Origin of the sequence: Klebsiella sp. GG_Kp175, from assembly GCF_040062325.1 — a bacterium.
Classification (GTDB): Bacteria; Pseudomonadota; Gammaproteobacteria; order Enterobacterales; family Enterobacteriaceae; genus Klebsiella; species Klebsiella quasipneumoniae.
The window spans coordinates 115,344-170,953 of record NZ_JBEAFX010000006.1 but is presented as its reverse complement, the minus strand read 5'-3'; the positions used below and the strand labels follow the sequence as shown (position 1 = coordinate 170,953).

Here is a 55,610-nt window from a genome sequence, read left to right as displayed (position 1 = left end):
GTCATTGAGCACGATACGCGGCGCCGAGTCTGCCAGCGCATGATGGGCTGGTGGAACATCCGGCTCCGGCAGGGTGATGCCGTCCAGTTTTTCACTGTGCGCCAGCTGGGCGACCAGCGCCTGCTGCAGCAGGGAAGACTTCTCGCCGGTCTCGCTGAGGGTGCAGTCAGCCAGCACGCCGGCGAATTGTACAAACTCCGGGATCTCATCGAAGCGGTTGAGCACCAGCACCAGGGTGAGGCCGGCGCGATGCAGGTCGGCCAGCAGCGCGGCCAACTGCTGGCGGGAGTTGACGTCGAGGCCGTCGAAAGGCTCGTCGAGGATCAGCAGTTGCGGATCGCTCATCAGGGCCTGGCACAGCAGGGTCTTACGCGTTTCGCCAGTGGATAGATACTTAAAGCGGCGGTCCAACAGGGCGCTGATGGCAAACTGTTCGGCAAGCTGCGCGCAGCGGGCAGGATCTTTCACCTCGTCCTGAATAATCTCCGCAGTGGTGCGGCCGGTATCTTCTTCTCCGGGGCTGAGCAGGTCGGTGTTATTGCGCTGCCACTCGTCGCTGACCAGCTTCTGCAGCTGTTCGAAGGAGAGACGTGTTACGCGGGAGAAGTGGCTTTCGCGCTGACCGCTGAGCAGGGTCAGGTCACCGGCCAGGGCTCGCGCGAGGGCGGATTTGCCGCTGCCGTTGCTGCCGACGAACGCCCAGCTTTCACCCGCCGCCACGCTCAGGTGGTCTATTTTTAAGGTTTTTGTATCGCTCAGGCGAAACGTGCCTTGCGAAATTTGCAATGATGACATGATGTATCCCATTTTTTGCAGCGATGTGCATCAGGGATACGACTTCAGGCGCGCAATGTCAATGGGGTCAGCATAACGTCGCGAGAATGATGCGATCGGCGTTGAAGTAAGCGATCGCCTCCGTCCCTTCCGCCAGGCCAGACGTCTGCGCCTGAGGCAGAGTGGCGCACAGGGTCTGACCGTCGGCCAGCGTCATCAGCACTTCGCACTGCCCGGAGCCGCATTCGATATGGCTGATACGACCCGACAGCTGGTTCTCGGCCTGGCGGGCCACCGCCGGGTCGAGGGTGATGCCGACCCAGGGCGCTTTCAACAGAACCAGCACCTCCTGGCCCTCATCGAGCCCCAGCTTTTCAGCGCTCTGGGCGGTAATGGCGACGTTCAGGCGGGTCTGACCGTCGGCCAGCAACACCTCGACGTGCTGCTGCACCTGCTGGCGATCGCGGCCGGTAATGGTGCCGAACCACTGGTTGCGGGCGCTGGTCTGCAGGGAAAAGCGCGAGATGGCCGCCAGCAGGCTGTCCAGCGGCAGGGCGTCGTCATCGCTGAGGACATCAAACGCTTTCTGCTGGATCTGCGCCAGCAGATCGTACAGTTGGATCAGACGCTGCCCGTAGCGGGTCAGCACCGCGCCGCCGCCGCCTTTGCCGCCGGTGGCGCGATCCACCAGCGGCTGTTCGCTGAGCTGGTTCATCTCGTTGATGGCATCCCACGCGCTTTTATAGCTGATGCCCGCGTGCTTCGCCCCCTGGCTTATCGAGCCGGTCTGGTCAATCTGTTTGAGCAGGGCGATCCGCCGGGGGTCGGCAAACAGGCGCTGCTGTAGCTTAAGGGTGAGAAGAATTTCAGCCTGCATAATCGTTTCCTGACAAAAAAGCGTATTGTGACCGATAGTCACCCAGTTGCAAAACCTCTGTGCGAGGTTTTGTCATTACCCACCGCACAAATGGGGCGTGTTTTTTCGGCTGAAACCGTTACAATCAGCAAATCATACTATCTGGAGTGAACCATGTTAGAGCTTTTGAAAAGTCTGGTTTTTGCGGTCATCATGGTACCGGTGGTGATGGCGGTCATCCTGGGATTGATTTACGGTCTTGGCGAAGTGTTCAACCTCTTCTCCGGCGTAGGCCACAAAGATCGCAGCCAGCAAAATCATTGATTTCCCGGCGCCCGGTTTAACCGGGCGCTGTGCTATTTCCCTCCTGCATCATTTCCCTTCGTTTTATTGTCCTGTGTCACTATAAAAATGCTCTGCATATCGTTATATTGTCGAATACATAACGCATTGACAGGAGATTCAGATGGCAGGTTCTTGGTTACGCGGGGTTATCGGGGTATCACTCACGCTGTGCGTCGCGGGTCAGGCGCTGGCGGCCGAGGGGAAAGTGACCGTTTTCGCCGCCGCGTCGTTAACCAACGCGATGCAGGATATCGCCCAGGCGTATAAGAAAGAGAAAAACGTCGAGGTCGTCTCGTCGTTTGCCTCGTCGTCGACGCTGGCGCGGCAGATTGAAGCAGGCGCCCCGGCGGATCTGTTTATCTCCGCCGATCAAAAGTGGATGGACTACGCGGCTGACAAAAAGGCCATCGATCCGGCGACCCGCGCCACCCTGCTTGGCAATAGCCTGGTGGTGGTGGCGCCGAAAGCCAGCGCGCAGGGTGCGATTACCATTGATGAGAAAACCGACTGGACCAGCCTGCTGAAAGGGGGCCGTCTGGCGGTGGGCGATCCGCAGCACGTTCCGGCAGGGATCTACGCCAAAGAAGCGCTGCAGAAACTGGGCGCCTGGGAGACCCTGTCGCCGAAGCTTGCGCCGGCGGAAGACGTGCGCGGCGCGCTGGCGCTGGTGGAGCGTAGCGAAGCGCCGTTGGGCATCGTCTACGGATCGGATGCTGTGGCCAGCAAAGGGGTGAAAGTGGTGGGCACCTTCCCGGAGGCGTCGCATCAGAAAGTCGAATACCCGCTGGCGATTGTCGATGGCCATCGCAATGCGGCCGTGAGCGCTTTCTATGACTACCTGAAAGGGCCGGAAGCGTCCGCGATTTTCCAACGTTACGGATTTACCACCCGCTGATGTTTCTGAGCGAACCCGAATGGCAGGCGGTGCTGCTGAGCCTGAAAGTCTCCTCCCTGGCGGTGGCCTTGAGCCTGCCCTTTGGCATCTTTTTTTCCTGGCTGCTGGTCAGGCGCACCTTCCCCGGCAAGGCGCTGCTCGACAGCCTTCTCCATCTGCCGCTGGTGCTGCCGCCGGTGGTGGTGGGATATCTGCTGCTGGTGGCCATGGGGCGGCGCGGGTTTATTGGCAGCTGGCTGTATGACTGGTTCGGCATCAGCTTTGCCTTCAGCTGGCGCGGGGCGGTGCTGGCGGCGGCGGTGATGTCTTTCCCGCTGATGGTGCGCGCCATCCGCCTGGCGCTGGAGGGGGTGGACATCAAACTGGAGCAGGCGGCGAGAACCCTCGGGGCCAGCCGCTGGCGGGTATTTTTCACCATTACGTTGCCGCTGACTCTGCCGGGAATTATTGTTGGCACGGTGCTGGCCTTCGCCCGCTCGTTAGGGGAATTTGGCGCGACCATCACCTTCGTCTCCAATATTCCCGGCGAAACGCGTACCCTGCCTTCGGCGATGTACACCCTGATCCAGACTCCGGGCGGGGAGGGGGCGGCGGCTCGTCTGTGCCTCATCGCTATCGGCCTGGCGCTGGTCTCGCTCTTGATATCAGAATGGCTGGCCCGCGTGAGCCGCCAGCGCATAGGAGGATAATGATGCTGGAGCTGGACTTTACCCAGACCCTCGGCAGCCACTGTCTGCAGATCCGTGAAACGCTGCCCAGCAGCGGGATCACCGCCATCTTTGGCGTCTCCGGCGCCGGGAAAACGTCGTTGATCAACGCTATCAGCGGCCTGACCCGGCCGCAGGCGGGGCGGATCGTGCTCAACGGCAGGGTGCTGAACGACACCGCGCAGCGTATCTGCCTGGCGCCGGAGCAGCGGCGGATCGGCTATGTCTTTCAGGATGCGCGCCTGTTTCCCCACTATAAAGTGCGCGGCAATCTGCAGTACGGCATGGCGAAATCCATGGTCAGCCAGTTCGATAAGCTGGTGGAGCTGCTGGGGATCGCTCCCTTGCTGGATCGCCTGCCTGGCCGGTTATCCGGCGGCGAAAAGCAGCGTGTAGCCATCGGCCGCGCTTTGCTGACCGCGCCGGAGCTGCTGCTGCTGGACGAGCCGCTGGCCTCGCTGGATATTCCGCGCAAACGCGAACTGTTGCCCTATTTGCAGCGACTGGCGCAGGAGATCCATATTCCGATGCTTTACGTCAGCCACTCGCTGGACGAGATCCAGCATCTGGCCGATCGCGTGCTGGTGCTGGAGGCCGGTAAGGTGAAGGCTTTCGGTCCGCTGGAGGAGGTCTGGAGCAGCAGCGTGATGCACCCCTGGTTGCCGGCGGAACAGCAGAGTACGATCCTCAGCGCCACCATCGCCGCGCAGCATCCGCAGTACGCGATGACCGCGCTGACGCTGGGGGATCAAATGCTGTGGGTCAACCGGCTCGAACGTCCCGCAGGTGATACCGCGCGGATCCGCATTCAGGCGTCGGATGTTTCGCTGGTGCTGGCCCAACCGTCCGCCACCAGCATCCGCAACATCTTGCGCGCCGAGGTGGTTCAGTGTCTGGAGGTCAACGGACAGATCGAGGTTCAGCTCAGGGTGAGCGGCCATCCTCTGTGGGCTCGAATCAGCCCGTGGGCGCGGGATGACCTGGCGATAGCGCCAGGCCAGCAGGTGTTTGCCCAGATCAAAAGCGTGTCGATCGCCGCCTGATCACAGCAGCTGACGGTAGATAAACTCGGCGATGCTGGCGGACTCATTGTCCCCGATGACCACGTTGGCGCGGGCTTTGACCTCGTCCACCGCATTGCCCATCGCCACCCCGGTGCCTGCTGCTTCCAGCATACTCAGATCGTTGTAGTTATCGCCGAAGGCCACCACATTCTGCATCGACAGCCCCTGGTCAGCGACCCACTGCGCCAGGCGTTTGCCTTTGCTGTTGCCGGCGCGGGCAATATCCACCTGGTCGTGCCACGACCATTCGCACGCCAGGCCCAGCGTCTCGCCGACCTCCTGCGCAAAGCGCTGCAGACGGGGAATGTCATCGTCGGTGAGGGCGAATTTCCATACCGCCTTGACCTCGCGGACCGCCTGCGCCAGCGAGTCGACCTGGCTGAAGACCGGGCGCTGATCCTCCGGTAGCGCCTGCGCCCAGTTGCGGGTGCGGATCACATGCCCGGTGGGCTGTTCGTAAAGCATCGCGTCATCCACATAGGCCAGACCGTGGATCTGCTGTTCGGCGAGCATGGCGGTGAGGCTTACCGCGTGTTCCACCGACATAGGATCGGCCGCCAAAACCTTTTTTGCGTGATAATCATACAAATAAGTGCCATTACAACAAATTGCAGGTGTATCGAGGGCCAGTGCCTGATAAAAAGGATGAATAGCGACGTGATGACGTCCGGTAACGACGATCACCTGGTAGCCCGCCTCTCTGGCGCGGGCCAGCGCTTCCAGCGAAGCGGGCAGGATGGTTTTTTTGCTGGTAAGCAGGGTGCCGTCTAAATCCAGGGCAATCACGCGTGTTGTCATGTGTTATTTCCGGTTGATGTTGAAAAGTACCTGGCCATGATGGTACACCGCCGTGGCGTCAGGACCAATTTTTCCACATCTGCCGTGAATGTCTGTATGCCCTTTGTGCCGCCTTCCGTCGGTAATTCGGTCGGCGATGCGAGTATCATGGGCGGATGTCTTATAATTTTCAGGGTGCTGTTATCCTGAAAATGAAAAATCCACGTGCAGTGAGGGAAGGAGTAGTCATGAAACAAACCGTTTATACCGCCAGCCCGGAAAGCCAACAAATCCACGTCTGGAGTCTTGAAGCGGACGGCAAACTGACGCTGGTGCAGGTGGTTGATGCCCCGGGTCAGGTCCAGCCGATGGTGGTCAGTCCCAATAAGGAGTATCTGTACGTTGGCGTTCGTCCGGAGTTTCGCGTGTTAGCTTATCGCATCACGCCGGATAACGGGGCGTTGACCTTTGCGGGAGAAGCGGCGCTGCCGGGCAGCCCGACCCACATTTCTACCGATCATCATGGCCGCTTTGTCTTCAGCGCCTCCTACAATCAGGGCTGCGTCAGCGTGACCCCGCTGCAGGATGGCCTGCCGGGTGAAACTATCACCGTGGTGGAAGGGCTGGAAGGCTGCCACTCGGCCAATATCTCCCCGGACAACCGTACCCTGTGGGTGCCGGCGCTGAAGCAGGATCGCATCTGCCTGTTTACCCTCAGCGAAGATGGTTTCCTCTCCGCCCAGGAGCCAGCGGAAGTCACCACCGTCGAGGGGGCGGGTCCGCGCCACATGGTGTTCCATCCGAACCAGCAGTATGGTTACTGCGTCAATGAGTTGAACAGCTCAATTGACGTTTGGGAGCTGAAAGACCCGAATGGCAACATCGAATGTGTACAAACTCTGGATATGATGCCGCCTGATTTCACCGGCGTGCGCTGGGCGGCGGATATTCATATCACTCCGGACGGGCGTCATTTGTACGCCTGCGATCGTACCGCCAGCATCATCACGGTGTTCAGCGTGTCGGAAGATGGTAGCGTGCTGGCGGTGGAAGGCTATCAGCCGACCGAGACCCAGCCGCGCGGCTTCAATCTCGATCACAGCGGTAAGTATCTGATTGCCGCCGGGCAGAAGTCGCACCATATCGCGGTGTACGAAATTACCGGCGAGCAGGGGCTGCTGCAGGAGAAAGGCCGCTATGCGGTCGGGCAGGGACCGATGTGGGTGGTGGTCAACGCTCACTGATCCGTCAGGCGGTAAAAGAAAAAACCTCGCGTGAGCGAGGTTTTTTTGATCAGAGCGGACAGGCTCTGTAGGGAAGGTGTTGCCCTGGTAGACCTGAAGCGTGAAAACCTTAGATATCGTCCATGGTGTAGCCGACGACAATCTCCAGCGTTTTACGGATCACGTCAGCGGTCACCACGTCATCGGTGCTTTCCAGCGCCTGAATCAGCCATAAAATAATGGCCTTATTGTTCAGGTGACCCTCGGACTGGAGAATACTGTTGATGGCCAGCGACATCACGGCGGACTCATCAACCAGCTTATCACCGGCGTTACGGAAATAGTCGGAGAGCGCGGTGTCCTGCAGTCCTGCGTAAATATCGGGTTGCTGATGCATAGTCTGTCTCATCACATTCTCACTCTGTGTTATTCACCATGGTTGGGAGACTCAGTGGATCTTTTTACCTTCCAGCGCCATGGCGCTTTGTGTCGGCGAACCTCGGGTTTCCCAACGGCCATTGATTTTCTTTACCTGCAAAGGCGCTTGCTTGCGCTGACGGGCAAGCTTCGCGCAAATTTCTTCGATCACGGCAGCGATGAGCTTTCTTCGCTGTCGGTCTGACTCTGTCGCCTGCATCAACCGAAGTCGAACCAGCAGGGTCGGAGTGGTAATCGGGCGATTCGTTTTCAGAAGCGCGAGCACCGCCTCGCCGATGATCTCATCGGTGATTTCCTCAGTTTCACTGCTATTCATAACCGTCTCTCTGCATGCCACTCTCTCCCTGAATCTGCGAACGGGCATTCAGGTCAGCAGCAGGTTTGTGGAAGCGATCGCCCCTCATCTGCTACTGCGGCGCAACAGGCGACGATCGATGACGTTATTCCTGACCGGCAAACAGCAGACCAATTAAGGTCTGATAGTGACTCTCTTCCTCGGGGGCACGGGCGCGGTCGAGGCGGCTCAACAGTTTGGTGCACAGCGCTTTGCGGTTGAGATGACGCCCTTCGTTGAGAATATCCATCACAATCTGACCCAGCGTTTCCTGCTGGGAAGGTAACGATGCTTTGTTGAAATACTGGGCAATTGCGTTCGCTGTATCTGGAATGTAACCATTCTGCTGCATATGTGCTCCTTTCATTTCATTCATCTGTTAACTGCCATTAAACTTATACAATATTTACTAACCTGTACACACAAAGTTGCACAGAAATGATTCAAAACGTGTTAACATTTTGATTTATAATCGGTTAATTTTTTATGTTTAGTGTGTTTCTGGCTTGTGAAGGTAGGGGTTAGCGTTGCATGTTGTACAAGAAAAGAAAAATGCAAAAGCCTTGCACAAAACATGGATTTTTAGTGTATCTTTTTTGTTAAGACAAAACCTAGTTTTACAAGACGATTAGCCTGATAACTGCTACTGTGAATGCTTATCCCTCCCATCTGGAATCACTATGCTAACCACCATCATTTATCGCAGCCATATTTGCGACAATGTCTCATTCAAATCGATCGAGGCCATGGTTGCCAGGGCAAACGAGAGAAATGGGCAGGCGGATGTCACCGGTATTTTACTTTTTAACGGGACGCATTTTTTTCAACTCATTGAGGGGCCTGAAGAAAAGGTTCGGGATATTTATCAGCATATTTGCCGCGATCCCCGCCACTATAACCTGGTGGAGCTTCTGTGCGACTATGCGCCGTCCCGCCGTTTCGGTAATGTCGGCATGGAACTGTTTGATTTACGCGAACATGATCGCGAGGAAGTGCTGCAGACGGTGATGGACCGCGGGACCTCAAAATATCAGCTCACCTATGACGACCGGGCACTGCAATTTTTCCGTACCTTCGTCGAATCAACGGAAAAAGCGAACTATTTTGAGATTCCTTCCGCTGACAGCTGGGTATTTATCCCCGATCAGAATACTTTCTATCCTGATACCCCGATAAGTGATAATAATGAAAGCTGGTCCTTTGCCTTCCAGCCGATCGTCGACCCTTTCGCCTGCGAAATTATTTCGTGGGAAGCGCTGTTACGCGCACCGGACGGCCAGTCGCCTGGCGCCTATTTTGCCGGGCTTTCCGGTGACGACATTTATCTCGCCGATCTGCACAGTAAACGGGTGGCGCTGTCGCTGGCGGGGAAATTAGGGTTACGTAATAAGGCGTTAAGTATTAATCTACTGCCGATGACGCTGGTTAAAGCGCCGAACGCGGTGGGTTTCCTGCTCGATCAAATTCAGCGTAATGATCTTATTCCTGAGCAGATTATTGTCGAGTTTACCGAGCGGGAAGTGATTTCGCGGATGGATGATTTTACCGATGCGGTGCGAAAGCTAAAGGGGGCGGGCATCAATCTCGCCATCGACCACTTCGGCGCCGGGTTTGCCGGGCTGTCACTGCTGGCGCAATACCAGCCCGACAGAATTAAAATCGACCATGAGCTGATCCGCAATATCCACCAGGATGGGCCGCGCCAGTCGATTGTACAGGCGATTATCAAATGCTGTTTTTCACTGGAGATTGCGGTCTCAGCCGTCGGCGTTGAGCGCGCTGAAGAGTGGATGTGGCTGGAATCAGCCGGTATTTCACAGTTTCAGGGGAATTTGTTCGCCAGCGCGCGCCTGGGGGGCTTGCCTGCCGTCGCCTGGCCAGAGAAAAAATGATCCATCTCGAAATCAGCTAATTATTTTTTCATCTTTTTCCCAAGCGCTGTGAGCCACAACCTGATATCTTTATCTGTACAAGAAAATAGAGTTGTACAGGATGCCTGAATTCGTTAGTTTAGGTATTAAAGTATCAGGTTGATGTGAGGCTGCTATGGCGTTTTACAGTATCGGTGAAGTCGCCGAACGTTGCGGAATCAATCCGGTCACCCTGCGCGCCTGGCAGCGTCGTTACGGGCTACTGAAGCCGCAGCGTAGCGAAGGCGGGCATCGACAATTTGATGAAGAAGATATCCTGCGCATTGAAGAGATCAAGCGCTGGATAGAGCGTGGTGTATCAGTAGGGAAAGTTAAAGCGCTGCTGGAGGATAACCTGCCGGCGGCGCGCGACGAATCCGCGCATCTTCAGGAAGAGATGATGTCCATTCTGCGTTATATGCAGCCTGCCAGAATCCGTGCCAAATTAATGGCGCTAAGCCATCAACACCCCGTCGACACGCTCATCGATAGCCTGTTAGTGCCGGTACGTCAGCGTCTGAAGCTCGATCAGAATACCTCGCTGGTGATTAGCAGTATGCTGGATGGTCTGTTGATTGACTGCGTGGCGCTGTTTCTTGCCGAAGCGCGTAAGAAGAACGGCAGGGAGACGCTGCTGGTGGGCTGGAGCAATGAGGACAGGACCCGTCTGTGGCTGGAAGCATGGCGTCTTTCCCAGCGTGGCTGGCACGTCAACGTCCTCGCCGAACCGCTGGAGTCGCCGCGGCCCGAGCTGTTTCCCGGCCAGCATATCTTCGTCTGGACCGGACGCGCTGCCACCCCTCTGCAGGAAGAGCTGCTCAGCCACTGGCAAGAGCAGGGCTTCAGCATCCATTTTCACGGTAATAATTAATCGCCCCGATCCGCAAAGCAGACCGGGGCTAACGCGCCGGGTTACAGGTGGATCTGGCTCCAGGATTTAAAGGTTTCGCTGCGGCTGATATTAAAAAAATCGGTCCTACCGCTACAGCCGAGCTTTTTAATCAGATTCAGCCGGATCTGATAAATGGTTTTAATATGCAGATTCAGCGACCGGCCAATGCTGGCGACCGCTTCGCCATTGCTGATAAGTTGAATCACTTTCTTTTCCCGCTCGGTAAACTGCACCGAGGCGCCCGGCGCCGGGTGGGTTTTATAGTAGCGGGTGGGCTGGTGCAGAAATATCTTTAACTCTTCCGGCGTTGAATTGGCCGGTAAGCGCAGCATAGGCAGTTCACTCAGAAAATTAAGATCGTTGCCTTCGGTTAACAGAATAAATAACGTATCCCGACGGTTATAGTTGTGCTGCAGTACTGCGAAATAATTGTCGCTGGTAAAGAAAACATGTTTTTTGCGAAAGTAAGATGCCGGCAGACTATTCAGGATCAGCGACATCCCGTAGAGAAGAAAACGATTATCAAACCACAGATCGTAATGTTCAGTACGATAGCAGGTATTATGGTGTGACATTTTATTTGCCTCAGTTAGCCGATAGAGACCCAGGCGTGCCGGCACCGCGGGGGTGAGCCTGCTGCCAGCTCCGCGGGGTTAATTAATGATGAGGTTTGCTGGACAGCATATCCAGCGCCTGCAAATAGAGGTCGGAAAGTATTTCATTACTTTCCGTTTGCAGGCGATGCTGGATTTCCGTAATCATCCGCTCATTATTTATCGTTCTGTGCTGCTTAATGAGCGTATTTTCAATATTCTTCATCAGGGCCGAATTGAAGACAAACTCTGCTGGAATGGTATTTTTAATATGCATAGCTCGAACTCTCCCACGTATAACGCAAACTGACAATAAAAGTCGCTACGTACCATTGGTACGCGCTAAGTCACGAACAGGAAATGCAAAACCAGGAACCACCGCCTGACTTGCCGCGCCACCGTTAAACATCCCCGCTTCGTTGCGCAACAAGCAGTTAACACTCCAAAACTATAGACGGTGATTCTGCTATGTACAACTTTTTTCAGGACTATATGTACAACGGAACGACTTATTTTTGTATTTTGTATTAATTGATTGATTTTAAAGAATTTTGTTGTTTGCATTACTTGTACATAAAATCCGGTTTGTGCAAGATACCTTTGTAAAACTGGCGGGAAGAGGCTGACGATAATGAGAAGGTGATGTTTTGACCGGCGTGCTGGATGAAATAGCGCCGACGCAGGAAGGGGTACACAGCAACTCTGTCGTCGACAGGTGGCTTTCTTCCGCGTCGGACGCTAATCATAACGAAAAGCAGGTGAGGTTTTGTCTTTTTTTTGCACAATTAGGTAAAGGGAAACACATCGGTCATTTCGTTGTCGGTTTGCTCAGTTTGTTGGCGGATAAGGGGTGTGCTACGCTTTTTAATAACGATGTGGCGGTTGGGCATCGTTATCTTTCCCCCATTTCCCTCTCGGGCTTTTCCCCTTGTCCCGACGGATAAATATGGCAGAAGCTATCTGTCCATGGACAGGCCTTGAAGACTGAGGAGGGAAAATGCGCGGTAGAACCGTAATGCTCCTGGCCGGGTTAGCGACTCTCGCGCAGGCGAAAGAGATTAACCTCTATTCGATGAATACCGGTTCCTATGTTTACCATTTGACCAATAACCATGGGCAATATACTGAGAATTTCGAAAACCACTTTTTCTCAGTGGAACGTAAATTCTCAGAAGACTCGAAATACAGTCTGCTGATTGGCACTATGAATAATAGCTTCGACGATCGCTGCCTGGCGCTGGGCGTGAGAAGAGACTGGTACCACAACGGCAGCGGATGGACCTTCAAAGGCGTTTACGGCTATACCGGCGAATTCTTCTTCGACGCCTTCGAGCATTGCGGCGATCATGGCTCCTATAAAGATTTTAAGGATGCCACCGGGATCGGCTTTTCACCCTATATTTACCATGCTATCCAGTACAACTTTACCGACTATTTCGCTCTTGAGAGTGGCATCATTATTCCCAGCGTGTTTGTGATCAGCATTCAGTGGAGCTTCCGCTAAATCGCCGCGTTGTCGGTTACAGGGTTATCACCTTCTTGAGCAGCGTACTGGAGAGCGCGGCAAGGGAAATGAGCACCGACAGGACAAACGTTAGCGCAATCACTCCCAGCTTGGTGGCTAACGAGTGTATAGGGATCAGCATCACCAGCAGGTGAAAAACGGAGTAGTGCAGAATATAGACCCCGGTCATCGCTTTGCTAACCGTCGCCAGTACCGCCTCCTTCAGTTCGCGGTTCTTTTTAAACTGCACGGCGTTAGCGGCGATCACCAGCAGGACGATCAGAATATAAATCTGCGACCCCGTCAGAATGAACGCATTGCGATCGGCTTTAAACAGCGCGAAGAAAAAGTGGCGCTCATAAAACCAGGTAAATAAATAGACAAAGGGCAGGGCGATAATCGACCCTTTAATGACCCGCGGGTCGCGTATCCACTCCGTGACTCGCGGATCGTTAAACAACTGCCCGGTTAAATAAAAAAGTAGCCATGTCCACAGACGATACTGCGGCGCCAGGCTGAAAAGATGTCTTTCCGGATAGAGCACTGAGAGCAGGTCGTAACCATAAGAGCAGCACAGCAGCGTCAGGACCACGGTGAAAAACAGGCCGCGCCGCTGACTGAGCCAGGCAATCAGGGGATGGAAGGTATAGATGACGATCAGGGCGAAAATAAACCAGGGCTGGATAAGGTAGCCGCGCTGATAAGGCTCCCAGACATAATAGACCGTCATCCAAAACAGAAAGACGATCACCACGCTTTTAATTTTGCCAATTTGCCAGTTGGCGTCGTGGCGCGTCTGCGCGTCAAGATAGCCGGCTACCACAAAAAACAGCGGCGTGGCGATGGTCGAGACGAAGGTCAGCAGCCCGAGGATCCAGTGATAGTCATAATCAAAGCGATCCCAGGTGTTATAGATGGTGAAAAAAGTCACCGCTGTCATACAGCCGAGTGTCTTAATAATGCTCAGACCGGTACTGTTCATCGTTGAGGCGTCATATCCTTATGGTGAAAGCAGGCGTAAATCACCGGCAGAACCAGCAGCGTCAGCACGGTGGCGAAGGCCAGACCGAACATAATCACCACCGCCATACTCTGGAAAAAAACATCGCGCAGCAGCGGGGCAAGGCCAAGCACGGTGGTGAAGGCGGTCAGCAGGATTGGCCGCAGACGGGATGTTGCCGCATCAATGATCGCTTGTCGTTGATCTTTCTCTTGTTTTTGTTGCTCTATCTCTTCCACCAGCACAATGCCGTTGCGGATCAGCATGCCGCTGAGGCTGAGAAGGCCGATTAAGGCCATAAAGCCGAAGGGAATGCCGGTCAGCAAAAAGCCGGGCGTGACGCCGATCAGCGCCAGCGGCACGGTCAGCCAGATGGCGACAGCGTTTTTTAGCGAACTGAACATCAGCACCGTAATGATAAACATCACCAGATAGCCAAGCGGTAGGGTCGTGAACAGCCCTTGCTGCGCCTCACTGGAATTCTCCGCATCGCCGCCCCATTCGATACGGTAGCCATGCGGCAGCGTCAATGCGTCAATGCGTGGTTTCACCCGGGCGAGAATATCACCCGAGGTTTGGCCGCTTGGCGGACTGGGGTCGGTCTGGACCGTCAGCACCCGGGTGCGATCCCGGCGGAGAATCAATGGATCTTCCCACTCCAGTGAGAAGCCATGGATGACGTTACTCAACGGGATATACTGCTGGCGGCTCTGGCTCCAGACCAGCACGTTATTCAGGTGGTTGGCATCCTGTCGCTCCGTTGCCGGCGGCCGGACGATCACCGGCAGCAGATCGGCGCCCTCGCGATATAACCCGGCGCGACTGCCGGAGAAATTCATCTCCAGCGCATGATCAATGTCCTGTTTATCCACCCCCAGCTCGCGCCCCAGCGCCGGGGAGTACTGTGGGCGGATCACCTTGCTGCGGTTCTGCCAGTCGTTACGCACGCTGTCGGTGGCCGGATCTTCGGCGAGAATATCGCTCACCTGACTGGCCAGCGCGCGCAGCGTATCCGGGTCAGGGCCCTTAATGCGCACCTCAATTGCGCTATCCCCGGAGGGGCCGAACATAATGCGTTTAGTGCTGGCGTTCACCTGCGGGTAGTTTCTGGCGATCCAGGCTTCCACGTGGCGGGTGACGGGCGCGATGCCGCGCTGGTCGTCCATCCGCACCATAATTTGCGCGTAGTTGCTGTACTGCCGCTGGCCGCTGTAGGTAAGAATAAAACGCATACTGCCCTGGCCAATGGTGGCGACGGTGGTGACTACCCCCGGCTGGCCGGCGATCGACCGCTCAATATCGCGGGTCATCTGCTCGGTGGCGTTAATATCGGTACCGTAGGGGAGCCACAGGTCGACAAAGAAAATGGGCGTATTCGATGACGGAAAGAAATTCTGCCGAACGAAGGTGAAGCCCCAGATAGCCGCGGCCAGCAGGGCGCCCATCAGCACCAGGGTCACGGTCTTTTGCTGCAGCAGTATTCGCAGCGTCTGCTGATAGCCGCGATAAAAGCGGCCGCGGTATGGATCGGCTTTTTCCGCCGACGCGGCGGCCGACGGGGCGTGCTTAAACAACCACCACTTAATGAGTACCGGCGTGATGGTCAGGGCGGAGAACCAGCTTAGCATCAGCGAGATCAGCAGTACCTGGAACAGGGATTTGCAATACTCCCCGGTGGAGTCCTGCGAGAGGCCAATCGGCGCGAAGGCGAGGATGGCGATGATCGTGGCGCCGAGCAGCGGCAGGGCGGAGCGGCGGATCACATAGTTAATGGCGCCCAGCAGCGGCGAACCTTGCTGGCGGGCGATCAGCACCCCTTCGACAATAACGATGGCATTGTCCACCAGCATACTCAGGGCGATGATCAGCGCCCCGAGGGAGATCCGCTGTAACTCTATCCCCCAGATATACATGATAAGCAGGGTGCCGAGAACGTTGAGCGCCAGCGACAGGGCGATAATGATCCCGCTGCGCACCCCCATGAACACCAACAGCACGCCGACCACGATCGCAAGGGCCATCAGGAAGTTGGTAATAAAGCCATTGACCGAGTGGGCGACCTCTGCCGCTTGATCGTAAAAAATGGCGATGTCGATCCCCGCCGGTTTGTCGGCGGCCATCTGCTGGAGGCGGGCTTCAAGGGCGTGCCCGACGTCAATGACGTTGACGCCAGGAATAAAAGAGACCCCCATGGTCACCGCCTGGCGGCCGTTGGCATGATAGATACTGGACGGCGAATCGGTCAGCCCGCGCGACAGTGTGGCAATATCCCGCAGTCGGGTGGTGGCGCTGGCGCCGTGAGGGCTGACCAGCAGATCCCCCAGCTCATCGATGCTCTGAAACTCTCCGGTGGGGTGAAGGCGGATCGATTCGCTGCCAACGCGGATCTCTCCGGCGCTGGACACCACGTTGAGCCGGGTCAGGATAGCGGCGAGCTGGTTGAGCGTGATCCCGCGCGCCGCCATCTTCGCCAGCGAGATATCAACATTGATCTGTTGCGGAATGACGCCGCCGATAGCGACTTTACCGACCCCAGGAACCAGCACCAGCTCCCGACGCAGCTGTTCGGCATAGCGCACCAGTTCGGGGTTGGTAAAACTGTCGCCCGAGATGGCGAAGAAAAAGCCAAACACATCGCCAAAGTCGTCATTGACGAAGGGGGTCACGACGCCAGCCGGGAAAAGTCGGCTGGCGTCACCGACGCGGCGACGTAGCTCATCCCAGATTTGCGGCAGCTCGCTGGAATGGTACTGCGAAGCGATATTCACCGTAATTTGCGATAAGCCATTTGAGGAGATGGAGCTGACGTTATCCAGTGAGGGAAGCTGCTGAATCGCATTTTCCAGCGGCAGGGTCACCTCCTCCTCCACCTGCTGAGCGGACGCGCCAGGGTAGTGGGTGACGATCACCGCCGTTTTAATGGTGAAGGCAGGATCTTCCAGACGGCCGATATTGAGCAGGGCGAACAGACCCCCCACCCCCAGCAGCAGAATGGCTAACCAGACGCGGGTCGGGTTATTAATAAACTGACGGGAAATGTCCATTTATAATCCTCGTTCACGCGTCCAGATCCGCACCGGCTGCCCGGCATGCAGCTCGCTCACGCCCGCCGCGACCACCTGCTCACCCGCGTGGAGACCGTCGGTGATAGTCACTCCCTGCGCGGTCACCTCGCCGACGGTGACTTTGCGCTCTTCAAGAAACCGATGCGCATTGTCGCCTTTCACCACCCAGACGATGGGTTCATTCTTCGGCCGGTTATCCGGGTTAAACACCGCCTCCACTGGCACCACGAGGGTTTCCCTTCCGGCGCTGGCCGGTAAATTGCCGAGGTTGACCGTCACGGTGCCGCTAACCCCGCCGACGGTGGGAAAATCATCCGGCCGCGGCATGGTTAAAATGATCTGCCAGGTGAGGGTGCTGTTATCGCTGCTGCCGGTATGCTCTTTGTATTCCGCCGTAAATTCGCGGCCCGGCAGGGTATTGATCCTGACGACGGGACGGTAGGCGGTATTACGGATATCCAGGGAAGTGAACAGATTTTCGGGAATGCTGAAGACTACATCCAGCAGGTCGGTCCGCGTCAGGGTGATCACCGGCTGGCCGGCGGCGACCACCTGATGGTTGCGGATATGCACGCCGGCGGCAATCCCGCCGAAGGGCGCGGTGAGGCTCATTTGCGCCAGCTCTTCACGGGCGATTTTTAAGGCCGCGTTGGCGGCATCGCGATTGGCGCGCTGCACGTCCATTTCCGCCTGGGAGATGGCCTGACGTCCCGCCAGGGTCTGGAAGCGGTCGAACTGACGCTGGGCGAGGGTGGCCGCCGTTTGTCGCTCATTGACCCGCTGTTGGGCCTCGCGGGCATTCAGGCGCGCCAGCGTTTGTCCCTGGGCGATGGTCGCCCCCTGGCGAATATCCAGCGATTCCACCTGGCCCCCCCGCTTAAACGACAGCTCGGTGGAGTCGCCAGACTCGATACGTGCCGGAAACGTTCGCTGCTGGGTATTGCCCACGGCGGTCACCTGCGCCACCTTGACCATGCGCGGGGCGGACTCGACGGACGGCGATTTCTGATCGCAAGCGGTTGCCAATAAAATAACAACCGGGATGAGAGAAAAATAACGGTTCACAGTATTCCCCTCAGATTCAGGATTTATTTTACATTTTTATTACGCGGCGCACGCTTATTCGGCGAGGGCGGCGACAACCAGATAGGTGAATAGTCCCACCAGCGTGCAGGCGACAATGGCCAACGCGACAAAGAATCCCAGACGTAACAGGCTATAACCAAACATGATTTTCTCCCTTAACACCCACCCGAACCGCAAATGTCATTTAATTCGGCCCTCGCTGTAACCACTGGACATTCGGAGCGGCACTCCTGCTTGTAATCAGCATAGTCGGAGAAAAGGTGAAGTGTTAAAAAAGTGAATACCCCGAGCGTTGGCGGCATCGTTGGGGAAAGGGCAGGAGATTCGCAGGTGATAAGAGCTTTTTATAATATTTTTCAGTCTATTAATCCGTCATTTTCTAATGTTAATTTTCCTGTGCTACGTTTAATAACATCTATTCTGCTCGCCGCTTCTGTTGTTGAGATTTCGTTCCTCCCCAAGTATGGGGTTATTCATCACTACGCATTGTATTGGTAATAAAAGGATTATCTCATGTATAAAAATATCGTTGTTCCCGTTGACGTTTTTGATGCAGGCCTGGCCGACAAAGCGCTCTCTCATGCAAAATTCCTTGCCCAACATTCTGCCGGGCAAATTCATCTTGTCCATGTCATTCCGGCATTCTCTCCGGTGTTAACGCGTGGATTTATCTCTGATGCCCGAAAGATGGAAGACCATTTGATTACTACCGCTAAGGAAAAACTGACCGAGCTGGTTAAAAAAAATGGCCTGGCGGAAGACGCCAGCCATCTTTATGTGCGCAGTGGCAATGTTCGCGATCAAGTGATCGCCCTGGCCGATGAGCTAAAAGCGGACGTAGTGATTGTCGGTTCACGCAATCCGGGGATCCAGACTCACCTGCTGGGCTCGGAAGCGGCCAATATCGTGCGCTATGCCCATGTACCGGTTTTCGTTGTGCGCTGATGACGGCGGGATGTCGTCCTGACTTCCGCTTCATAAATCGAGGGAGAGAGTATGAATACAGATAAACCGGGGGCGCCCTACTATCAGCGCTCCGTCGAGGAGACGCTCGCCAGCGTGCAGAGTTCGCCGGACGGGATTAGCGGAACAGAGGCGGCCACGCGCCTGCAGCAGTATGGCGAAAACGCCCTGCCGCAGAAGCCGGGTAAACCCGCCTGGCTGCGTTTTATTGTGCATTTTAACGATGTGCTGATCTACGTCCTGCTGGCGGCGGCGCTGCTCAAGGCGGTAATGGGCCACTGGATCGACATGTCAGTGATCCTCGCGGTGGCGGTGGTCAATGCGCTGATCGGCTTCATTCAGGAGAGTAATGCGGAAAAATCGCTGCAGAGTATCCGTAATATGCTCTCCAGCGAGGCGGTGGTGATCCGCCAGGGCAACCATGAAACCATCCCCACCACCTCGCTGGTGCCCGGCGATATCGTGGTGATCCGCGCCGGCGACCGAATCCCCGCCGATTTACGGGTGATTGAGGCGCACAACCTGCGGGTGGAAGAGGCAATCCTCACCGGCGAGTCGACGGTGGTGGAAAAAACCACCGAGCCGCTAAGCGGTGATTTGCCGCTCGGCGATCGCAGCAACCTGGTGTTTTCCGGGACCACCGTCAGCTCAGGGGCGGGGAAAGGGATCGTGGTGGCCACCGGCGGCGATACCGAGCTGGGCCACATCAACCAGATGATGGCGGGCATTGAGAAACATCGCACGCCGCTGCTGGTGCAGATGGATAAGCTGGGCAAAGCCATTTTTATCCTCATTCTGGTGATGATGGCGGCGCTGTTCGTCTTTAGCCTGCTGTTCCGCGATATGCCGGTCTCCGAACTGATGCTGTCGTTAATTAGCCTCGCGGTGGCGTCGGTCCCGGAAGGGTTGCCGGCGATTATCTCGATTATTCTGTCGCTTGGCGTGCAGGCGATGGCCCGTCAGAAAGCGATTATCCGCAAGCTGCCGACGGTGGAAACCCTCGGTGCGATGACCGTTATCTGCTCGGATAAAACCGGGACCCTGACCATGAACGAAATGACGGTGAAGGCGGTGATCACCGCGGACAGCGTCTATCGGGTGGAAGGGGACAGCTATGAGCCGGTCGGTAAAATCCATGCCATCGACGACCCGACGCCGATCGCCGTGGCGCCAGGATCGCTTCTTGAGCGCTATCTGCGCACTATCGATCTGTGTAACGACAGCCAGCTTATCAAAGAGGAAGGCGGGCTGTGGAAAATTACCGGCGGCCCCACCGAGGGGGCATTGAAGGTGCTGGCGGCGAAGATAACCCTGGCGCCGCAGCCCAGCGAGCTGCGTAGTAAAATTCCTTTTGATTCGCAATATAAATACATGTCGACGCTTTACCGGCTGGGCGAAGAGGAGGTGGTGCTGGTCACCGGCGCGCCTGACGTTCTGTTCCGCCTGTGCCAGTATCAGCAGAGCGACAACGGACTGCAGCCGCTGGATCTCCCGTACTGGGAAAGCAAAATTGAAGAGTACGCCCGGGAGGGGCTGCGCATGGTGGCCGCGGCCTGGAAGCCGGCTGCCGCAGGCCAGACCGAGCTGACCCATCAGGATCTGCAGCAGGGGGTCATTTTATTAGGGGTTGCCGGGATGATGGATCCGCCACGTCCGGAAGCGATCACGGCGATTGCCGACTGCCTGCAGGCCGGGATCCGCGTGAAGATGATCACCGGCGACCATCCGCAAACGGCGATGAGCATCGGCAAAATGTTGGGGATTGGCAATGCGGGTAACGCCATCACCGGGCGCGAGCTGGAGGTGATGGACGACGCGCAGCTGAGCGTCGCCGCGCAGCAGTTCGATATCTTCGCCCGCACCAGCCCGGAAGATAAGTTCCGTCTGGTGCAGGCTCTGCAGAGCAAGAAAGAGATTGTCGGCATGACCGGAGACGGGGTGAACGATGCCCCGGCGCTGAAGCAGGCTGACGTCGGCGTGGCGATGGGGATCAAGGGAACCGAAGTCACCAAGGAAGCCGCCGATATGGTGTTGACCGACGACAACTTCGCCACCATCGCCAGCGCGGTCCGCGAGGGGCGCCGGGTGTATGACAACCTGAAGAAAACCATTCTTTTTGTCATGCCGACCAACCTTGCGCAGGGTTTACTGATCGTGATCGCGCTGCTGGCAGGCAACGTGCTGCCGCTGACGCCGGTGCTGATCCTGTGGATGAACATGGCCACCTCCGCCACGCTGTCGTTTGGTCTGGCGTTTGAAGCCGGTGAGAAAAATATTATGCGGCGGCCGCCGCGCGACCCGAAAATTCACGTCATGGACGGGTTTGCCATCTGGCGCGTGGCGTTTGTGGGGTCGATGATTGCGGTCAGCGCCTTTATTCTCGAAGCCTGGCTGCAGCCGCGCGGCTATTCGCCGGAGTTTATCCGTACCGTGCTGTTGCAGACCCTGGTCACCGCCCAGTGGTTCTATATGCTGAACTGCCGCGTGTCGGATGGTTTCTCGTTAACCAAAGGTTTGCTGGCTAACAAGGGGATCTGGATCGTCAGCGGCGTGCTGCTGGTGCTGCAGCTGCTGATTATCTATGCGCCGTTTATGCAGATGCTGTTTGGCACCACCGGGCTGCCGTTCCGCTACTGGGTGATCACCTTTATCATCGGCTTCGCCATGTTCCTGATCGTGGAGCTGGAAAAACCGCTGACCCGCAAATGGCGAACCGCCTGACGGCGTGAAGCGCTGAACGAAAAAGGAAAGAGGGGGCATCGCCCCCTCTTTTATTATGCTTCACGCTTGTTGCGCTTTACTGTTTCGGCTCGGCGACCACGCTGCTTCCCACGCCGCGGTTGTTATATTCCCACATGCGGTTGAAGCTGTTGTCGTTGAGGTTGCGCTGCAGATTGCCTTTGTCATCCGCGCTGCCGGTGTTGCCGCTGAACGGACGGCCGGAGCCTACCGCTGCCGCCCACGGCTGGGCGATATTAAAGCCTTCGTTGATGGCGCTGTCGCGGATCACGACCTGACCGTTGCTGTTACCGTCAACATCCAGCGCGCGGCCGAGCTGCGCGACGTTATCCCCGGAGGCGGTGAAGCGGCTGTTAGTCGCCAGGAAGCCGTAGGTCACGCTCTTCAGGGTGGCCGGCGCGAAGACATAGGCTTCTTTCTGAGTACGGGAGTTCACCACGCGGAAGTCGGTGTTATCAAACACCACGGCGCCACGGCCAGAAACGATATCCACGTCGCCTTCAATATAGCTGTTGGTTACCAGGGTGCGAGTCTGACGGTTGTCCTGCAGACGGTTCTGCACGCCGCTGTTGGTCACGAAGAAGGTGTTCTGGCGGCCAAGAATGTTCACCTTATCGATCTGCACCTGGTCGCCATCGCTGCGCAGGGCAACGGCCTGGTGGGTACCGGCATCGACGCTGTCGCCAAGGTTGTTGGCGATGGTCAGGTTCTGCAGCTGCAGGCCGTTATTCTGCGACCAGAAGACCGCGGAGCACATCACGCCGACGGTGGCGGTGGATTTGCTCTGGCAGCTGTCGAACATATACCACGCCGGTTTGCCCGGCATGTATTTACCACCCGGATTGACCAGACGACGCCAGGTGTTGCGATCCATTTCAGAATCAATGGCTTCGCTGATTTTTACGTCAATCGGTTTATCGCCGGTACCATACAGAGTCAGGGCGCCCGGCGCCGCCGGAACGTAGACGGTGCCCGGGTATTCGCCCGGCATGATGGCGATAAACAGGCGACGGTTAGAGTGGCGGGCAATTGCCGCATCCACCGCTGCCTGGACGGTGGTATGGGTCACGCCCTGGGTTCCCGCCGGGCCGACGATAAAGTCAGGCTGCGCCGGCAGGCTGATGGCGGACGGCGTCCAGGCCGCGGCATTGGGGTTCAGCGACTGGAAATAGGCCGCCGGGGTAAAGTTTTTCGCTTCATCGGCGTTCAGAATGGGACGCGCGGTGGTGCCCGGTGCAGTCTGCGTTGAGGGCTGTTGATCGGCAGGCGTCGAGCTACAGGCGGACAGCGTCACGCCGAAGGCCAGCGCCAGCGCCAGACGGGAAACGGAATATGTGTTCATGTTGCTCCGGGCAAAATTAAGCGTAGTGAAATACCCCGGCTGAGACGCCAGGGTATAAGTCCTTTAAAACCTGCTGTTTTATACTAACTTGAACGAAACGGGAAGATGCGGGCTGAAAAACTTACCTTCTTTACGCAATGAACGCTGTTCCGGGACGGTCCCTAGTCACAAATAAATAACATTTAGTCGCGCTTTTGTTGACATTCCCGGCGTTATGAAAATAAATGTCTATACAACCCATGACAAGTTAAGCGCTATGACTGAAGCCACTTCCGAACTCGTTATCTGGCGAAACGCCCGTCTCGCCACCTTGAACCCCGACCACGCTCAACCGTACGGTCTGCTGGAGCGCCACGCGCTGCTGGTCCACGACGGTCGCATTGCGGCGATCGTCGCCGAAGATGACCTTCCCAGCGGGCGCAGGATCGATCTCGAAGGCCGGCTGGTCACGCCGGGATTAATCGACTGCCACACCCATCTCGTCTTCGGCGGCAGCCGGGCCCAGGAGTGGGAGCAGCGTCTGAACGGCGTCTCCTATCAGACCATCAGCGCCAGCGGCGGGGGGATTAATGCCACCGTGCGCGCCACCCGCGACAGCAGCGAAGCCGAGCTGCTGGCGCTGGCCCAGCCGCGGCTGGCCCGCCTGCTGCGTGAAGGGGTGACCACTCTGGAGATCAAATCCGGCTACGGTCTCGATCTGCAAAACGAGCGCAAAATGCTGCGGGTCGCCCGCCAGCTGGCCGACGACAATGGCGTCGAGCTTTCGGCGACGCTGCTCTCTGCCCACGCCACGCCGCCGGAATATCAAGGCGACGCCGACGGCTATATTACGCTGGTCTGCGAGACGATCCTGCCGACGCTCTGGCGGGAGGGACTGTTTGAAAGCGTCGACGTCTTCTGCGAAAACGTCGGTTTCAGCCCGCAGCAAACCGAGCGGGTGTTTCAGGCGGCGCAGGCGCTAGGCATCCCGGTTAAAGGTCACGTTGAGCAGCTCTCCTCGCTGGGCGGCGCGCAGCTGGTGAGCCGTTATCACGGACTGTCCGCCGACCATATCGAATATCTGACGGAAGAGGGGGTGGCGGCGATGCGCGAGAGCGGCACCGTGGCGGCCCTGCTGCCCGGCGCGTTCTACTTCCTCAATGAAACCCGCAAACCACCGGTGGAACTGTTGCGCAAGTACCAGGTGCCGATGGCGGTGGCGACGGATTTCAACCCCGGCACCAGCCCCTTCGCCAGCCTGCATCTGGCGATGAACATGGCCTGCGTCAAATTTGGCCTGACGCCGGAAGAGGCGTGGGCCGGCGTGACGCGCCATGCCGCGCGGGCGCTGGGGCGGCAGAACAGCCACGGCCAGCTGGCGGCGGGCTTTGTGGCGAACTTTGCCATCTGGGATGCTGAGCATCCGGTCGAGATGGTGTATGAGCCGGGGCGCAGTCCGCTCTGGCAGCGTGTGGTACGAGGAGAACTACAATGATGCTGTGGCAAGCTACCCCCGCTAACCTTTGGCAAGGTCGCGACGACAGCGCGGAAGCGCCGAATGCGCTGCGTCTGTTCCAGACCATTCCCCGCGCCGAACGCTTCGCGCCGCAGGAGATGCCCGGCGATATCGCGCTGCTCGGCTTCGCCTGTGACGAAGGCGTCCGGCGCAACAAAGGGCGTACCGGAGCGGCTGACGGCCCGGCGACCCTACGCCGGGCGCTGGCCAATATGGCCAGCCATCAGGGCCACGACCGCTGCGTGGATATGGGCACGATTAGCGTCGAAGGCGACCAGCTGGAAGCCGCGCATCAGGCGCTGCGCGAGGCGGTGACCGCCTGCCAGCGCGCCGGCAAACGCACGCTGGTACTGGGCGGTGGCCACGAGACCGCCTTCGGTCACGGCGCCGGGATACTGGATGCCTTCCCCGGCGAAAAAGTGGGCATTATTAACCTCGATGCGCATCTGGATCTGCGCTTTGCCGAGTGCGCCAGCTCCGGGACGCCGTTCCGCCAGCTGGCGCTGGAGTGTGACGCGCAGCAGCGCGGTTTTTACTATACCTGCATTGGGGTCAGTCGGGCGGCCAACACCCAGGCGCTCTGGGAGGAAGCGGCGCGGCGCGAGGTGGCTATTGTGGAGGATCTACAGGTATTAGAGGCCTTTGAAACCCGGGTGCTGGCGGAGCTTGAGCGCAATATCGCGCAATTCGACCGTCTGTATCTGACCATCGATCTCGACGTGCTGCCGGCGCGCGAAATGCCGGCGGTATCCGCGCCGGCGGCGCTGGGCGTGCCGCTGGCGACCCTGCTGCGCATCGTAGAGCCGTTGTGCCGCAGCGGTAAGCTGCAGGCGGTGGATCTGGTGGAGTTCAACCCGCAGTTTGACATTGACGGTCAGGGCGCCCGCGCGGCGGCCCGTCTGGCATGGCAAATCGCCCATTGGTGGCAGTAGCCATTCCGGTATATTCTGGGTGTTTCGCCGCCCATTTTGCAAAAGGAAAGCCAGGCTATGTTTTCACAGCAACCCCGTTCCGCGCCCGCGCCTTTTTATGAGAAGGTGAAGCAGGCTATCGGTGAAAAAATTCACAGCGGCGTCTGGCGACCGCATGACCGTATCCCTTCGGAAGCGGAGCTGGTGGCCCAGTTCGGCTTCAGCCGGATGACCATCAACCGCGCGCTGCGCGAGCTAACGGATGAAGGCCTGCTGGTCAGGTTGCAAGGGGTGGGGACCTTTGTCGCCGAGCCGAAAGGGCAGTCGGCGCTGTTTGAGGTGCGCAGCATTGCCGAAGAAATTCTTGCCCGTCACCATCAGCACCGCTGCGAGGTGCTGCTGCTGGAGGAGACCCGGGCGGATCATATTCAGGCGACGGCGCTCAGCGTAGCGGAAGGCACCCGCATCTTTCATTCGCTGATGGTGCATTACGAAAACGAGGTGCCGGTACAAATCGAAGATCGCTGCGTCAATGCCGCGGTGGTGCCGGACTATCTCCAGCAGGATTATACCGCCACCACGCCCCATGATTATCTGTCGCTGATCGCCCCGTTAACCGAAGGTGAACATATTGTTGAAGCGGTGCAGGCCACAGCGGAAGAGTGCGCGCTGCTGCATATTCACGCCCACGATCCCTGCCTGCTGATCCGTCGCCGCACCTGGTCGACAACCCATATCGTTTCCCACGCGCGCCTGCTGTTCCCCGGCAGCCGTTATCGTCTGCAGGGCCGCTTTGGCTCCTGATCCACACTGGCGTCAGCAAAACGTGATTGCTGACGCAATATAACAAAATTGTATCATTTCTGTTAAATCCTGGCTTGCGCATGCTTGTATAGACAAGTATATGTATCTACGTAAACAACGTTCATTGTCAGGAGAAACCCCGATGTCGCAAAGCAAATATCGCCAGCTGGACGTCCGTGCGCCAAGAGGCACGACGCTGACCGCGAAGAGCTGGTTGACCGAAGCCCCGCTGCGTATGTTAATGAATAACCTCGATCCCGATGTCGCCGAAAACCCGCACGAGCTGGTGGTCTATGGCGGTATTGGTCGCGCAGCGCGCAACTGGGAATGCTATGACGCTATCGTGAAGGCGCTGAAGAACCTGGAAAGCGACGAAACCCTGCTGGTCCAGTCCGGCAAGCCGGTGGGCGTTTTCAAAACCCATGAAAACTCGCCGCGCGTGCTGATCGCTAACTCCAACCTGGTCCCGCACTGGGCGACCTGGGAACACTTCAACGAGCTGGATGCCAAAGGGCTGGCGATGTACGGCCAGATGACCGCTGGCAGCTGGATCTACATTGGCAGCCAGGGCATCGTGCAGGGCACCTACGAAACCTTCGTCGAAGCCGGTCGTCAGCACTATCAGGGCAGCCTGAAAGGCCGCTGGGTGCTAACCGCCGGGCTGGGCGGCATGGGCGGCGCGCAGCCGCTGGCCGCGACGCTGGCCGGGGCCTGCTCGCTGAACATTGAATGCCAGCAGAGCCGCATCGATTTCCGTCTGCGCACCCGCTATGTGGACGAACAAGCTACTTCTCTGGATGACGCCCTGGCGCGCATCAAGAAATACACTGCCGAAGGTCGCGCTATCTCCATCGCCCTGTGCGGCAACGCCGCGGAGATCGTGCCGGAGCTGGTGAAACGCGGCGTGCGCCCGGATATGGTCACCGACCAGACCAGCGCCCACGACCCGCTGCACGGCTATCTGCCGAAAGGCTGGAGCTGGGAAGAGTATCAGCAGAAAGCCGAATCCGATCCGCAGGGCACCATTCTGGCGGCGAAACGCTCGATGGCCGACCACGTGCAGGCGATGCTGGCCTTCCATGAGATGGGGGTCCCGACCTTCGACTACGGTAACAACATTCGCCAGATGGCTCAGGAAGTGGGCGTCAGCAACGCCTTTGATTTCCCGGGCTTCGTGCCGGCCTATATCCGCCCCCTGTTCTGTCGGGGTATCGGACCGTTCCGCTGGGTAGCGCTCTCCGGCGATCCGCAGGATATCTACAAAACCGACGCCAAAGTGAAAGAGATCATTAAGGATGATAAGCATCTGCACCACTGGCTGGATATGGCGCGCGAGCGCATCAGCTTCCAGGGGCTGCCGGCGCGTATCTGCTGGGTCGGTCTGGAATGGCGGCAGAAGCTGGGCCTGGCGTTTAACGAAATGGTGCGCAGCGGCGAAGTCTCCGCGCCGATCGTCATTGGCCGCGATCACCTTGACTCCGGCTCCGTCGCCAGCCCAAACCGCGAAACCGAAGCGATGCGCGACGGCTCTGACGCGGTCTCCGACTGGCCGCTGCTCAACGCCCTGCTCAACACCGCCAGCGGCGCGACCTGGGTGTCGCTGCACCACGGCGGCGGGGTAGGCATGGGCTTCTCGCAACACTCCGGGATGGTTATCGTCTGCGATGGCACCGATGAAGCGGCGGCGCGTATCGCCCGCGTCCTGCACAACGACCCGGCCACCGGTGTGATGCGTCATGCCGACGCGGGGTACGAGATTGCCATTGAATGCGCAGCAGAACAGGGTCTCAATCTTCCGATGGTCGCGGCAACGCAGGGGAACGCGAAATGAAATCTTTAACTCTGATCCCGGGTCAACTCAGCCTGTCGCAGCTCCGCGACATCTACAGCCACCCGGTGAATATTACCCTCGACAGCGGCGCGTTTGCCGCCATCGACGAGAGCGTGGCCTGCGTCAACGCCATCCTTGCCGAAGGGCGGACTGCCTACGGCATTAACACTGGTTTTGGCCTGCTGGCGCAGACCCGGATCTCGACGGAAGATCTGGAGAACCTGCAGCGTTCGCTGGTGCTGTCCCATGCGGCGGGCGTTGGCGAGCCGCTGGACGATGACCTTGCGCGCCTGATTATGGTGCTGAAGATTAACAGCCTGTCCCGCGGTTTCTCCGGGATCCGCCTGAGCGTGATCCAGGCGCTGATTGGCCTGGTGAATGCCGGCGTGACGCCGTGGATCCCGGCGAAAGGTTCCGTCGGCGCCTCCGGCGACCTCGCGCCGCTGGCGCATATGTCGCTGACCCTGCTTGGCGAAGGCAAAGCGCGGGTACGCGGCGGCGAATGGCTGCCGGCTACCGAAGCGCTGCGTCAGGTTGGGCTGGAGCCGATTACCCTGGCGGCGAAAGAGGGGCTGGCGCTACTCAACGGCACCCAGGCCTCGACCGCTTTTGCCCTGCGCGGTTTGTTCGAAGCCGAAGATCTGTTCGCCTCCGCGGTCGTTTGCGGGGCGTTAACCACCGAAGCGGCGCTGGGTTCGCGTCGTCCGTTCGATGCGCGTATTCATGAGGTACGCGGCCAGCGCGGGCAGATTGATGCGGCGGCGCTGTATCGCCATCTGCTGACCGACGATAGCGCGATCTCGCAGTCGCACCATAACTGCAGCAAGGTGCAGGACCCGTACTCCCTGCGCTGTCAGCCGCAGGTGATGGGCGCCTGCCTGACCCAGATCCGCCAGGCGGCGGAAGTGCTGCTGGCCGAAGCCAACGCGGTCTCTGATAACCCGCTGGTCTTCGCCGCCGAAAATGACGTCATCTCCGGCGGCAACTTCCACGCCGAACCGGTGGCGATGGCCGCGGATAATATCGCGCTGGCGATCGCCGAAATCGGCTCGCTCTCCGAGCGCCGCATCGCGCTGATGATGGACAGCCATATGTCGCAGCTGCCGCCGTTCCTCGTGAAAAATGGCGGGGTGAACTCCGGGTTTATGATTGCCCAGGTCACGGCGGCGGCGCTGGCCAGTGAAAACAAAGCGCTGTCGCACCCGCACAGCGTCGACAGCTTGCCGACCTCCGCCAACCAGGAAGACCACGTCTCGATGGCGCCGGCGGCCGGTCGCCGCCTGTGGGCGATGGCCGAGAACACCCGCGGCGTATTGGCCGTTGAGTGGCTGGCGGCGGCGCAGGGGCTGGATATGCGCGAAGGGCTGACCACCAGCCCACTGCTGGAAGAAGCGCGTCATCTGCTGCGCGAACGTGTCCCTCATTATACGCAGGATCGCTACTTCGCCCCGGATATCGATAATGCCATTGCGCTTCTGGCGGCCCGTCACCTGACGCGTCTGCTGCCTGCCGTACTGCCAGGCCTGCACTAATCACCGTTGTTCTCTGTACCCGCGTCGGGGGAAGTCATTCCCCCGACCGCCCTACATCGCATATTTGTCGTCATATAAAAAAACCAGGACACCTGTATATGCAACAACAACACAAGCCACATCTGCTGCGCGGGCTCAATGCCCGACACATTCGATTTATTGCGCTCGGCTCCGCTATCGGCACCGGGCTGTTCTACGGCTCGGCCTCCGCCATCAAGGCGGCGGGCCCGGCGGTGCTGCTGGCCTATCTGATTGGCGGCGCGGCGGTGTTTATCGTCATGCGCGCGCTGGGCGAGATGGCGGTGCGCAACCCGGTTTCCGGCTCCTTCGGCAGCTATGCCCGCCAGTATCTCGGGCCGCTGGCCGGGTTTATTACCGGCTGGACCTATACTTTTGAAATGGTGATCGTCGCCCTGGCCGACGTCACCGCCTTCGGCATCTATATGGGATTGTGGTATCCCGATGTCCCGCGCTGGATCTGGATCCTCAGCATCATCTTCTTTATCGGCGCCATGAACCTGTGCAACGTGCGGGTGTTCGGCGAGATGGAGTTCTGGCTGTCGCTGGTGAAGGTGGTGGCGATTATCGCCATGATGCTGGCGGGCGCCGGGATCATCTTCTTTGGCTTCGGCCATAGCTTCCCGGCTACCGGGCTGGAAAATCTGTGGAGCCACGGCGGCTTTGCTCCTAACGGCTGGCAGGGCGTTATCGCTTCGCTTGGCATCGTGATGTTCGCTTTCGGCGGGGTGGAGATTATCGGCGTCACCGCCGCGGAAGCGAAAGATCCGAAAAAGGTCATCCCGCAGGCCATCAATACCATTCCGCTGCGTATTATCCTGTTCTACGTCTGCACCCTGGCGGTGCTGATGGCGATTTTCCCGTGGAACAGCTTTGGCGAGCAGGGGAGTCCGTTTGTGCTGATTTTCGACGGTCTGGGGATCCCGGCGGCGGCGACAATCCTTAACATCATCGTGATCAGCGCCAGCATTTCGGCAATTAACAGCGATATCTTCGGCGCCGGGCGCATGATGTACGGCATGTCGAAAGAGGGGCTGGCGCCGAAAAGCTTCCAGCGCATCGCCAGCAACGGCGTACCCTGGATGACGGTGGTGGTCATGGGCGGCGCGCTGCTGGCGGCGGTGGTGCTGAACTATCTGATCCCCGAGCAGGTCTTTGTGCTAATTGCTTCGCTGGCGGCATTCGCCACGGTGTGGGTGTGGTTGATGATCCTGCTGTCCCATTTCGCCATGCGCCGTAGTTTGTCTGCCGAAGAGCGCAGCCAGATTGCCTTCCCCGTCCCGTTCTGGCCGGTTGCGCCGCTGTTGACGCTGCTGTTTATGGGGCTGGTTATCGCGGTGCTGGGGATGTTTGCTGAGACGCGGATGGCGCTGATTGCCGGCCTGGTCTGGCTCGGGCTGCTGACGGTGGTGTGGTACGCGCGGGTGCGTAAAACGGCGCTGCAGGTAGCCACTGAACAGTAAGGCCAATTTCCCCGGTGGCGCTGCGCTTACCGGGGCTACGAGGTGTGAGGCTGGGAGAGGCCCCCGTAGGCCGGGCAAGGCGTCAGCCGCCGCCCGGCATAAAAGCGGCTCCGTGCCCGCGGCAATCGCCCGGCGGCGCTGCGCTTGCGTGGGCCTGGGGGTATTGTAGGTCGGGTAAGCGCAGCGCCACCCGAAAAACAAATGGCGCCGCAAGTAGCCCGGATAAGGCGACAGCCGCTATCCGGGGGGGAGATTAACTGAACAGGGCGGTGATGGAGGCGCTGGCGAGGGAATGGAAATGGACGTTAAAGCCGACCATTGCGCCGCTGGCCTCGGCATCCACTTCAATTTTCTCGACGTCCAGGGCGTGGACGGTAAAGATATAGCGGTGGGTTTCGCCCTTCGGCGGCGCTGCGCCGCCGTATCCCGCCTTGCCAAAATCGGTGCGGGTCTGAACGGCCTCTTCCGGCAGCTCCGCCTGACCGGAACCGGCCCCTTGCGGCAGGACGCGGGTATCCGCAGGCAGGTTAGCCACCACCCAGTGCCACCAGCCGGAGCCGGTCGGCGCATCCGGATCGTAGCAGGTCACCACAAAGCTTTTGGTTCCCGCGGGCACATCATCCCACATCAGATGCGGCGAAATATTGTCGCCATCGTAGCCCATGCCGTTGAAGACGTGACGATTAGGCAGCTTACCGCCGTCCTGGAGATCGTGACTGATCAGTTTCATGCTTCATCCTCATTGATAATGCGCTGATTAACCTGGAAGTGTAGCCTGCACCACGACGCAATTCCGCTATTTATTCGCTAAAAAATGTTTCGTCCTGCACCGCCAGGTTAACGGCGCGGGTCAGGCGGGACAGCTGGTCAGGCGCGATGATGTACGGCGGCATCAAATAGATCAGGCGGCCAAACGGGCGGATCCATACCCCCTGCTCGACGAAAAAGCGCTGCAGGGCAGCCATATTGACCGGGCGACGGGTTTCAACCACGCCAATAGCGCCCAGCACGCGGATATCGGCGACCAGGGCGGATCCCCGCGCCGGCGCCAGCTCGGCCAGCAGCTGGGCTTCAATCGCCGCCACCTGCCGCTGCCATTCGCCGCTCTCCAGCAGGCGCAGGCTTTCGCTGGCCACCGCGCAGGCCAGCGGGTTGCCCATAAAGGTCGGGCCGTGCATAAAGCAGCCAGCTTCACCGTTGCTGATGGTTTCCGCCACCTCGCGGGTGGTCAGCGCGGCGGAGAGGGTCATGGTGCCGCCGGTCAACGCCTTGCCCAGACATAGTATGTTGGCGGTAATCCCGGCGTGTTCACAGGCGAACAGCTTGCCGGTGCGGCCAAAGCCGGTGGCAATCTCATCGGCGATCAGCAGTATCCCTTCCCGGTCGCACATTTTACGCACCCGCTTCAGCCACTCCGGATGGTACATCCGCATCCCGCCCGCGCCCTGTACGATCGGTTCGAGGATCACCGCGGCGATGTCGTGACGGTGCGCGGCCATCAGGCGGGCAAAGGGCACCATATCCATTTCATCCCACTCGCCGTCAAAGCGGCTCTGCGGCGCGGGGGCGAACAGGTTATCCGGCAGATAGCCCTGCCACAGGCTGTGCATCGAGTTCTGCGGATCGCAGACCGACATCGCGCCGAAGGTATCGCCGTGATAGCCATTGCGGAAGGTCAGGAAACGTCGACGCGGTTGGCTTTTCGCCTGCCAGTACTGCAGCGCCATTTTCATCGCCACTTCTACCGCCACCGAACCGGAATCGGCGAGGAAAACGCACTCCAGCGATTCCGGCGTCATCGCCACCAGTTGGCGACAGAGCGCCACCGCCGACGGATGGGTAATCCCGCCGAACATGACGTGCGACATCTGGTCGATTTGCGCTTTCATCGCCGCATTCAGGCGCGGGTGATTGTAGCCGTGGATTGCCGCCCACCAGGAGGACATACCGTCAACCAACTGTTCGCCGCCGGCGAGGGACAGCTCGCAACCGTGGGCGGAAACCACCGGGTAGACCGGCAGGGGGGAAGTCATAGAGGTGTAGGGGTGCCAGATGTGGCGCCGATCGAAGGCGAGATCGTCCAGGGTCATAAGCGACTTGTAAACCATTTTGAAAACATTTAGGTTTACGAGTATAAACCGAACCGTAAATTAACAAAACCCTTTGGAGAGGCCAATGGCTCACCACGTACGTTGGACAATGTCGCAAGTAAATGAATTATTTAATAAACCACTCATCGATCTGTTATTCGAAGCGCAGCAAATCCACCGGCAACACTTTGATCCGCGCCAGGTGCAGGTCAGCACCCTGCTGTCGATCAAAACCGGCGCCTGCCCGGAAGATTGTAAATATTGTCCGCAGAGCGCGCGCTATAAAACCGGGCTCGAAACCGAGCGCCTGATGGAAGTCGAGCAGGTGCTGGAATCAGCGCGTCAGGCGAAAAACGCCGGCTCGACCCGCTTCTGCATGGGCGCGGCGTGGAAAAACCCCAATGACCGCGATATGCCGTATCTGGAGCAGATGGTGAAAGGGGTGAAGGCCCTGGGGCTGGAGTCGTGCATGACGCTTGGCACTCTGACCGACAGCCAGGCGCAGCGCCTGGCCGAGGCGGGCCTCGATTACTACAACCACAACCTCGATACCTCGCCGGAATTTTACGGCAACATCATCACCACCCGCACCTACCAGGAGCGCCTGGATACCCTGGACAAAGTGCGTGACGCCGGGATCAAAGTCTGCTCCGGCGGTATCGTCGGGCTGGGGGAGACCGTGAAAGACCGCGCCGGCCTGCTGCTGCAGTTGGCTAACCTGCCCACGCCGCCGGAAAGCGTACCGATCAACATGTTGGTGAAGGTCAAAGGTACGCCGCTGGCGGATAACGACGATGTCGACGCTTTCGATTTTATTCGCACTATCGCCATCGCGCGCATCATGATGCCCACCTCTTACGTGCGTCTCTCCGCCGGCCGCGAGCAGATGAACGAGCAGACCCAGGCGATGTGCTTTATGGCCGGGGCGAACTCGATTTTCTATGGCTGCAAACTGCTGACGACGCCTAATCCGGAAGAAGATAAAGACCTGCAACTGTTCCGCAAGCTGGGGATCAACCCGCAGCAGACGGCGGTGCTGGAAGGTGATAATGAGCAGCAGCAGCGCCTGGAGCAGGCCTTACTCACCCCGGACACTGAGGAATATTACAACGCGGCGGTGCTATGAGCTGGCAGCAGCGAATCGATCGGGCGCTGGACGAGCGACGAGCGGCGGATGCTCTTCGCCGCCGCCTGCCGGTGACGCACGGCGCCGGGCGCTGGCTGGCGCGGGAAGGGGAGCGCTGGCTTAACTTCTCCAGCAATGACTATCTTGGCCTGAGCCAGCATCCGGCGATTATCGCCGCCTGGCAGCAGGGGGCGGAACGTTATGGCGTCGGTTCCGGCGGTTCGGGACACGTAACCGGCTATAACGAGGCCCACCGCGCGCTGGAAGAGGAACTTGCCGACTGGCTGGGCTATCCGCGCGCGTTGCTGTTTATCTCCGGCTTTGCCGCCAATCAGGCGCTGATCGCCGCCCTGGCGGATAAAGAGGATCGGATCGTGGCCGACCGCCTGAGCCACGCCTCCCTGCTGGAGGCGGCAAGCCTCAGCCCGGCGCAGCTACGCCGTTTCGCCCACAACGATCCGCAGCAGCTCGCGCAACTGCTGGCTAAGCCGCTGGCGGGCGAACAATTGGCGGTCACTGAAGGCATTTTCAGCATGGATGGCGACAGCGCGCCGCTGGCGGCCATTCACGCCGCGGCGCAGGCAGCAGGGGCATTGTTGCTGGTGGATGACGCCCACGGCGTCGGCGTGGTCGGCGACGAAGGACGCGGGAGCTGCGCCGCGCAGGCGGTGCGCCCTGAGCTGCTGGTGGTTACCTTCGGCAAGGCCTTCGGCGTCAGCGGCGCGGCGGTGCTGTGCGACGAAGCAATGGCCGATTATCTGCTGCAGTTTGCCCGTCATTTGATCTATAGCACCGCGATGCCGCCCGCCCAGGCGGTGGCGCTGAGCGCCGCGCTACGGGTGATTCGCAGCAATGAAGGACAGCAGCGTCGCGACATCCTGGCCGCCCGCATCCGTCAGTTCCGCAAGGGGATGGGCGAGACGTCGCTGGGTTTGACCGACTCCGTCAGCGCGATCCAGCCGCTGATCGTCGGCGATAACGGCCGGGCGCTGAGCCTGGCCGCACGTCTGCGCGACGCGGGCTGCTGGACGACGGCGATCCGTCCACCGACGGTGCCGGTCGGCAGCGCTCGTCTGCGCCTGACCCTGACCGCCGTCCATCAGGCTGAGGACATTAACCGTTTACTGGAGGTGCTGCATGGCCACGGTGAATAAGCAGGCGGTGGCCGCGGCGTTTGGCCGGGCGGCCGGCGGCTATTCGCAACATGATGAACTGCAGCGGCGCAGCGCGGAATTGCTGCTGCGCCAGCTGGCGCGTCGCGATTTTCCCCGGGTGCTGGATGCTGGCTGCGGCCCCGGCGGCATGAGCCGCCGCTGGCGTGAGGCGGGCAGCGTGGTGACCGCGCTGGATCTCTCCCCCGGGATGCTGGCCCAGGCGCAGCGTAACGACGCCGCTCAGTATTACCTGCTGGGCGACATTGAGGCGCTGCCGCTGCCGGACGCCTGCGTCGATCTGGCGTGGAGCAATCTGGCGGTGCAGTGGTGCGACGATCTGCGCGCCGCCCTTGGCGAGCTGTACCGGGTGGTGCGCCCCGGCGGCAGGGTGGCGTTTAGCACGCTGCTGGCCGACTCGCTGCCGGAGCTCAATCAGGCGTGGCAGGCCATCGACGACCGGCCGCATGCCAACCGTTTTCTCAGCGAAGCGGCGGTGCGCGCGGCGCTGAGCGGCCTGCGGGCGTCCGGCGAGGTGCATCAGATTAGCCTGCCGTTCGCCGACGCGCTGAGCGCCATGCGATCGCTGAAGGGCATCGGCGCCACCCATTTGCACCAGGGGCGGGCATCAGCCCCGCTTGGCCGCGGCAAACTGCGCGAGCTACAGCTGGCCTGGCCGCAGCGGCAGGGCGTCTGCCCGCTGACGTATTCTCTTTTTACAGGAGTCATTGAGCGTGACTAAACGTTTTTTTGTCACCGGGACCGATACTGAAGTCGGGAAAACCATCGCCAGCAGCGCCCTGCTGCAGGCAGCGAATCAGCTGGGTTTTCATACCGCTGGCTACAAGCCGGTGGCTTCCGGCAGCGAGCTTACCGCCGCAGGGCTGCGTAATGAAGACGCCCTGGCGCTGCAGCGTCATAGCCGGGTCGCGCTGCGCTATGAACAGGTTAACCCGTATACCTTCGCCGAGCCGACCTCACCGCACATCATCAGCGCCGACGAAGGGCGGCCGATCGCCGCGGCGAGGCTCTCCAGCGGGCTGCGCGAGTTAGAACGCCTCGCCGACTGGGTGCTGGTGGAAGGGGCCGGCGGCTGGTTTACGCCGCTGTCGGAAACCCTGACCTTTGCCGACTGGGCGCAGGCGGAGCAGCTGCCGGTGATTCTGGTGGTGGGCGTCAAGCTCGGCTGCATCAATCACGCGATGCTTACCGCCCAGGCGGTACGCCAGGCAGGGTTGCCGCTCGCGGGGTGGATCGCCAATGACGTGCAGCCGCCGGGCAAGCGCCACGCCGAGTATCTGGCGACGCTGAAAAACCGGCTGGCCGCGCCGTTCCTCGGCGAAATACCGTGGCTTGCCGATATCGCGCAGCGCGACGATCTCGGCCAGTATCTGGATCTCAGGGCGCTGGATCCGGCGTCATCCACTGCGCCAGCAGCGGTTCATCCAGCGCCATAATATCGCCTTCGGCGACGTTACGGCCCCGGTGCAAAACACAGAAACGATCCGCTACCCGGCGGATAAAGGGCAGGTGCTGCTCGGCGAGCAGCACCGTCAGGCCGATATCGCGATTCAACCGCAGCAGCAGATCCGCCAGCTTTTGCAGACAGCGCGGCCCTCTGCCGCGCGAGGGTTCATCAAGGATCAGCAGCCGTGGCTGGACAATCAGCGCCCTGGCCAGCGCCAGCTGGTACTGATCGTCGTCGCTCAGCGAGGCGCCTTTGCGCTGCCGTAGGGCATAGAGTTCGGGAAAATGTTCATAGATCTCGCCGCCGCTGGCGTTAGCCCCGGGTTTCCCGGCTGCGAGGGCAATATGCAGATTCTCTTCCACGCTGAGCTGCGAAAAGATGCGTTTATCCTGCGGCACATAGCCGATACCGATGGCGCTGCGCGACTGGGCCGACAGGGGCGTGAGATCCTGCGGCGGGGCGCCAATGTCATGCCAGGTCATCCGGCCGCTGGCCACCGGCAGGTGCCCGGCAATGCAGTTAACCAGGGTGGTTTTTCCCATGCCCTCGCGTCCCAGTACGCCAATGCACTCCCCCGGGCGTAGTTCAAGATCGACATTCCACAGCGAATGCTGGTTGCCGTAAAAGTGATTTACTGCCTGTAAATTCAACATGGACGTTTTCTCCTTATCCTGGCGTCAGGGCGACAGAAAGATGCTGCAAAACTCTTGCCAGGAAAAAGAACGCTCGGAAAAAAACGCTAAATGCCGATACCATCAGGCACAGCCAGCGCCGGGGCTGCACTTTTCCGGTGCCCGACGCTAAAGGGTGGTGCAAAAAGCAGCAAAAATCGAGCGGCTTTAAGCGGATAGTTATCAAAAATAGTTCGATAAAAATTTTTCGCCACGTGATTTAGGCCGCCAGACGATTTGCGCCGGGCGGCGGCGGTCTTGGGCTACAGACAGTTATCCACTATTCCTGTGGATAACCTTGTGTATTAGAGTTAGAAAACCTGCGGTAAGCTAGAGCGTACGCGGCTTGCGGCTGAATTGGCGCGAAAGGCGTCTTTTCTTTAAAAACATTAAATATCAGCTTGTTAGATAAAATCAATGGGTGTAAGAAAAGCGTCATCTGCTGCCATAAAACTTTCACCCGTCCGCTTGACAAATGTTAAAAGGTAAAAATTTCTGGGGATAACCCTGACGGCCGGAGGATTATTCCGCCCGGCGCGCGTTTTATACCCTGCTTACCGGCAAAAAAGGCCATATTGTGGCGCTATCATAAGCACGCACTGTTTAAATATCCAGTATAATTTATTGGCAAAAAACGGCCCGGGGGGTAGAATTAAACACCGGCCGCTAAATCTTTTTCAGGTTCTGATTGATGAGTAAATCGTTTGTTCTGCATTCCGCCTTTCGCCCCTCCGGAGACCAACCGGAAGCCATCCGCCGCCTGGAAGAGGGGCTGGAGGATGGGCTCGCGCATCAAACGCTGCTGGGGGTCACCGGCTCCGGTAAGACCTTTACCATCGCCAACGTGATTGCCGATCTGCAGCGGCCGACGATGGTGCTGGCGCCAAACAAAACTCTGGCGGCCCAGCTCTACGGCGAGATGAAAGAGTTTTTCCCGGAGAATGCCGTCGAGTATTTCGTCTCCTACTACGATTACTATCAGCCGGAAGCCTATGTCCCCAGCTCAGATACCTTCATTGAGAAAGATGCCTCGGTAAACGAACATATCGAGCAGATGCGCCTGTCGGCCACCAAAGCGCTGCTTGAGCGGCGCGATGTGGTGGTGGTGGCCTCTGTCTCGGCTATTTACGGCCTCGGCGACCCGGACCTGTATCTGAAAATGATGTTGCATCTGACGGTGGGGATGCTGATTGACCAGCGGGCGATCCTGCGCCGCCTGGCCGAACTGCAGTATACCCGCAACGATCAGGCCTTCCAGCGCGGCACCTTCCGGGTGCGCGGCGAGGTGATCGACGTATTCCCGGCGGAATCGGACGATATCGCCCTGCGCATTGAGCTGTTTGACGAAGAAGTTGAGCGCCTGTCGCTGTTCGACCCGCTCACCGGCCATGTGGAATCGTCGGTGCCGCGCTACACCATTTATCCCAAGACCCACTACGTGACGCCGCGGGAGCGCATTGTCCAGGCGATGGAAGAGATTAAGCTGGAACTGGCGGAGCGGCGCAAGGTGCTGCTGGCCAACAACAAGCTGCTGGAAGAGCAGCGCTTAACCCAGCGCACCCAGTTCGACCTCGAAATGATGAACGAGCTGGGCTACTGCTCGGGCATTGAAAACTACTCGCGCTTCCTCTCCGGGCGCGGCCCCGGCGAGCCGCCGCCCACCCTGTTCGACTACCTGCCGGCAGACGGCCTGCTGGTGATTGACGAATCTCACGTCACGGTGCCGCAGATCGGCGGTATGTACCGCGGCGACCGGGCGCGCAAAGAGACGCTGGTGGAGTACGGCTTCCGCCTGCCGTCGGCGCTGGATAACCGGCCGATGAAGTTTGAAGAATTCGAAGCGCTGGCGCCGCAAACCATCTACGTGTCGGCCACCCCCGGCGCCTACGAGCTGGATAAATCCGGCGGCGAGGTGGTGGATCAGGTGGTGCGGCCGACCGGTCTGCTGGATCCGATCATCGAAGTGCGGCCGGTGGCGACCCAGGTCGACGATCTGCTGTCGGAGATCCGCCTGCGCACGGCCATCAACGAGCGCGTGCTGGTCACTACCCTCACCAAGCGGATGGCGGAAGACTTAACCGAGTACCTTGAGGAGCACGGCGAGCGGGTGCGCTATCTGCACTCGGATATCGACACCGTCGAACGTATGGAGATTATCCGCGACCTGCGTCTTGGCGAGTTTGACGTGCTGGTGGGGATCAACCTGCTGCGTGAGGGGCTGGATATGCCGGAGGTGTCGCTGGTGGCGATCCTGGATGCAGACAAAGAGGGCTTCCTGCGCTCCGAACGCTCGCTGATCCAGACCATCGGCCGCGCGGCGCGCAACGTCAACGGCAAGGCTATCCTGTACGGCGATAAGATCACCCCCTCGATGGCGAAAGCCATCGGCGAGACGGAGCGTCGACGGGAGAAACAGCAGCGCTATAACGAAGAGCACGGCATTGTGCCGCAGGGGCTCAACAAGAAAGTGGTGGATATCCTGCAGCTGGGCCAGAGCCTGGCGAAAACCAAAGCCAAAGGGCGCGGTAAAGCGAAGGCCGTCGAGCCTGCCGGGCTCAGCGGCGTGGATATGACGCCAAAAGCGCTGCAGCAGAAAATCCACGAGCTGGAAGGGCAGATGATGCAGCACGCGCAGAACCTCGAGTTCGAAGAGGCGGCGCAAATTCGCGACCAGCTGCATCAGCTACGCGAACTGTTTATCGCCGCCTCCTGAGTGCCGGCGTGTACTGCCGGGAGGTGGACGTGCGGGAAGCAGACAAGGCGTGGCCCTTATCGCCCTGTTCCGCAGCCAGATAACCATTCGCGGTGAAGAAAAAAGGCCGCAAAGCGGCCTTCTTAATGTTTGCTTAATCTCGCCAGGCGACACTATCCTCAACCTGATGAGGATAGCGCCCATGCAAAAAATCAACTTCCGTGAATATCTGGCGGTCGCCACCGCCCTGGTCATTATTGTTGCCTTCTTCCATCAGTGGGTGCTGACGTTCTGACCCGCGCGCCGCGGGAATAACACCCACGCGCGGACCCCTGGCCCCGGCTGGCGGTTATGTAAAAAGAACTGGGCGTCATGCAGCTGAGCGATGCGCGTGACGATGCTCAGTCCTAGCCCTATACCGCCGTAGCGACTGTCCATGCGCACGAAGGCCTTACTGAGTTCGCCGCTTTTCGCCTCATCAATTCCCGGTCCTTCATCTTCCACTGCCATCACCGGCATCAGACCCGCTTTCACCGACACGCGGATCGTCGACCCTTGCGGGCTGTAGCGATGGGCATTCTCCACCAGATTGCGCAGAATGACGCGGATGAGCGTCGCGTCGCCAGAGACGACGGCCTCGCTTTCGACATCCGTCAGCAGCAGCCGTTGCTGGCGCTCGGCCAGCATGGTCTCCAGCTCATCCTGCAGCGGTTTGACCACGTCATCCAGCAGCAGCACCTGCTGATAGCTGCCGGCGGAAAAGGACTGACCGACGCGCGCCAGCTGCAGCAGCTGCGAAATGCTGGTGGTCATCTGGTCGAGCCGCTGGATCAGCGGGTCGACGCCCATGCCGTGCACTTTCGCCAGCAGCTCAAGGTGCAGCCGCAGCCCGGCCAGCGGGGTGCGCAGCTCGTGCGCTACGTCGGCGGTAAACAGCCGTTCGCGATCGAGAGTCAGATTGAGGCGGGAAACCAGCTGATTCAGGGCGGTGGTCACCGCCGTCACCTCGGGCACCGATTCGCTGAGCACGATGGGGGTGAGGTTGTCCGGGGTACGACTCTCCAGCTCGCTTTGCAGACGTGAGAGCGGGCGGGTGATTTTGCGTACCGCCAGCATGCTGATATACAGCGCCAGACCCACGATCAGCAGGCTCGGCACCAGCAGGCTGGCGACCGCTTCCCGAACCTCATGCTCCACATGCTTCTGGTTGTTGTGCCCTTCGATGGCGCTGGCCACCAGCAGCTGGATCTGCTCTTTGCTCTCATGCCATAGCCAGAAGACGCTGATCAGCTGGCAGACCACCAGAATGGCGCCGATGGTCAACAGCAGCCGGTGACGCATGGTCCAGTTTTCGGTTGCAAACAGAGCCATGGTCTATTCCGTATCGATATGGTTAGCCAGCATATAGCCGAAGCCCCTGACGGTGCGGATCCGCGATTTGCCAATCTTATCGCGCAGGTTATGGATATGCACTTCCAGGGTATTGGTCGCTGGCTCATTGTCCCAGCTGTAGATATCGTTGTAGAGGATCTCACGATGTACCGGGCTGCCGGCTTTCATCATCAGCCGCGACAGCAGGGCATACTCCTTCGGCGTCAGATCCAGCGCCGTCTCACCAAGCCACACCTGGCGGCGGGTGACGTTGAGGCGTAGATCGCCGACGCTGATTTCGTTATCGCCCTGATTATTATGCCGACGGAGCAGGGCGCGGATGCGCGCGTTTAGCTCTTCCAGGGCAAAGGGTTTCACCAGATAGTCATCCGCGCCGGTGTCGAGACCGCTAATGCGATCCTCAAGGGTATCGCGGGCGGTGAGGATCAGCACCGGCTGGGTCATTTTCTCCCGCCGCATACGGGCGAGAAAATGCAGGCCGTCTTCGTCCGGCAGGCCGAGGTCGAGTACGATCAGGCTGTAGTGATTGCTGGCCAGCGACAGCGCCGCTTCGTGCGCCGTGGAGACGCCGTCGCACACGTATCCTTCACTTTGCATCGCCAGTATCAACCCCTGCAACAGCAGCGCATCGTCTTCAATGACTAAGATTTTCATCAACCAGCCTCTCTACATGGCGTTAAAATATCATCTGCCGCCTGGTACTCGTGGGTGCTGACGCCGAGCAGGCCGAGCAGGGTGGAGAACAGATTATCTTGTGAATAATCCTTCGTCTTAGCCTGTTGTTGCAAACACTGGCTGGAAACACCGTAACGTTGCTGGTAATCCGGCGACAGCCACAGCAGCATGGGCACGTGCTTTTGCGTATCCGGCGCAATGGAGTACGGCAGACCATGCAAATAGACGCTATTTTCGCCCAGCGATTCGCCGTGGTCGGACAAATAAACCAGGCTAGTGGTGAATTTGTCCTGTTTAGATTGCAGTAGTTTTATCGCTTTATCAACGACATAGTCGACATACAGAATGGTGTTATCGTAGGTATTGGTCAACTGTTGTTGCGTACAACTTTGGATTTCATTGGTATCGCAGGTTGGGGTGAATTTTTTGAACTCAGCCGGATAGCGATTGTAATAGGTTGGGCCGTGGCTGCCGATGGTATGCAGTACGATAATGCCATCCTGTTGCAGGTTATCGATATAGCTGTCGAGATTATGGAACAGCACTTCGTCGTAGCACTCGCCGTCGATGCACTGTCCGGTTAGCTTCAGATCGGTCACGTTCTGATGCGGTACCCGATCGCATGCCCCCTTGCAGCCGCCATCGTTGTCGTTCCACAGCACCTGGATGCCGGCGCGCTGCAGAATATCCAGGACGCCTTCCTGGTGATGGGCCAGCTCTTCGTCATAGCGCGCGCGCGGCATATTGGAGAACATGCAGGGCACGGAAACCGCAGTTGCTGTGCCGCAGGAGGTGGTTTTCGGGAAGTACACCACGTTGTCCTGTTGCAGGCGCGGGTTAGTCTCCCGATCGTAGCCGCCCAGTGAGAAGTTATCCGCTCGCGAAGTCTCGCCGAGCACCACAATCGTCAGGTTCTTACGGGGAGCGTTATGCATCACCGGTTTCTGCGTGGCATCTTCGCCAATCTTCACCAGCGGCAGGTTGTCCATGCGATGGTGCGCATACCAGGAGTTCAGCGCCACAATGCTGTTGGAGGGGCTCAGGGATTTCACCAGCTCTTTGTTGTTACGGAACACCGAGGCGTAATCTTTGTAGAACAGCGCGGCCACCAGAATTATCAGTAGTGCCGAAACGGCGATATTGAGCAGACGCATCGCCACGCCGCGCCAGAAAGAGGCAGGTTTACGAACTTTAATCCACCAGGCCACCAGAACCATCAACAGGCCGGAAACTCCAAGCACGATGACCATTTTCGTCGACAGCAGAGCGAAGCTTTCCGCCGGGGTGGTATCGAAGATATTGGCGATCATCGAACGGTCAATCACCACGCCGAAGGACCAGATAAAGTACTGAGCCGAAGCGCTGAGTAGAATAAAAAGGCTAATCACCAGCCGGTCCAGCTTCAGGAACGAGGCGAGGGTGGTGAGGATATTCATCACGCAAATGGCCACGATTGGCATACTGAGGAATACCAGCCAGTTATGCAGGCTATTTACCGGCAGTAGCGGGAAAACCTGGCGATAAAAAGCCAGGTTGAGAAAGATACCGATATAGCAAGCAAAGAGAATCAGATACGTTGTGCGGCTGAGAACGGGCCGACGCAGAGGCAATAAAGACATAACACCTACCTACAGAAAGAGATATGGGTATAATGCCAGCTCTGTTTTAAGACAACCTTAAGATTTTAAGGTGCGCCGAAAGCCGATCCTCCGGCGCGCAGGATCAGCCCGGCAGCTGGAGCGCTTTCTCCAGCGCCCCGCGCAGCAGCGCCCGGTCATGGCGATAGGGAACGTCGCTGGCCTCCAGCGGCGTCTGAATCACCAGCCTGTTGTCGATGCCGCTGATATCGGCTTTTGGGCCGGCGATAACCGCATCCACCACCCGCTTGCCCACATAGCGCTCCATAATTGCGATGCGCTCCGCCAGCGACAGCCTCGCGGCCGGGCTGTGCTCTTTGCCGAGGTTATCGATAAACACCATCGGCGCCGGAGTGCGACGCAGCGCCTGGGCCATCTCGTCAAGCAGCAGGATTGGCAGCAGGCTGGTATAGAAACTGCCCGGGCCGATAAGGATCAGATCGGCTTCGGCGATGGCCTCCACCGCCTCACGGGTGGCCGGTACCGGCGGGGTGAGCATCAGCTCCTGCGGCACGCTATCGAGCTGATCGATATTGACTTCACCGTAAACTTCATGGCCTTCATGATCGAGCGCCATCAAATCCACCGGTTGTTCCGACATCGGAATAAGAAAAGCGTCCACTTTGAGCAGGTTTCTGATCAAATTGATCGCTTCCAACGGCCGCACGCTGAGGTGATCCAGCGCCTTTAACATCAGATTTCCCAGGTTATGGCCGGAAAGCTCGCCATTGCCGCTAAAACGGTACTCAAACATCGCCGACGCCACGCTCGGCTCGGCGATTAACTGATTGATGCAGTTGCGCATATCGCCCCAGGCAATGCCGCCTTCCGAGCGGCGGATCCGCCCGGTGGATCCCCCGTTGTCGGTGGTGGTCACAATGCCAGTCAGCCGTGAGCCCAGCGAGGACAGGGAGGACATTACCCGACCCAGACCATGCCCGCCGCCGAGCGCCACCACCCGATCCAGGTCAGCGAATGTACGATTGCGCATAGAAATTCCTTATTTCACATAAACGGCCACACACTACCCGATCTACCCCTAAAAGACGATGGGAGGAGCCCGACAAACTGACCGATATCAAGGCAAAAAGATGATTTATGGCTATTCTGTAGCGAAAATGCACGAAGGTAGCGATATATACAAGAATATATAGCGAAATCGCAAATGGCGAAACCGCCTAGAACGCGCTACTATCGGCATAACCTGTTAACACTCTAGCCTCTTCGCCTGTGTCAAAAGATATGGCGGTTTGGCCGCGACGCCGCCGGTTGTCGCCAGGGCGTGGGAAGAAATGACCGCGTCTCCCGTATTTGGAAAGGTGTATATGGCCTCACAGCTTACCGATGCATTCGCGCGTAAGTTTTATTACCTGCGTCTGTCGATTACCGATGTGTGCAATTTCCGTTGCACCTACTGCCTGCCGGATGGCTACAAGCCCGGCGCCGTCAATAACAACGGCTTTCTTAGCGTAGACGAAGTGCGCCGGGTCACGCGCGCTTTCTCCGCGCTAGGCACTGAAAAAGTTCGCCTCACCGGTGGGGAACCCTCCCTGCGCCGTGACTTCACCGAGATCATCGCCGCCGTGCGTGAAAACCCGGCGATCCGTCAGATTGCCGTCACCACTAACGGTTATCGCCTGGCGCGCGATGTCGAACGCTGGCGCGATGCCGGGCTGACGGCGATCAACGTCAGCGTCGATAGCCTCGACGCCCGCCAGTTCCATGCCATCACCGGCCAGGATAAATTCCACCAGGTGATGGACGGGATTGACGCCGCCTTCGCCGCGGGCTTTGACAAGGTGAAGGTGAATACCGTACTGATGCGCGATGTTAATCATCATCAGCTTGATACCTTCCTCGCCTGGATCCAGCCGCGTCGTATTCAGCTGCGTTTTATTGAGCTGATGGAAACCGGCGAGGGCAGCGACCTGTTCCGCCGTCACCATCTCTCCGGCATGGTGTTGCGCGACGAGCTGCTGCGTCGCGGCTGGATCCACCAGATCCGCCAGCGCAGCGATGGTCCGGCGCAGGTCTTTTGTCATCCGGACTACGCCGGCGAGATCGGCCTCATCATGCCGTACGAAAAAGACTTCTGCGCCACCTGCAACCGTCTGCGCGTCTCCTCCGTCGGCAAATTGCACCTGTGCCTGTTTGGCGAAGGCGGCGTCGACCTGCGCGACCTGATGGCCGATGATCGGCAGCAGGCCGCGCTGGAAGCGCGGATCGCCGAAGCCTTAACCCATAAAAAGCAGACCCATTTCCTGCATCAGGGCAACACCGGTATTACGCAGAACCTGTCCTATATTGGCGGATAATCGTTTTCGAAAGGAGCATTCAGATGAGCCAGGCTAGCGCTGAGTTTATTCCGACCCGTATTGCTATTCTTACCGTTTCCAGTCGTCGCGGCGAAGCGGACGACACTTCCGGCCACTGGCTGCGTGAGGCGGCGCAGGAGGCGGGGCACCATGTCGTCGATAAGGCGATAGTCAAAGAGAACCGCTACGCCATCCGCGCCCAGGTATCGGTGTGGATCGCCAGCGATGAGGTTCAGGTGGTGCTGATCACCGGCGGGACCGGGTTCACCGAAGGGGACCAGGCGCCGGAAGCGCTGCTGCCGCTGTTTGACCGTGAGGTGGAAGGTTTTGGCGAAGTGTTCCGCATGCTGTCGTTCGAAGAGATCGGCACCTCGACGCTGCAGTCCCGGGCCGTGGCCGGCGTCGCTAACCACACGCTGATCTTCGCTATGCCGGGCTCGACGAAAGCCTGCCGCACGGCGTGGGACAACATCATTGCCCCGCAGCTGGATGCCCGCACCCGTCCTTGTAATTTTATTCCTCACCTGAAGAAATAATGTATGTCACAACTGACCCATATTAACGCCGCGGGCGAAGCCCATATGGTGGATGTCTCCGGCAAAGCGGAAACGGTACGCGAAGCGCGCGCCGAGGCTTATGTCGAGATGCAGGCGACAACCCTGGCGATGATTATCGACGGCAGCCATCATAAAGGCGACGTTTTCGCCACGGCGAGGATCGCCGGGATCCAGGCGGCCAAGCGCACCTGGGAGCTGATCCCGCTGTGTCATCCGCTGATGCTCAGCAAAGTGGAAGTCAATTTGCAGGCGCAGCCGGAACATAACCGGGTGCGCATCGAATCGCTCTGCCGCCTGACCGGCAAAACCGGCGTCGAGATGGAAGCCCTTACCGCCGCCTCGGTTGCCGCGCTGACCATTTACGATATGTGCAAGGCGGTGCAGAAGGATATGGTGATTGGCCCGGTGCGCCTGCTGGCGAAAAGCGGCGGCAAGTCCGGCGATTTTAAGGTGGACGAACGCCATGATTAAGGTTCTGTTTTTTGCCCAGGTGCGCGAGCTGGTGGGGACTGATTCGCTGACTCTCGACGCCAGCGAGCTGGCCACCGTTGAGGCTGTGCGTCAGCAGCTTGCCGCTCGCGGCGATCGCTGGGCGCTGGCCCTGGAGGAGGGCAAGCTGCTGGCGGCGGTTAACCAGACGCTGACCGCCTTTGACCATCCTGTCGCCAGCGGGGATGAAGTGGCGTTCTTCCCACCGGTCACCGGGGGCTGACATGACGCAAACTCGTATCGTCGTTAGCCCGGCGCGCTTTAGCGTTGGCGAGGAGTATCTCTGGCTGGCCGAACGCGATGAAGACGGCGCGGTGGTTACCTTCACCGGCAAAGTGCGCAATCACAACCTCGGCGACAGCGTGAAAGCGCTGACTCTTGAGCACTATCCGGGGATGACCGAGAAATCGCTGGCGGAGATTGTCGACCAGGCGCGCGAGCGCTGGCCGCTGGGCCGGGTGACCATTATCCATCGCATCGGCGAAATGTGGCCGGGGGAAGAGATTGTGTTTGTCGGCGTCACCAGCGCCCACCGCGGCAGCGCCTTCGCCGCCGGCGAGTTTATGATGGACTACCTGAAAACCCGCGCGCCGTTCTGGAAACGCGAGGCGACACCGGAGGGCGAGCGCTGGGTCGATGCCCGCGACAGCGATCGTCAGGCGGCAGAGCGCTGGTAGTGTGATACGCTTACAGAGTGAAACTTTGTTAATCAGGAGAGAGTCATGGACAGATATCCGCGTTCCGATTCAATAGTGCAGGGCCGCAGCGGCCTGCAGACTTATATGGCGCAGGTGTACGGCTGGATGACGGTCGGCCTGCTGCTGACGGCGTTTATCGCGTGGTTTGCGGCGAATACCCCGGCGGTGATGATGTTCGTCTTTTCGAGCAAAATCACCTTTTTCGGGCTGATCATCGCCCAGCTGGCGCTGGTGTTTGTGCTGTCGGGGATGGTGCACCGGCTGAGCCCCGGGATGGCGACCACCCTGTTTATGCTCTATTCGGCGCTCACCGGGTTGACGCTGTCGAGCATTTTTATCGCCTACACCTACTCCTCCATCGCCAGCACCTTTGTGGTCACCGGCGGGATGTTCGGGGCGATGAGTCTGTACGGCTACACCACCAAGCGCGACCTGAGCGGCTTCGGCAGCATGCTGTTTATGGGGCTGATTGGCATCGTGTTGGCGTCGCTGGTTAACCTGTGGCTGAAGAGCGAGGCGCTGATGTGGGCCGTGACCTACATCGGGGTGGTGCTGTTTGTCGGCCTGACCGCCTACGACACCCAGAAGCTGAAAAACATCGGCGAGCAGATTGATACCCGCGACAGCGCCAATCTGCGTAAATACTCGATCCTCGGCGCCTTAACGCTGTATCTGGATTTCATCAACCTGTTCCTGATGCTGTTGCGTATTATGGGCAACCGCCGCTAACCTGTTTATATCAAAAGGTTGCATCCCCTACCGCCCGGCAAGCGCAGCGCCGCCGGGCGAGACGTCAGGCACGGTACCCGTGGTATTGCCGGGTGGCGGCTGCGCCTTACCCGGCCTACAGGCTCCTCTCACAGGCTCAGACCCCGTTGGTCCGCGCAAGCGCAGCGCCGCCGGGCGAGACGTCAGGCACGGTACCCGTGGTATTGCCGGGTGGCGGCTGCGCCTTACCCGGCCTACAGGATCCTTTCACAGGCTCAGATCCCGTAGGCCCGCGCAAGCGCAGCGCCGCCGGGCGATTTCATTCGCGGGCCAGCTTGCGCTGGTTCTTTTGCCGCAACTTTTTCGCCCGACTCTCCAGCAGCAAATAGGCCACCGTCGCCAGCAGCAGCGGCAGGAAATAATAGAGCGCGCGCCAGGCGAGGAGAGCGGCGATGATCGCTCCCTTCGAAATCTCTTCCCCGGAGAGCATGGCGATGAACACCGCCTCCAGCACGCCAATCCCGGCCGGAATGTGGATAATCACCCCGGCGATACTGCTCACCAGCAGTACCCCCAATACAAGGAAATAGTTAATCTCGCTGCCCAACAGCAGCCAGATGATCGCCCCCATCGCCATCCAGTTCGCCGCCGAGACCCCCATCTGCAGCAGCGCGAATCGCCAGGAGGGCAGCACCAGCCGCTGACCTTTGATCGTCAGGTGACGGCGTTTGGCGAAGGCGCAGCCAAACAGATAGCACAGCGTGAGAAACAGCATCACTCCGCCGATAATGCGCAGAGTGGTCTGACTGATGTACCAGTGCGGCGGCAGCTTCACCAGATCCGCTGTAAATATCACCCCACCGAGCAGGATATAGCCCAGCCAGTTGGTGGTGATGCTTAATGAAAAAATACGGGTGATGGTGCCGCCGTTGAGCCCCAGCCGCGAGTACAACCGGTAGCGCATGCCGATGCCGCCGACCCAGGTGCTGAGGGTCAGGTTGAAGGCATAGCAGATAAACGACACCAGCATCACCTGGCGTTTCGCCAGCTTATGCCCACAATAGGCCCGGCCAAGCAGATCGTAGCAGCCGTAGATCAGATAGCTGACGATGACCAGCGCAATGGCGCTGAACAAGGCCAGCCGATCATAGCCGCGGATCACCTTCCATACTTCCTGCCAGTCGACCTTCTGCGCGTAAATCACCAGCAGGACGATCACGGCGATAAAAAAGAGTACGGTCAGCACTCTTTTTGCCATCCGCCAGCGAGGGTGCGATTTGCTCATAGTGGATTATCCCTGGTAGGTGACTCGACGCGATCCTGAGTTTCAATCTCCGGCTGCACCGGCGGGCTGACCCTGGCCAGCCGCGGAGTATGGGCCGGCAGCCAGCCGACCCACGCCGGAAAGTGGCGCAGAAAGTGGAAGGCCATCACGCTCACCCCCAGCCGCCACCAGTTGCGTTTCGGCAGCATCGTTTTATCGATCCGCTGACAATCCCGGGCGATAAGCCCGTTAAGATTATCGCGCAGCGTCTGGTTAAACACCCGGTCGTGGATGATCAGATTGGCTTCCAGATTCAACGACAGGCTGAGCGGATCGAGGTTGCTCGACCCGACGGTGGCCCAGTGGTCGTCCGCGAGGGCGACTTTGCCATGCAGCGGACGGCGGCGATATTCGTAGATCTGCACGCCGCCTTTGACGAGGTAGTGGTAGAGCAGGTGGGCGCCGAACTTCACAATCGGAATATCCGGTTCGCCCTGGACGATCAGCTTCACCCGCACCCCGCGCCGCGCGGCATTGCGCATCGCATGCAACAGACGGTAGCCGGGGAAAAAATAGGCGTTCGCGATTATCACCTCCCGGCGGGCGCTGGTCAGCATCTTCAGGTAGTGGCGTTCGATATCGTCGCGGTGATCCTGGTTATCGCGCCAGACGAACAGCGCCTGCGCCTCGCCGGGGGTCTGGTTGATCTCCGGCTGATGGCGACGACGGCGCCACCAGCGGCGGGCGGTTTCGCTGTTGGGCAGATTCTCCAGTTCGAACTGCAGAATATCGAGCACCACCGGCCCTTCGACCTGCACCGTGTAATCCTGTTTGGCCTCCGGGCCATAGTCGCTCATATGTTCGGCGGAGTAGTTGATGCCGCCGACAAAGGCGGTGGTGTCGTCGATCACCACGATTTTACGGTGCATGCGACGGAACAGGTTGGTACGCATTCCCATCAGCTTAGGGCGCGGGTCGTAATAGCGGAAAATCACCCCCGCGGCGGTCAGTTCACCGACAAACTCATCGCTAAGATCCGGCGAGCCGTAGCCGTCAAGCAGCACTTCCACCTGGATGCCGCGGCGGGCTGCCTTCAGCAGAACCGCGTGCAGCCGCCAGCCGACCTCATCTTCAAACCAGATAAAGGATTCGAGGATCACCCGCCGGCTGGCGCGACCGATGGCCGCAAACAGCGCCGGGTAATACTGGTCGCCGTTCTCCAGTAGCGTAATGCGGTTGCCTTCCTGCCAACGACATTTCACAAATGAATCTCCACGCTAAGGGGTGCATGATCGGACAGATGCCGCCACTGTTTGAGGGCCAGCGCCTTCGGGCGGCTGGCGTGGGCGTTCTTGACGTAAATGCGATCGAGGCGCAGCAGCGGAAAACTGACCGGAAAGGTGCGCGCCGGCCGTCCGCGGGCGCGGGTAAAGATCTCTTCCAGCCCTGCCTGGACCTTTAACGGCTGGTTAGCCTGCTGACGCCAGTCGTTAAAATCTCCGGCCACCACCACCGGCTCGCCGGCGGGTAGGGTATTGACCCACTCCGCCAGCATCGCCAGCTGCGCCTGCCGCTGGTCGGCACGCAGTCCGAGATGGACGCAAATGACGTGAATCGTAACGCCGCTCTGCGGCGGTACGATGCGGCAGTACAGCAGGCCGCGTTTCTCCCCGTTGCCGACCGAGATATCGCGATTTTCATAGTATTCAATCGGAAAGCGCGACAGCACGGCATTCCCGTGGTGACCTTCCGGATAGACCGCGTTGCGCCCGTAGGCGTAGTCGCTCCACATGGTGTCGGCAAGAAATTCGTAATGGGTCTTATCTGGCCAGTTTTCGATATGCAGCGGGTGAACTTCGTGAGCGCCCATCACTTCCTGCAGGCAAACTATGTCAGCGCTGACGCTGCGAACGGCTTCGCGCAGCTCGGGCAAAATAAAACGCCGATTAAACGCCGTAAAGCCTTTATGGGTGTTAATTGTCAGCACGTTCAACGAAAATCCCGACGTTGGCTCAGCCATAATTCTCCAGTAAATGTCACTTTCCTGAATAAAATAGTGTAGTAGACGTCACAAAAAGATGCGGTGATACGGAATTTTCCGTAAAGTGCGGTACTCTGAGTAGCAGAGAAAAATCCTTCAGGAGAGAAGCCATGAAGTGGCAACAACGTGTACGCGTCGCAACAGGTCTTAGTTGCTGGCAGATTATGTTGCATCTACTGGTCGTGGCAGTGCTGGTGATGGGATGGATGAGCGGCGCGCTGGTGCGCGTCGGATTAGGGCTGTGCGTCCTCTACAGCGTCACGCTGCTGGCGATGCTGTTTCTGCAGCGTCACCACGAGGCGCGCTGGCGCGATGTGGGAGACTTCCTTGAGGAGCTCACCACCACCTGGTACTTCGGCGCCGCCATGATAGCGCTGTGGCTGCTGTCGCGCGTGCTGCACAACAACCTGCTGCTGGCCCTCGCCGGGCTGGTGATACTGGCAGGCCCGGCGGTGGTCTCGCTGCTGGCGAAAGATAAGAGCCGTTACCCTAAAGCGTTCGGGCTACAACAAGGCGGCAACGCAGCGAATCCCCAGAAGCATAGATAACTATGCGACTGGGGTGAGTAAGGAAAGCCAACGCCGTTGTAGTTTGAACGATGACGGGTATTACGCAATCTTTCTTCGGAACATCGCATACGCCGCTGAGCCGGTGGTGGCCGCTATGACCAGTAGCGGCCACAAACTTCCCCACACAATCTCCAGACTCGCATCCTTCAAATAAATTTGCTTGGTGATATCGGTAAAGTGGCGGATCGGGTTTATCCACGTCAGATCCTGCAGCCACTGCGGCATGTTTTCCACCGGTGAAACATAGCCGGAGAGAAGAATCGCCGGCATCATAAAGACGAACACGCCAATAAACGCCTGCTGTTGCGTTGAACATAGCGATGAGATCAATAAGCCAAATCCCACCAGCGACAGACCGTAAATCACCATGGTGAAATAGAACAGCAGCAGCGAGCCGGCAAACGGGATCTGATAGGCCCAGATACCAATCGCCAGCACGATAGTCGCCTGCAGGGTGGCGACGATCAGCGCCGGTACCGCTTTACCGACAAAGATTTGCCAGGTGGCGAGGGGCGAGACCAGCAGCTGATCGAGGGTGCCCTGCTCGCGCTCGCGGGCCACCGACAGCGAGGTGACGATCATCACTCCGATGGTGGTGATCATGGCGATGAGCGACGGCACCACGAACCATTTGTAGTCGAGATTCGGGTTATACCAGTTGCGCACCACCAGTTCGCTGTTGTTCGGCTTCGCTTTGTCCTCCAGCAGTTCCTGCTGATAATTTTTCACGACCTGTTGCAGATAGTTGGCGGCGATTTGCGCGCTGTTGGAGTTGCGCCCGTCGAGCAGGAGCTGCAGCGGGGCGGTTTGATAGTTGTCGAGGTTGCGAGAGAAATCCGCCGGGAAGCGCACCACCAGCAGGGCTTTTTGTTCATCGATGGTCGGCTGGATCGCCTGCGGGCTTTTCAGCAGCAGGACGTGGGTAAAGGCTTTGGCGCGGGCGAAGCGCTGAGTGAGTTCCACCGCGTGGCGACCGCTGTCTTCGTTGTAGATGGCGATGGTGGCGTTGGTCACCTCCAGCGTCGCGGCAAAGGGAAACAGCAGCACCTGAATCAGCACCGGCATGATTAAAATTGCCCGCGTCTGTGGTTCGCGCAGCAGCGACTGCAGCTCTTTGCGAATCAATGTCCATAAACGGTGAAACATAGTAGCTCCTTTGGCCCATTCAACAACGCCGGGCGGCACTGCGTTTGCCCGGCCTGGGAGGATCGGCGAACCGTATAATCGATGTTGGTTAAACCGTAGGCCCGGTCAGCACAGCGCCACCGGGCAAAACCTAATCCAGACGCCGCTTGGTTTTCAACCATGTCAGACCGATAAACATCACCGCCGAAGCAATCAAAAACAGCACATTCACCAGCAGTACCACTGGAATATTGCCCGCCAGAAACAGGCTTTGCAGGGTGTTGACGAAATAGCGCGCCGGGATCACGTAGGTCACGGCGCGGATCACCGCCGGCATACTATCTATCTGGAAAATAAACCCGGACAGCATAATCGACGGTAAAAACGCGGCGTTCAGCGCCACCTGCGCGGCGTTAAACTGGTTGCGGGTAATGGTTGAGATAAGCAGCCCCATCCCCAGGGTGCTGAGCAAAAACAGACTGGTGATGACAAACAGGATCGGCAGCGAACCGCGATAGGGCACGCCGAGAATAAATACTGACACCAGCATACACAGCAGCATCGCCAGCATGCCGAGGAAGTAGTAGGGAATGAGCTTGCACAGCAGCAGTTCGGCGCGGGTGATCTCCGTCGACAGTAGCGCCTCCATGGTGCCGCGCTCCCATTCCCGCGCCACCACCAGCGAGGTCAGTATCGCGCCGACTACGGTCATGATAATGGTGATCGCCCCGGGGATAATAAAGTGCTGGCTGATAGCCGCCGGGTTAAACCAGTAGCGCATCTGCACGTCGATCAGCGGTTCAAAGGTCTCGCCGCGATCTTCCGCCCGCTGCTGCTGCCAGATCTGCCAGATCCCCTCCACGTAGCCCTGGGCGAAGTTAGCGGTATTGGGTTCGCTGCCGTCGGTGATGAGCTGGAGCGGCGCGCTGGCGCCGGGGCGGGCCATCTGGCGGTCGAAGTCCACCGGAATGACCACCATGGCGCGGATACGACCGGCCTGCATCAGCTGAATTAACTGCTGGCGATTATCGCTGACGGTGGCGTCGATGTAGGGTGAGCCGGTCATGGTATGGACGAAATCCAGCGCCTCTTCGCTCTGCTGCTCCAGCAGAACCCCCACCCGCAGCTTGCTGGAGTCGAGGTTAATGCCGTAGCCGAAGATAAACAGCAGCAATAGCGGGATCACCACCGCAATCAGCCAGCTGCTGGGATCGCGGACGATCTGCCGGGTCTCTTTCACGCACAGGGCGCGGACCCGTCGCCAGGAGAGAAGGTTACTGCTCATGGCCATTCTCCTTATCCCAACGGTTAATCAGGGTAATAAACGCCTGCTCCATGGTCGGGTCCGTCTGGTTGTCATTCGCCGCCTGGGCCTTCAGCGCGTCCGGGGTGCCGCTGGCGATAAGCTTGCCGTGATAGACCAGCCCAATGCGGTCGCAATACTCCGCCTCATCCATAAAGTGAGTGGTGACCATCACCGTCACCCCTTTATCCACCATGCTGTTAATATGCAGCCAGAACTCGCGACGAGTGAGGGGATCGACCCCGGAGGTGGGTTCGTCGAGAAACAGAATGTCGGGCTCATGCATCAGCGAGCAGGCCAACGCCAGCCGCTGCTTATAGCCGAGCGGCAGCTCGTCGGCGGCGTGGCGGGCAATGCTGTTCAGACCGAAGGCATCGCTCATGCGGGCGATTTTGTCATTTTGCGCCCGGCCGCGCAGGCCGTAGACGCCGGAGAAAAAGCGCAGGTTCTGCTCGACGCTGAGGTTGCCGTACAGCGAAAATTTTTGCGCCATATATCCCAGATGCTGACGCGCCTTGCCGGAGCTGACCTTAAGATCCATCCCCAGCACCAGCGCTTTGCCGGAGGTGGGCACCAGCAGGCCGCACATCATTTTGAAGGTGGTGGATTTCCCGGCGCCGTTGGGGCCGAGCAGGCCGAAGATCTCGCCGCGCTTGACCTGGAAATCGACGTGGTCGGTGGCGGCGAAATCGCCAAATTTTTTCGTCAGCGACTGCGCCTCAATCACCGTTTCGTCTTTACTGCCGTCAACGCGATGGATAATCGCCCCCAGCGGCGATTCGGCGGTGCCGGCGCCGCCAAGCAGGTCGATAAAGGCGTCTTCAAAGCGCGGCGCGGTGTCGGCCACCTGCAGCGGCGGCATATCGTCATGTTCCTGAACCTCATCGATGCGGGCCTCCTTTTTCAGGATCAGACGCACCGATTTGCCCTGAATCACGCCGTCGCTAACCTGCGGCAGCTTCAGCGCCCGCTGCAGCAGGCGGCGGTTGTTCTCCTGCGGGCTGGAGACCAGAAAGCTGCGCCCGGCCATAGTTTGCGTCAGGGCCGTCGGCTCTCCTTGATAAAGCAATTTGCCTTC

Annotated in this window: 54 protein-coding genes, 1 pseudogene and 1 riboswitch (2 of these 56 cut by a window edge); of the genes and pseudogenes, 29 read left to right on the top strand and 26 right to left on the bottom strand. The window is 58.9% G+C overall.

Annotation, left to right across the window (positions count from 1 at the left end):
- Positions 1 to 795: the 5' portion of a molybdate ABC transporter ATP-binding protein ModF gene (modF, locus tag ABLU73_RS13145; protein ID WP_205425970.1), read on the bottom strand. The gene continues 678 nt to the left of window position 1, outside the view; 795 of the gene's 1,473 nt are visible here — the first part of the coding sequence; the start codon lies at positions 793 to 795; its stop codon lies beyond the left edge, outside the window.
- 67 nt (positions 796 to 862) lie between these two features.
- Positions 863 to 1,651 (bottom strand): molybdenum-dependent transcriptional regulator, encoded by a 789-nt coding sequence (modE, locus tag ABLU73_RS13140; RefSeq protein ID WP_017899612.1) that lies wholly within the window; start codon positions 1,649 to 1,651, stop codon positions 863 to 865.
- A 153-nt stretch (positions 1,652 to 1,804) separates the two neighbouring features.
- Here modE and ABLU73_RS13135 point away from each other — a divergent pair, with 153 nt between their 5' ends.
- The 4 genes from ABLU73_RS13135 (at position 1,805) to modC (ending at position 4,620) form a co-directional block, all read left to right on the top strand.
- Complete coding sequence (locus ABLU73_RS13135; protein ID WP_002895156.1) at positions 1,805 to 1,954, top strand: AcrZ family multidrug efflux pump-associated protein; 150 nt, start codon at positions 1,805 to 1,807, stop codon at positions 1,952 to 1,954.
- A gap of 142 nt (positions 1,955 to 2,096) precedes the next feature.
- Positions 2,097 to 2,870, top strand: a complete 774-nt coding sequence (gene modA, locus ABLU73_RS13130) for a molybdate ABC transporter substrate-binding protein (RefSeq protein WP_004886031.1) — start codon at positions 2,097 to 2,099, stop codon at positions 2,868 to 2,870.
- On the top strand, positions 2,870 to 3,559 hold the full coding sequence (modB, locus tag ABLU73_RS13125; RefSeq protein ID WP_004886033.1) for a molybdate ABC transporter permease subunit: 690 nt from the start codon (positions 2,870 to 2,872) through the stop codon (positions 3,557 to 3,559). Before modA ends, modB begins: the two co-directional genes overlap by 1 nt.
- A gap of 2 nt (positions 3,560 to 3,561) precedes the next feature.
- Complete coding sequence (gene modC, locus ABLU73_RS13120) at positions 3,562 to 4,620, top strand: molybdenum ABC transporter ATP-binding protein ModC (protein WP_004886036.1); 1,059 nt, start codon at positions 3,562 to 3,564, stop codon at positions 4,618 to 4,620.
- Here modC and ABLU73_RS13115 read toward each other — a convergent pair whose 3' ends face one another.
- Positions 4,621 to 5,439 carry a pyridoxal phosphatase gene (locus tag ABLU73_RS13115; RefSeq protein WP_004886041.1) on the bottom strand — a complete coding sequence of 273 codons (819 nt, stop codon included), beginning with the start codon at positions 5,437 to 5,439 and terminating at the stop codon, positions 4,621 to 4,623.
- Between the two features lie 227 nt (positions 5,440 to 5,666).
- Here ABLU73_RS13115 and pgl point away from each other — a divergent pair, with 227 nt between their 5' ends.
- A complete protein-coding gene (gene pgl, locus ABLU73_RS13110; RefSeq protein WP_004886043.1) occupies positions 5,667 to 6,662 on the top strand; it encodes a 6-phosphogluconolactonase in 996 nt (331 codons plus the stop codon).
- Between the two features lie 109 nt (positions 6,663 to 6,771).
- Here pgl and ABLU73_RS13105 read toward each other — a convergent pair whose 3' ends face one another.
- From ABLU73_RS13105 to ycgZ, 3 genes are all read right to left on the bottom strand, one after another.
- Positions 6,772 to 7,038 (bottom strand): biofilm development regulator YmgB/AriR family protein, encoded by a 267-nt coding sequence (locus ABLU73_RS13105; RefSeq protein WP_004886050.1) that lies wholly within the window; start codon positions 7,036 to 7,038, stop codon positions 6,772 to 6,774.
- Positions 7,039 to 7,089: 51 nt separating this feature from the next.
- The gene (locus tag ABLU73_RS13100) at positions 7,090 to 7,395 is read right to left on the bottom strand and encodes a hypothetical protein (protein WP_017899616.1); all 306 of its coding nucleotides are present in this window, start codon (positions 7,393 to 7,395) and stop codon (positions 7,090 to 7,092) included.
- 124 nt (positions 7,396 to 7,519) lie between these two features.
- Positions 7,520 to 7,765 (bottom strand): regulatory protein YcgZ, encoded by a 246-nt coding sequence (gene ycgZ, locus ABLU73_RS13095; protein ID WP_004151693.1) that lies wholly within the window; start codon positions 7,763 to 7,765, stop codon positions 7,520 to 7,522.
- Between the two features lie 328 nt (positions 7,766 to 8,093).
- Here ycgZ and ABLU73_RS13090 point away from each other — a divergent pair, with 328 nt between their 5' ends.
- Both ABLU73_RS13090 and ABLU73_RS13085 read left to right on the top strand, forming a co-directional pair.
- Entirely contained in the window at positions 8,094 to 9,305 is a 1,212-nt protein-coding gene (locus ABLU73_RS13090) for a diguanylate phosphodiesterase (protein WP_032455737.1), read from the top strand.
- A gap of 154 nt (positions 9,306 to 9,459) precedes the next feature.
- Entirely contained in the window at positions 9,460 to 10,194 is a 735-nt protein-coding gene (locus ABLU73_RS13085; protein WP_017899619.1) for a MerR family transcriptional regulator, read from the top strand.
- A gap of 41 nt (positions 10,195 to 10,235) precedes the next feature.
- On the opposite strand, the gene ABLU73_RS13080 is transcribed toward ABLU73_RS13085, so the two are convergent.
- Both ABLU73_RS13080 and ABLU73_RS13075 read right to left on the bottom strand, forming a co-directional pair.
- On the bottom strand, positions 10,236 to 10,790 hold the full coding sequence (locus ABLU73_RS13080) for a helix-turn-helix transcriptional regulator (RefSeq protein WP_017899620.1): 555 nt from the start codon (positions 10,788 to 10,790) through the stop codon (positions 10,236 to 10,238).
- 82 nt (positions 10,791 to 10,872) lie between these two features.
- A complete protein-coding gene (locus tag ABLU73_RS13075) occupies positions 10,873 to 11,085 on the bottom strand; it encodes a biofilm development regulator YmgB/AriR family protein (RefSeq protein ID WP_004886058.1) in 213 nt (70 codons plus the stop codon).
- A gap of 370 nt (positions 11,086 to 11,455) precedes the next feature.
- Between ABLU73_RS13075 and ABLU73_RS13070 the strand changes: the two genes are divergently transcribed.
- Both ABLU73_RS13070 and ABLU73_RS13065 read left to right on the top strand, forming a co-directional pair.
- A complete protein-coding gene (locus tag ABLU73_RS13070) occupies positions 11,456 to 11,752 on the top strand; it encodes a hypothetical protein (RefSeq protein WP_165455318.1) in 297 nt (98 codons plus the stop codon).
- A gap of 53 nt (positions 11,753 to 11,805) precedes the next feature.
- On the top strand, positions 11,806 to 12,312 hold the full coding sequence (locus ABLU73_RS13065) for a hypothetical protein (protein ID WP_004886059.1): 507 nt from the start codon (positions 11,806 to 11,808) through the stop codon (positions 12,310 to 12,312).
- A gap of 16 nt (positions 12,313 to 12,328) precedes the next feature.
- Here ABLU73_RS13065 and ABLU73_RS13060 read toward each other — a convergent pair whose 3' ends face one another.
- The 3 genes from ABLU73_RS13060 to ABLU73_RS13050 are packed head-to-tail and all read right to left on the bottom strand — an operon-like array spanning position 12,329 to position 17,442.
- Positions 12,329 to 13,252 (bottom strand): acyltransferase family protein, encoded by a 924-nt coding sequence (locus ABLU73_RS13060; protein ID WP_074186554.1) that lies wholly within the window; start codon positions 13,250 to 13,252, stop codon positions 12,329 to 12,331.
- 38 nt (positions 13,253 to 13,290) lie between these two features.
- Entirely contained in the window at positions 13,291 to 16,356 is a 3,066-nt protein-coding gene (locus ABLU73_RS13055) for an efflux RND transporter permease subunit (protein WP_264923467.1), read from the bottom strand.
- Positions 16,357 to 17,442 carry an efflux RND transporter periplasmic adaptor subunit gene (locus tag ABLU73_RS13050; RefSeq protein ID WP_048294404.1) on the bottom strand — a complete coding sequence of 362 codons (1,086 nt, stop codon included), beginning with the start codon at positions 17,440 to 17,442 and terminating at the stop codon, positions 16,357 to 16,359.
- Between the two features lie 534 nt (positions 17,443 to 17,976).
- On the opposite strand from ABLU73_RS13050, the gene ABLU73_RS13045 reads away from it, so the two are divergent.
- Together ABLU73_RS13045 and ABLU73_RS13040 are read left to right on the top strand one after the other, a co-directional pair.
- Complete coding sequence (locus ABLU73_RS13045; protein WP_004886076.1) at positions 17,977 to 18,408, top strand: universal stress protein; 432 nt, start codon at positions 17,977 to 17,979, stop codon at positions 18,406 to 18,408.
- A 51-nt stretch (positions 18,409 to 18,459) separates the two neighbouring features.
- On the top strand, positions 18,460 to 21,147 hold the full coding sequence (locus ABLU73_RS13040; protein WP_004886078.1) for a cation-transporting P-type ATPase: 2,688 nt from the start codon (positions 18,460 to 18,462) through the stop codon (positions 21,145 to 21,147).
- Positions 21,148 to 21,223: 76 nt separating this feature from the next.
- On the opposite strand, the gene ABLU73_RS13035 is transcribed toward ABLU73_RS13040, so the two are convergent.
- Positions 21,224 to 22,507 carry a putative acyl-CoA thioester hydrolase gene (locus ABLU73_RS13035; RefSeq protein WP_004886081.1) on the bottom strand — a complete coding sequence of 428 codons (1,284 nt, stop codon included), beginning with the start codon at positions 22,505 to 22,507 and terminating at the stop codon, positions 21,224 to 21,226.
- Positions 22,508 to 22,721: 214 nt separating this feature from the next.
- On the opposite strand from ABLU73_RS13035, the gene hutI reads away from it, so the two are divergent.
- From hutI to ABLU73_RS13005, 6 genes are all read left to right on the top strand, one after another.
- Positions 22,722 to 23,981: an imidazolonepropionase gene (gene hutI, locus ABLU73_RS13030; protein WP_074422220.1), complete on the top strand. Its 1,260-nt coding sequence runs from the start codon at positions 22,722 to 22,724 to the stop codon at positions 23,979 to 23,981.
- Entirely contained in the window at positions 23,978 to 24,934 is a 957-nt protein-coding gene (gene hutG, locus ABLU73_RS13025) for a formimidoylglutamase (RefSeq protein WP_135729790.1), read from the top strand. The genes hutI and hutG overlap by 4 nt, the downstream gene beginning before the upstream one ends.
- A gap of 57 nt (positions 24,935 to 24,991) precedes the next feature.
- A complete protein-coding gene (locus tag ABLU73_RS13020; protein ID WP_043521795.1) occupies positions 24,992 to 25,717 on the top strand; it encodes a histidine utilization repressor in 726 nt (241 codons plus the stop codon).
- A 142-nt stretch (positions 25,718 to 25,859) separates the two neighbouring features.
- A complete protein-coding gene (gene hutU / locus ABLU73_RS13015) occupies positions 25,860 to 27,548 on the top strand; it encodes a urocanate hydratase (protein ID WP_004886099.1) in 1,689 nt (562 codons plus the stop codon).
- The gene (hutH, locus tag ABLU73_RS13010) at positions 27,545 to 29,080 is read left to right on the top strand and encodes a histidine ammonia-lyase (protein WP_023320006.1); all 1,536 of its coding nucleotides are present in this window, start codon (positions 27,545 to 27,547) and stop codon (positions 29,078 to 29,080) included. The genes hutU and hutH overlap by 4 nt, the downstream gene beginning before the upstream one ends.
- Before the next feature lie 98 nt (positions 29,081 to 29,178).
- A complete protein-coding gene (locus tag ABLU73_RS13005) occupies positions 29,179 to 30,561 on the top strand; it encodes an amino acid permease (RefSeq protein WP_004886104.1) in 1,383 nt (460 codons plus the stop codon).
- A 253-nt stretch (positions 30,562 to 30,814) separates the two neighbouring features.
- On the opposite strand, the gene ABLU73_RS13000 is transcribed toward ABLU73_RS13005, so the two are convergent.
- Together ABLU73_RS13000 and bioA are read right to left on the bottom strand one after the other, a co-directional pair.
- Positions 30,815 to 31,291 carry a kinase inhibitor gene (locus ABLU73_RS13000; RefSeq protein WP_002895575.1) on the bottom strand — a complete coding sequence of 159 codons (477 nt, stop codon included), beginning with the start codon at positions 31,289 to 31,291 and terminating at the stop codon, positions 30,815 to 30,817.
- Positions 31,292 to 31,361: 70 nt separating this feature from the next.
- Complete coding sequence (gene bioA / locus ABLU73_RS12995; protein WP_264923484.1) at positions 31,362 to 32,651, bottom strand: adenosylmethionine--8-amino-7-oxononanoate transaminase; 1,290 nt, start codon at positions 32,649 to 32,651, stop codon at positions 31,362 to 31,364.
- 85 nt (positions 32,652 to 32,736) lie between these two features.
- Here bioA and bioB point away from each other — a divergent pair, with 85 nt between their 5' ends.
- Genes bioB through bioD form a run of 4 tightly spaced genes read left to right on the top strand, consistent with a single transcriptional unit; the run spans position 32,737 to position 36,385 of the window.
- Entirely contained in the window at positions 32,737 to 33,777 is a 1,041-nt protein-coding gene (gene bioB, locus ABLU73_RS12990) for a biotin synthase BioB (protein ID WP_043521800.1), read from the top strand.
- Positions 33,774 to 34,931, top strand: a complete 1,158-nt coding sequence (bioF, locus tag ABLU73_RS12985) for an 8-amino-7-oxononanoate synthase (RefSeq protein WP_348850237.1) — start codon at positions 33,774 to 33,776, stop codon at positions 34,929 to 34,931. The genes bioB and bioF overlap by 4 nt, the downstream gene beginning before the upstream one ends.
- Positions 34,915 to 35,670, top strand: a complete 756-nt coding sequence (gene bioC, locus ABLU73_RS12980; protein ID WP_023320009.1) for a malonyl-ACP O-methyltransferase BioC — start codon at positions 34,915 to 34,917, stop codon at positions 35,668 to 35,670. The genes bioF and bioC overlap by 17 nt, the downstream gene beginning before the upstream one ends.
- Positions 35,663 to 36,385, top strand: coding sequence for a dethiobiotin synthase (gene bioD / locus ABLU73_RS12975; RefSeq protein ID WP_023320010.1), 723 nt, complete (start codon positions 35,663 to 35,665; stop codon positions 36,383 to 36,385). The genes bioC and bioD overlap by 8 nt, the downstream gene beginning before the upstream one ends.
- Here bioD and ABLU73_RS12970 read toward each other — a convergent pair.
- A complete protein-coding gene (locus tag ABLU73_RS12970) occupies positions 36,327 to 37,049 on the bottom strand; it encodes an ATP-binding cassette domain-containing protein (protein WP_017900923.1) in 723 nt (240 codons plus the stop codon). The two genes, bioD and ABLU73_RS12970, sit on opposite strands and share 59 nt — an antisense overlap.
- An 86-nt stretch (positions 37,050 to 37,135) precedes the next feature.
- Positions 37,136 to 37,348, bottom strand: a pseudogene (locus ABLU73_RS12965) (dTDP-4-dehydrorhamnose reductase).
- Positions 37,349 to 37,758: 410 nt separating this feature from the next.
- Between ABLU73_RS12965 and uvrB the strand changes: the two are divergent.
- Entirely contained in the window at positions 37,759 to 39,780 is a 2,022-nt protein-coding gene (gene uvrB, locus ABLU73_RS12960) for an excinuclease ABC subunit UvrB (protein WP_243827274.1), read from the top strand.
- Positions 39,781 to 40,032: 252 nt separating this feature from the next.
- Here the strand turns inward: uvrB and pmrB are convergent, their stop codons facing one another.
- The 4 genes from pmrB to yvcK form a co-directional block, all read right to left on the bottom strand.
- Complete coding sequence (pmrB, locus tag ABLU73_RS12955) at positions 40,033 to 41,130, bottom strand: two-component system sensor histidine kinase PmrB (protein ID WP_023288917.1); 1,098 nt, start codon at positions 41,128 to 41,130, stop codon at positions 40,033 to 40,035.
- Positions 41,131 to 41,133: 3 nt separating this feature from the next.
- Entirely contained in the window at positions 41,134 to 41,805 is a 672-nt protein-coding gene (gene pmrA / locus ABLU73_RS12950) for a two-component system response regulator PmrA (RefSeq protein WP_004886130.1), read from the bottom strand.
- Positions 41,805 to 43,445, bottom strand: a complete 1,641-nt coding sequence (gene eptA / locus ABLU73_RS12945) for a phosphoethanolamine transferase EptA (protein ID WP_264923466.1) — start codon at positions 43,443 to 43,445, stop codon at positions 41,805 to 41,807. The genes pmrA and eptA overlap by 1 nt, the downstream gene beginning before the upstream one ends.
- A gap of 103 nt (positions 43,446 to 43,548) precedes the next feature.
- Complete coding sequence (gene yvcK, locus ABLU73_RS12940) at positions 43,549 to 44,454, bottom strand: uridine diphosphate-N-acetylglucosamine-binding protein YvcK (protein WP_004886135.1); 906 nt, start codon at positions 44,452 to 44,454, stop codon at positions 43,549 to 43,551.
- A 208-nt stretch (positions 44,455 to 44,662) separates the two neighbouring features.
- Positions 44,663 to 44,801: riboswitch (molybdenum cofactor riboswitch) on the top strand.
- Here yvcK and moaA point away from each other — a divergent pair.
- The 6 genes from moaA to ABLU73_RS12910 all read left to right on the top strand — a co-directional run bounded on the left by moaA (position 44,789) and on the right by ABLU73_RS12910 (position 48,251).
- Positions 44,789 to 45,778, top strand: coding sequence for a GTP 3',8-cyclase MoaA (moaA, locus tag ABLU73_RS12935; protein WP_017900173.1), 990 nt, complete (start codon positions 44,789 to 44,791; stop codon positions 45,776 to 45,778). It overlaps the preceding riboswitch by 13 nt.
- 23 nt (positions 45,779 to 45,801) lie before the next feature.
- A complete protein-coding gene (gene moaB, locus ABLU73_RS12930; RefSeq protein WP_004886139.1) occupies positions 45,802 to 46,314 on the top strand; it encodes a molybdenum cofactor biosynthesis protein B in 513 nt (170 codons plus the stop codon).
- Between the two features lie 3 nt (positions 46,315 to 46,317).
- A complete protein-coding gene (gene moaC / locus ABLU73_RS12925; RefSeq protein ID WP_004886142.1) occupies positions 46,318 to 46,806 on the top strand; it encodes a cyclic pyranopterin monophosphate synthase MoaC in 489 nt (162 codons plus the stop codon).
- Positions 46,799 to 47,047 (top strand): molybdopterin synthase sulfur carrier subunit, encoded by a 249-nt coding sequence (gene moaD, locus ABLU73_RS12920; protein ID WP_004886145.1) that lies wholly within the window; start codon positions 46,799 to 46,801, stop codon positions 47,045 to 47,047. Before moaC ends, moaD begins: the two co-directional genes overlap by 8 nt.
- A 1-nt stretch (position 47,048) precedes the next feature.
- Positions 47,049 to 47,501, top strand: coding sequence for a molybdopterin synthase catalytic subunit MoaE (moaE, locus tag ABLU73_RS12915; RefSeq protein WP_004886150.1), 453 nt, complete (start codon positions 47,049 to 47,051; stop codon positions 47,499 to 47,501).
- A 45-nt stretch (positions 47,502 to 47,546) separates the two neighbouring features.
- Positions 47,547 to 48,251, top strand: a complete 705-nt coding sequence (locus ABLU73_RS12910) for a Bax inhibitor-1/YccA family protein (RefSeq protein ID WP_004886153.1) — start codon at positions 47,547 to 47,549, stop codon at positions 48,249 to 48,251.
- 298 nt (positions 48,252 to 48,549) lie between these two features.
- On the opposite strand, the gene ABLU73_RS12905 is transcribed toward ABLU73_RS12910, so the two are convergent.
- The 3 genes from ABLU73_RS12905 to ABLU73_RS12895 are packed head-to-tail and all read right to left on the bottom strand — an operon-like array spanning position 48,550 to position 51,514.
- On the bottom strand, positions 48,550 to 49,515 hold the full coding sequence (locus ABLU73_RS12905) for a YbhN family protein (protein WP_017900169.1): 966 nt from the start codon (positions 49,513 to 49,515) through the stop codon (positions 48,550 to 48,552).
- On the bottom strand, positions 49,512 to 50,756 hold the full coding sequence (clsB, locus tag ABLU73_RS12900; protein ID WP_004886156.1) for a cardiolipin synthase ClsB: 1,245 nt from the start codon (positions 50,754 to 50,756) through the stop codon (positions 49,512 to 49,514). The genes ABLU73_RS12905 and clsB overlap by 4 nt, the downstream gene beginning before the upstream one ends.
- Positions 50,753 to 51,514 carry an endonuclease/exonuclease/phosphatase family protein gene (locus ABLU73_RS12895; RefSeq protein ID WP_017900168.1) on the bottom strand — a complete coding sequence of 254 codons (762 nt, stop codon included), beginning with the start codon at positions 51,512 to 51,514 and terminating at the stop codon, positions 50,753 to 50,755. Before ABLU73_RS12895 ends, clsB begins: the two co-directional genes overlap by 4 nt.
- A 131-nt stretch (positions 51,515 to 51,645) precedes the next feature.
- On the opposite strand from ABLU73_RS12895, the gene ABLU73_RS12890 reads away from it, so the two are divergent.
- Positions 51,646 to 52,083, top strand: coding sequence for a YbhQ family protein (locus tag ABLU73_RS12890; protein ID WP_004176793.1), 438 nt, complete (start codon positions 51,646 to 51,648; stop codon positions 52,081 to 52,083).
- A gap of 60 nt (positions 52,084 to 52,143) precedes the next feature.
- Here ABLU73_RS12890 and ABLU73_RS12885 read toward each other — a convergent pair whose 3' ends face one another.
- The 3 genes from ABLU73_RS12885 to ABLU73_RS12875 form a co-directional block, all read right to left on the bottom strand.
- Complete coding sequence (locus tag ABLU73_RS12885; RefSeq protein WP_004886162.1) at positions 52,144 to 53,250, bottom strand: ABC transporter permease; 1,107 nt, start codon at positions 53,248 to 53,250, stop codon at positions 52,144 to 52,146.
- Positions 53,251 to 53,380: 130 nt separating this feature from the next.
- Positions 53,381 to 54,514 (bottom strand): ABC transporter permease, encoded by a 1,134-nt coding sequence (locus tag ABLU73_RS12880; protein ID WP_004886164.1) that lies wholly within the window; start codon positions 54,512 to 54,514, stop codon positions 53,381 to 53,383.
- On the bottom strand, positions 54,504 to 55,610 hold the 3' portion of the coding sequence (locus ABLU73_RS12875; RefSeq protein ID WP_348850236.1) for an ATP-binding cassette domain-containing protein. The gene runs 633 nt beyond the window's last position; only the last 1,107 of its 1,740 coding nucleotides appear in the window; the start codon falls outside the window, past its right edge — the gene reads right to left on this strand; its stop codon occupies positions 54,504 to 54,506. The genes ABLU73_RS12880 and ABLU73_RS12875 overlap by 11 nt, the downstream gene beginning before the upstream one ends.

What these genes read in the sequence shown, in the direction of transcription:
- modE (WP_017899612.1), bottom strand. Translation starts at nt 1,651, where the DNA reads ATGCAGGCTGAAATTCTTCTCACCCTTAAGCTACAGCAGCGCCTGTTT.
- ABLU73_RS13135 (WP_002895156.1), top strand. Translation starts at nt 1,805, where the DNA reads ATGTTAGAGCTTTTGAAAAGTCTGGTTTTTGCGGTCATCATGGTACCG.
- modA (WP_004886031.1), top strand. Translation starts at nt 2,097, where the DNA reads ATGGCAGGTTCTTGGTTACGCGGGGTTATCGGGGTATCACTCACGCTG.
- modB (WP_004886033.1), top strand. Translation starts at nt 2,870, where the DNA reads ATGTTTCTGAGCGAACCCGAATGGCAGGCGGTGCTGCTGAGCCTGAAA.
- modC (WP_004886036.1), top strand. Translation starts at nt 3,562, where the DNA reads ATGCTGGAGCTGGACTTTACCCAGACCCTCGGCAGCCACTGTCTGCAG.
- ABLU73_RS13115 (WP_004886041.1), bottom strand. Translation starts at nt 5,439, where the DNA reads ATGACAACACGCGTGATTGCCCTGGATTTAGACGGCACCCTGCTTACC.
- pgl (WP_004886043.1), top strand. Translation starts at nt 5,667, where the DNA reads ATGAAACAAACCGTTTATACCGCCAGCCCGGAAAGCCAACAAATCCAC.
- ABLU73_RS13105 (WP_004886050.1), bottom strand. Translation starts at nt 7,038, where the DNA reads ATGCATCAGCAACCCGATATTTACGCAGGACTGCAGGACACCGCGCTC.
- ABLU73_RS13100 (WP_017899616.1), bottom strand. Translation starts at nt 7,395, where the DNA reads ATGAATAGCAGTGAAACTGAGGAAATCACCGATGAGATCATCGGCGAG.
- ycgZ (WP_004151693.1), bottom strand. Translation starts at nt 7,765, where the DNA reads ATGCAGCAGAATGGTTACATTCCAGATACAGCGAACGCAATTGCCCAG.
- ABLU73_RS13090 (WP_032455737.1), top strand. Translation starts at nt 8,094, where the DNA reads ATGCTAACCACCATCATTTATCGCAGCCATATTTGCGACAATGTCTCA.
- ABLU73_RS13085 (WP_017899619.1), top strand. Translation starts at nt 9,460, where the DNA reads ATGGCGTTTTACAGTATCGGTGAAGTCGCCGAACGTTGCGGAATCAAT.
- ABLU73_RS13080 (WP_017899620.1), bottom strand. Translation starts at nt 10,790, where the DNA reads ATGTCACACCATAATACCTGCTATCGTACTGAACATTACGATCTGTGG.
- ABLU73_RS13075 (WP_004886058.1), bottom strand. Translation starts at nt 11,085, where the DNA reads ATGCATATTAAAAATACCATTCCAGCAGAGTTTGTCTTCAATTCGGCC.
- ABLU73_RS13065 (WP_004886059.1), top strand. Translation starts at nt 11,806, where the DNA reads ATGCGCGGTAGAACCGTAATGCTCCTGGCCGGGTTAGCGACTCTCGCG.
- ABLU73_RS13060 (WP_074186554.1), bottom strand. Translation starts at nt 13,252, where the DNA reads ATGACAGCGGTGACTTTTTTCACCATCTATAACACCTGGGATCGCTTT.
- ABLU73_RS13055 (WP_264923467.1), bottom strand. Translation starts at nt 16,356, where the DNA reads ATGGACATTTCCCGTCAGTTTATTAATAACCCGACCCGCGTCTGGTTA.
- ABLU73_RS13045 (WP_004886076.1), top strand. Translation starts at nt 17,977, where the DNA reads ATGTATAAAAATATCGTTGTTCCCGTTGACGTTTTTGATGCAGGCCTG.
- ABLU73_RS13040 (WP_004886078.1), top strand. Translation starts at nt 18,460, where the DNA reads ATGAATACAGATAAACCGGGGGCGCCCTACTATCAGCGCTCCGTCGAG.
- ABLU73_RS13035 (WP_004886081.1), bottom strand. Translation starts at nt 22,507, where the DNA reads ATGAACACATATTCCGTTTCCCGTCTGGCGCTGGCGCTGGCCTTCGGC.
- hutI (WP_074422220.1), top strand. Translation starts at nt 22,722, where the DNA reads ATGAAAATAAATGTCTATACAACCCATGACAAGTTAAGCGCTATGACT.
- hutG (WP_135729790.1), top strand. Translation starts at nt 23,978, where the DNA reads ATGATGCTGTGGCAAGCTACCCCCGCTAACCTTTGGCAAGGTCGCGAC.
- ABLU73_RS13020 (WP_043521795.1), top strand. Translation starts at nt 24,992, where the DNA reads ATGTTTTCACAGCAACCCCGTTCCGCGCCCGCGCCTTTTTATGAGAAG.
- hutU (WP_004886099.1), top strand. Translation starts at nt 25,860, where the DNA reads ATGTCGCAAAGCAAATATCGCCAGCTGGACGTCCGTGCGCCAAGAGGC.
- hutH (WP_023320006.1), top strand. Translation starts at nt 27,545, where the DNA reads ATGAAATCTTTAACTCTGATCCCGGGTCAACTCAGCCTGTCGCAGCTC.
- ABLU73_RS13005 (WP_004886104.1), top strand. Translation starts at nt 29,179, where the DNA reads ATGCAACAACAACACAAGCCACATCTGCTGCGCGGGCTCAATGCCCGA.
- ABLU73_RS13000 (WP_002895575.1), bottom strand. Translation starts at nt 31,291, where the DNA reads ATGAAACTGATCAGTCACGATCTCCAGGACGGCGGTAAGCTGCCTAAT.
- bioA (WP_264923484.1), bottom strand. Translation starts at nt 32,651, where the DNA reads ATGACCCTGGACGATCTCGCCTTCGATCGGCGCCACATCTGGCACCCC.
- bioB (WP_043521800.1), top strand. Translation starts at nt 32,737, where the DNA reads ATGGCTCACCACGTACGTTGGACAATGTCGCAAGTAAATGAATTATTT.
- bioF (WP_348850237.1), top strand. Translation starts at nt 33,774, where the DNA reads ATGAGCTGGCAGCAGCGAATCGATCGGGCGCTGGACGAGCGACGAGCG.
- bioC (WP_023320009.1), top strand. Translation starts at nt 34,915, where the DNA reads ATGGCCACGGTGAATAAGCAGGCGGTGGCCGCGGCGTTTGGCCGGGCG.
- ABLU73_RS12970 (WP_017900923.1), bottom strand. Translation starts at nt 37,049, where the DNA reads ATGTTGAATTTACAGGCAGTAAATCACTTTTACGGCAACCAGCATTCG.
- uvrB (WP_243827274.1), top strand. Translation starts at nt 37,759, where the DNA reads ATGAGTAAATCGTTTGTTCTGCATTCCGCCTTTCGCCCCTCCGGAGAC.
- pmrB (WP_023288917.1), bottom strand. Translation starts at nt 41,130, where the DNA reads ATGGCTCTGTTTGCAACCGAAAACTGGACCATGCGTCACCGGCTGCTG.
- pmrA (WP_004886130.1), bottom strand. Translation starts at nt 41,805, where the DNA reads ATGAAAATCTTAGTCATTGAAGACGATGCGCTGCTGTTGCAGGGGTTG.
- eptA (WP_264923466.1), bottom strand. Translation starts at nt 43,445, where the DNA reads ATGTCTTTATTGCCTCTGCGTCGGCCCGTTCTCAGCCGCACAACGTAT.
- yvcK (WP_004886135.1), bottom strand. Translation starts at nt 44,454, where the DNA reads ATGCGCAATCGTACATTCGCTGACCTGGATCGGGTGGTGGCGCTCGGC.
- moaA (WP_017900173.1), top strand. Translation starts at nt 44,789, where the DNA reads ATGGCCTCACAGCTTACCGATGCATTCGCGCGTAAGTTTTATTACCTG.
- moaB (WP_004886139.1), top strand. Translation starts at nt 45,802, where the DNA reads ATGAGCCAGGCTAGCGCTGAGTTTATTCCGACCCGTATTGCTATTCTT.
- moaC (WP_004886142.1), top strand. Translation starts at nt 46,318, where the DNA reads ATGTCACAACTGACCCATATTAACGCCGCGGGCGAAGCCCATATGGTG.
- moaD (WP_004886145.1), top strand. Translation starts at nt 46,799, where the DNA reads ATGATTAAGGTTCTGTTTTTTGCCCAGGTGCGCGAGCTGGTGGGGACT.
- moaE (WP_004886150.1), top strand. Translation starts at nt 47,049, where the DNA reads ATGACGCAAACTCGTATCGTCGTTAGCCCGGCGCGCTTTAGCGTTGGC.
- ABLU73_RS12910 (WP_004886153.1), top strand. Translation starts at nt 47,547, where the DNA reads ATGGACAGATATCCGCGTTCCGATTCAATAGTGCAGGGCCGCAGCGGC.
- ABLU73_RS12905 (WP_017900169.1), bottom strand. Translation starts at nt 49,515, where the DNA reads ATGAGCAAATCGCACCCTCGCTGGCGGATGGCAAAAAGAGTGCTGACC.
- ABLU73_RS12895 (WP_017900168.1), bottom strand. Translation starts at nt 51,514, where the DNA reads ATGGCTGAGCCAACGTCGGGATTTTCGTTGAACGTGCTGACAATTAAC.
- ABLU73_RS12890 (WP_004176793.1), top strand. Translation starts at nt 51,646, where the DNA reads ATGAAGTGGCAACAACGTGTACGCGTCGCAACAGGTCTTAGTTGCTGG.
- ABLU73_RS12885 (WP_004886162.1), bottom strand. Translation starts at nt 53,250, where the DNA reads ATGTTTCACCGTTTATGGACATTGATTCGCAAAGAGCTGCAGTCGCTG.
- ABLU73_RS12880 (WP_004886164.1), bottom strand. Translation starts at nt 54,514, where the DNA reads ATGAGCAGTAACCTTCTCTCCTGGCGACGGGTCCGCGCCCTGTGCGTG.